At 47.2% G+C, this 43,910-nt stretch carries 23 protein-coding genes, 2 tRNA genes and 1 pseudogene; 13 read left to right on the forward strand and 13 right to left on the reverse strand.

What is annotated here, in order from left to right:
* Positions 1–20 precede the first annotated feature (20 nt).
* The 3 genes from WBA89_RS23870 to WBA89_RS23880 all read left to right on the forward strand — a co-directional run bounded on the left by WBA89_RS23870 (position 21) and on the right by WBA89_RS23880 (position 1,892).
* Positions 21–1,214: a pentapeptide repeat-containing protein gene (locus WBA89_RS23870; RefSeq protein WP_424409950.1), complete on the forward strand. Its 1,194-nt coding sequence runs from the start codon at positions 21–23 to the stop codon at positions 1,212–1,214.
* 205 nt (positions 1,215–1,419) lie between these two features.
* Complete coding sequence (locus WBA89_RS23875) at positions 1,420–1,623, forward strand: hypothetical protein (RefSeq protein WP_194012618.1); 204 nt, start codon at positions 1,420–1,422, stop codon at positions 1,621–1,623.
* Complete coding sequence (locus tag WBA89_RS23880) at positions 1,620–1,892, forward strand: type II toxin-antitoxin system RelE family toxin (RefSeq protein ID WP_424409936.1); 273 nt, start codon at positions 1,620–1,622, stop codon at positions 1,890–1,892. Before WBA89_RS23875 ends, WBA89_RS23880 begins: the two co-directional genes overlap by 4 nt.
* Positions 1,893–2,136: 244 nt before the next feature.
* On the opposite strand, the gene dpdE (WBA89_RS23885) is transcribed toward WBA89_RS23880, so the two are convergent.
* The 5 genes from dpdE (WBA89_RS23885) to WBA89_RS23905 all read right to left on the reverse strand — a co-directional run bounded on the left by dpdE (WBA89_RS23885) (position 2,137) and on the right by WBA89_RS23905 (position 9,898).
* Positions 2,137–5,472, reverse strand: a complete 3,336-nt coding sequence (dpdE, locus tag WBA89_RS23885; protein ID WP_424409937.1) for a protein DpdE — start codon at positions 5,470–5,472, stop codon at positions 2,137–2,139.
* 243 nt (positions 5,473–5,715) lie between these two features.
* Positions 5,716–6,393, reverse strand: a complete 678-nt coding sequence (locus WBA89_RS23890) for a glutathione S-transferase (RefSeq protein ID WP_424409939.1) — start codon at positions 6,391–6,393, stop codon at positions 5,716–5,718.
* 236 nt (positions 6,394–6,629) lie between these two features.
* Positions 6,630–7,577 carry a rhodanese-related sulfurtransferase gene (locus WBA89_RS23895; RefSeq protein ID WP_424409940.1) on the reverse strand — a complete coding sequence of 316 codons (948 nt, stop codon included), beginning with the start codon at positions 7,575–7,577 and terminating at the stop codon, positions 6,630–6,632.
* Positions 7,578–7,631: 54 nt separating this feature from the next.
* Positions 7,632–7,703 (reverse strand) — tRNA-Gly (locus tag WBA89_RS23900).
* A 410-nt stretch (positions 7,704–8,113) separates the two neighbouring features.
* Positions 8,114–9,898: a calcium-binding protein gene (locus tag WBA89_RS23905; protein ID WP_424409942.1), complete on the reverse strand. Its 1,785-nt coding sequence runs from the start codon at positions 9,896–9,898 to the stop codon at positions 8,114–8,116.
* Between the two features lie 1,161 nt (positions 9,899–11,059).
* Here WBA89_RS23905 and WBA89_RS23910 point away from each other — a divergent pair.
* The gene (locus WBA89_RS23910; RefSeq protein ID WP_424409943.1) at positions 11,060–14,809 is read left to right on the forward strand and encodes a chemotaxis protein CheB; all 3,750 of its coding nucleotides are present in this window, start codon (positions 11,060–11,062) and stop codon (positions 14,807–14,809) included.
* Between the two features lie 796 nt (positions 14,810–15,605).
* Here the strand turns inward: WBA89_RS23910 and WBA89_RS23915 are convergent.
* Complete coding sequence (locus tag WBA89_RS23915; RefSeq protein ID WP_424409944.1) at positions 15,606–17,375, reverse strand: efflux RND transporter periplasmic adaptor subunit; 1,770 nt, start codon at positions 17,373–17,375, stop codon at positions 15,606–15,608.
* 486 nt (positions 17,376–17,861) lie between these two features.
* Between WBA89_RS23915 and WBA89_RS23920 the strand changes: the two genes are divergently transcribed.
* From WBA89_RS23920 to WBA89_RS23930, 3 genes are all read left to right on the forward strand, one after another.
* On the forward strand, positions 17,862–18,995 hold the full coding sequence (locus WBA89_RS23920; RefSeq protein ID WP_424409945.1) for an AI-2E family transporter: 1,134 nt from the start codon (positions 17,862–17,864) through the stop codon (positions 18,993–18,995).
* Positions 18,996–19,333: 338 nt separating this feature from the next.
* Complete coding sequence (locus tag WBA89_RS23925; protein WP_424409947.1) at positions 19,334–20,401, forward strand: ABC transporter permease; 1,068 nt, start codon at positions 19,334–19,336, stop codon at positions 20,399–20,401.
* Positions 20,402–21,032: 631 nt separating this feature from the next.
* Positions 21,033–22,016, forward strand: a complete 984-nt coding sequence (locus WBA89_RS23930; RefSeq protein ID WP_424409948.1) for an IS110 family transposase — start codon at positions 21,033–21,035, stop codon at positions 22,014–22,016.
* Positions 22,017–22,059: 43 nt separating this feature from the next.
* Here the strand turns inward: WBA89_RS23930 and WBA89_RS23935 are convergent.
* From WBA89_RS23935 to WBA89_RS23945, 3 genes and pseudogenes are all read right to left on the reverse strand, one after another.
* Positions 22,060–22,878, reverse strand: a pseudogene (locus WBA89_RS23935) (IS110 family transposase); the annotation flags it as partial.
* 631 nt (positions 22,879–23,509) lie between these two features.
* Positions 23,510–24,577 carry an ABC transporter permease gene (locus tag WBA89_RS23940; RefSeq protein WP_424409947.1) on the reverse strand — a complete coding sequence of 356 codons (1,068 nt, stop codon included), beginning with the start codon at positions 24,575–24,577 and terminating at the stop codon, positions 23,510–23,512.
* A 338-nt stretch (positions 24,578–24,915) separates the two neighbouring features.
* Positions 24,916–26,049, reverse strand: coding sequence for an AI-2E family transporter (locus WBA89_RS23945; RefSeq protein ID WP_424409945.1), 1,134 nt, complete (start codon positions 26,047–26,049; stop codon positions 24,916–24,918).
* 486 nt (positions 26,050–26,535) lie between these two features.
* Here WBA89_RS23945 and WBA89_RS23950 point away from each other — a divergent pair, with 486 nt between their 5' ends.
* Positions 26,536–28,305 carry an efflux RND transporter periplasmic adaptor subunit gene (locus WBA89_RS23950; protein WP_424409944.1) on the forward strand — a complete coding sequence of 590 codons (1,770 nt, stop codon included), beginning with the start codon at positions 26,536–26,538 and terminating at the stop codon, positions 28,303–28,305.
* A 796-nt stretch (positions 28,306–29,101) separates the two neighbouring features.
* Here the strand turns inward: WBA89_RS23950 and WBA89_RS23955 are convergent.
* Positions 29,102–32,851 carry a chemotaxis protein CheB gene (locus tag WBA89_RS23955; protein WP_424409943.1) on the reverse strand — a complete coding sequence of 1,250 codons (3,750 nt, stop codon included), beginning with the start codon at positions 32,849–32,851 and terminating at the stop codon, positions 29,102–29,104.
* Positions 32,852–34,012: 1,161 nt separating this feature from the next.
* Between WBA89_RS23955 and WBA89_RS23960 the strand changes: the two genes are divergently transcribed.
* The 5 genes from WBA89_RS23960 to dpdE (WBA89_RS23980) all read left to right on the forward strand — a co-directional run bounded on the left by WBA89_RS23960 (position 34,013) and on the right by dpdE (WBA89_RS23980) (position 41,774).
* Positions 34,013–35,797, forward strand: coding sequence for a calcium-binding protein (locus tag WBA89_RS23960; RefSeq protein WP_424409942.1), 1,785 nt, complete (start codon positions 34,013–34,015; stop codon positions 35,795–35,797).
* 410 nt (positions 35,798–36,207) lie between these two features.
* A tRNA-Gly gene (locus WBA89_RS23965) sits at positions 36,208–36,279 on the forward strand.
* 54 nt (positions 36,280–36,333) lie between these two features.
* Positions 36,334–37,281, forward strand: coding sequence for a rhodanese-related sulfurtransferase (locus tag WBA89_RS23970; protein ID WP_424409940.1), 948 nt, complete (start codon positions 36,334–36,336; stop codon positions 37,279–37,281).
* A gap of 236 nt (positions 37,282–37,517) precedes the next feature.
* Positions 37,518–38,195, forward strand: coding sequence for a glutathione S-transferase (locus tag WBA89_RS23975; protein ID WP_424409939.1), 678 nt, complete (start codon positions 37,518–37,520; stop codon positions 38,193–38,195).
* Positions 38,196–38,438: 243 nt separating this feature from the next.
* Positions 38,439–41,774, forward strand: a complete 3,336-nt coding sequence (dpdE, locus tag WBA89_RS23980; RefSeq protein ID WP_424409937.1) for a protein DpdE — start codon at positions 38,439–38,441, stop codon at positions 41,772–41,774.
* Between the two features lie 244 nt (positions 41,775–42,018).
* Here dpdE (WBA89_RS23980) and WBA89_RS23985 read toward each other — a convergent pair whose 3' ends face one another.
* The 3 genes from WBA89_RS23985 to WBA89_RS23995 all read right to left on the reverse strand — a co-directional run bounded on the left by WBA89_RS23985 (position 42,019) and on the right by WBA89_RS23995 (position 43,890).
* On the reverse strand, positions 42,019–42,291 hold the full coding sequence (locus WBA89_RS23985) for a type II toxin-antitoxin system RelE family toxin (RefSeq protein ID WP_424409936.1): 273 nt from the start codon (positions 42,289–42,291) through the stop codon (positions 42,019–42,021).
* Positions 42,288–42,491 carry a hypothetical protein gene (locus WBA89_RS23990; protein WP_194012618.1) on the reverse strand — a complete coding sequence of 68 codons (204 nt, stop codon included), beginning with the start codon at positions 42,489–42,491 and terminating at the stop codon, positions 42,288–42,290. The genes WBA89_RS23985 and WBA89_RS23990 overlap by 4 nt, the downstream gene beginning before the upstream one ends.
* Before the next feature lie 205 nt (positions 42,492–42,696).
* Positions 42,697–43,890, reverse strand: a complete 1,194-nt coding sequence (locus WBA89_RS23995; protein ID WP_424409950.1) for a pentapeptide repeat-containing protein — start codon at positions 43,888–43,890, stop codon at positions 42,697–42,699.
* Between the last annotated feature and the right edge of the window lie 20 nt (positions 43,891–43,910).

Here is a 43,910-nt window from a genome sequence, read left to right on the forward strand (position 1 = left end):
GAGCCAGCACTTCTCCCGATATGCGATCGCTAGAGTCTCACAACAAATACCCCGATTGCTTGTGGATGCAATTAGAAGCAATTCCAGTGCTGTCGGTTGGAACCGAAACCCAGCAGCTCGACATTCATTTGAGCCTGAATTTTAACGAGCATTGGGAACCCATACTCGGCGGTAGGGTCAAATTTGGCTTGCAAGGCGGGACGCTCAAGCTCAATCTGGAAAACTGCGAAATTCCCGTAGCATCACGTCAGTTAGTCGGTGATTTCAAGCTGTCGCCAATTCAAAGCAGCACACAAGTTTTATTTACAGAAAATCCTGCGGTAGTTCTAGAAAGTGAAACGGCAGAAAAAGCCAAAGAAAATCATGGCACTTTGTGTCACGTTTCCACCATAGGCGACGATACAACGCCTGCGTGGATTTTCACATTGGAGCGCGCTGATTCTGTATTAAAAGGTTTGCTAAAAAGTGTTAGAATAGCTGAATTAACAGCCAAACCATTGCGGATTGCAGCGACTTTTGAAGTTGCCAAAGAAGATATTTATATCACAGATGCTGAGGGTTTGTGGCTGCATGATATTACGCCAAATCAACATTCGGTTTTAGAAAGAATCTTGACTGTATATTTGCAAGCAAATAAACTCCAACCTGCTCTCAGTTGGGCGCTGTTGTCCTACAATTTGCCTGCGGTGGAACAGCCAGAGGAGGAAATTGTCCCGGAAGCTCAAGCTAAATTGCAACAAATGGTCGATCGCATTATCTCTGCTGAAACCGACAACTTTACAGAGTTGGCAAAAATCGCCAATCTCAATCCAGCACGAGATTTCGCGGGCGCTAACTTGCGCGGAACTACTTTGAATGCAGTTGATTTTAGCAGTGCAAAGCTCCAGGGAGCAAACTTCCGAGGTGCAAACCTCAGCGATGCCGATTTCAGCGACGCCAACCTGCAAAATGCCAAATTCGGCGGTGCAGATTTGAGCGGCGCTTTCTTAGGAAATGCCGATTTGAGCCGCGCCGATTTGTACCGCGCCAGTCTGGCTTTAGCAAACCTCAGCGGTGCCGATTTGAGCCGCGCCAATTTGCTCGAAGTGAACTTAACAAATACTAATTTCAGCGGTACGAATGTCGAGTCAGCAAGGTTTGGGAATAACTCTGGACTTGCGGAGGATGTGAAGTTGAATTTACAGCAGGGGGGAGCGATTTTTGAGGATGTTTAGTTCCTAAGTGCGACAACCCTTTCATCCATCCGCATCCCTCGTGGCACGGGCATTTCGCCTGTGCGATGGCTTCAAAAAAATCCCGTGAAGCGTAGCTATCCCGTAGGGAATCGACCATCATCAAACCTTGTAAAAAAAAATCCCAGTTAAAATAGAACCATCATTTCCTATCAACTCATCTCCACATAAAAGTATATAAAAGTATATGAAGATAGAAGATTATCCACTTGCCCAAAAATTGATATTAGATGCCGAAGGCAACATTAGTCAAGTCATTCTAGATTATACCGACTATAAGTATTTATTAGAAGCTATCGAAGATAGAGGACTTCTGTTAGCTATGCGCGAAGTAAAAAATGAAAAGCCGTTAAATTTAGGGCAAGCACTTGCAGAACTGGAAACAGAATGAAAGTCGAATATCTGCCCAGTTTTTTGAAGGATTTAAAAACTCTTAAAAGTACGCCTGCTTTTGTGCAAATCAAGGAGTTTGCTTTTGCGGAAATTCCCAATGTTAATGATTTACAGACAATAGTTAACTTAAAAAAATTGAAAGGCGATGATAATGCGTATCGGTTTCGGGTTGGCGACTATCGAATAGGTTTTTATTTTGATGGCGAAACAGTTACTTTTGCAAGAGTTCTTCACCGGAAAGATATTTATCGCTACTTTCCACCCTAAAGCTGTTTTTAAGAAACAATTTGATTAAATAAAGAGCGATCGCCCTTTCATCCATATCCGTCCATCCTAGCACGGGTATCTTGCCCGTGCTTCCGGATCGGGTCAAAAAGAGCGAAGGAGGCAGAGCCTCCGGATCGGCATTACCAGGCAGAGCCTGGTAACGAGAAAAAGAGCGAAGGAGGCAGAGCCTCCGGATCTGCATTACCAGGCAGAGCCTGGTAACGAGAAACTCCACCCAAACCAGCTATCCTTCTTCCTTCTCCTTAACAGGAGCGCGCCCAGAAATCACAATAAATCCCACCGACTCAAGAGTCATCTGGGGGCGGCGAATTCCCGCTAAAACCGCTTCACTCAACGCACTTTCGGTACTGATTTCATCACCCAAAACCGATTCTAAAAGTTGTTCGGATTTAGAAAGTCGATTCAATCGCAATTGCAATTGATTCACCCGGTTTTTGAGTTGGATTGCAGCACTGACAGCAGAATTATTGCACATTTCCACAAAAGCCTCGCGCCCTCGCAGCAATTCCTCAGATACCACCCGGCTCTTTTGACAAAAATCATCCCATTCCAACGGATCGACAAAACTGTCAATCAGCGAAGTACGATTTTTAGACAAATTATAATCCCGATTCGGGCCGCCTTTGCCTTTATAACCCCGCTGCAAAATCTGCAGAACTTCCGCATCTTCCACCAGAGACATCTGCTCGCCGCGAGCATCTACAAACACAGTTTCAAAAGTTGGGATAAACAGAGCATCAGCGCGCCGCTGCAAAGCTTTCAAGTTGTAATTGTCGATGCTTTGTGCTTGCAAAACTAGAGCCGCAGGTTCCACATCAGTCTGGATAGAATAATTAAATTGGAAGCCGAACCACTCCATCCCTTCCGCAGCATCCCAACTTTGATCGTGCCGCCACATCGCAAAAGCTTGACCCCGATCGTCCCAGCGAATGTAAGAGCCAAGTGCATCGATCAATCCCTCTCCAATGCGGTAAAGAACGACATCGGTATTTTGATGAGCAATGCGGCGATTGTAACTACCGTACTGCTGACAATAAGGAATTAATCGAGTTCTCAAATCGTTTGAAGGAATCAAGGTTTTTTGAGTGGGTTGATAGCGGATTAACCCCGATACTGTCGGATGTTCGATTTGTTTGAAGTGGAGAGCTTGACAAAGCCAACCTTCCGTCGCCCGCTGCATTTCTTTATGGCGGTCGTCGCAGTTTTCGAGGGATTCAAAATACTGAGATGCGCTGTCTTCTAGAGTGTCAATTTCATCTAGAACGTACTGTTCGTCGATTTTTGTTTTCTCTTGGGCGATTTGATTTTTGATTGATTCAATTTCGCTTGACAAGCCCTTTGCTCCCTCAGCAAACAACTTTGCTTCAAGTTCTAGCTGTTTTTGTTCGGCATAAAACTGAAGGCTGGCGATCGATTTGTTGAAGATATCGAAGCCGTCTTTTAAGACTTGAAACCAAGCTTCGTGGGGACTTTCTGGCAGATCCGGGCCCGCAAACAAACAAAATTGTACTCCCATTTTGCTGCCAATGCGATCGACTCTGCCGAGTCTTTGTTCTAGCTGGTTGGGAAACCACGGTAAATCGAAGTGAATTAACCAATCTGCTATTTGTAGGTTTACCCCTGTTTCTGCCGATCGATCGCACACTAAGATAAAACAATGCGGCTCAGTCTTAAATCGATGCAGACTAGCCTCAACATCATCCGCAGACTTGCCGGTGTCGTGGCTGGCGATCGCCTTTTTACCAAATATTTTAGCTAAGTTTTCCGCAATCTCTTGACAACTTGCCGTAAAACTGGTAAAGATTACAATCTTCGGGAAACGTTCGCCCGGAATCGGCCGTTTAATTTGCTGTTGAATTCTCGATAGCAAATCGCGAGAATTGCTGTGATACTCGCGCGGAACCTTCAAAGCAACTGCCAAAAATCGCAAAATAGCAATTCGCAACAACGAGAGTCTGTCGAGTCCTTCCTGGGGCTTTTGCAGGCTGTTGAGCAAGGTTTCCAGCATTTCCTTTTCTTCGGGAAACAGCGCTGTTTTGGTCAAAATTGCGGTGTCGCTTTGTCCGAATTCGCGATCGAGTTCAGGAGTCGATTTTTTCTGCAAGCGAGCTTTGACAACCCGTTCCAAAACATTCAACCAAGTACCGGAAGCGCGGAAAAACAGCAGAAAAATTCTCTGATATTCGCTGGATTTGGGAGCAGCAGCGCGCCATTTATCGAATACGCTTTGAATTTCCGACCACTGTTCGTCATTGAGATCGTACTCGGTTTTGGGGACACAATCGCGATCGAAAATCACATCTTCCACTGCATCCCGGCGGTTGCGGAGAATGCGGCGGTGGAGGCGGTAGGTATTGCTAACGTGAGTGCGAATAGTTTGGACAAGGCGAGATTGTTCGGCGGTTTCTGCGGTTTTCAAACAAGTTTCTAACTCGTCGATCAATCCGAGCAAATAATCATCTTTCGCAAACAGAGTGCGGAGTTGAGCGATTTTTGTTTGCAAAACTGCCGGCTTTGCTGTTTCTCGGAAATCTAGCAAGGCGCGGCCGATTTCCTGACGGTTCTGCACTCTTTCTTTGAAATTTTCGAGGTCATCTAGACGGTAAGTAGTCGGGTCTAGCAAGTGCAGCATCGTGAGATAATCTTGCTCGTGACCGATAACTGGCGTTGCAGATAATAACAATAAGTTATGGCTTTTTTGAGCTAGTTGCTGGCATAGTTCAAAGGATTGTTGCTGATTGCGATCGCCCGAATTAGCCATTGCGGCCAGTTCCTGGGCTTCATCCACAATCAAAAAATCCAGGTTGGCGTTGCGGCTAATTTGATTGATTTCGCTAATAGCAACAAGCTGCACTCGGTCAGCAAAATGAGACAAATAGAATTTATTTTCTAACTCTTGTCGCCACTGTTCGAGCAAATATTTGGGAACGAGCACTACAGCGCGTCCGTTGGGATCGTCGAGTAGGAATTGGCGGAGAATTGTCCCGGCTTCTACGGTTTTCCCCAGTCCTGTTTCGTCTGCTAACAAATAGCGCGCGATCGGGTCTTCTAGGACGCGCCGGACGACTTCAACTTGGTGCGGGTAGAGCTCTATGTTAGCAGAAATTAATCCGGTCATGCCACGGCTGACGGCGCGCTGTTCGATCGCAGATTGCACAAATGCCAATCGCCGATCGTGAAAATACGGTGTTTCTTGGCCTTTGACTGCTAAAATATCGATCGGATCGGCGATCGGGATATTGCAGCGGACGTAAAGTTCGGTTTCGACAGCTTGCAAACTTTGGCTGTCGGGGAGGTCAATTTCGTATTCTAATTTATCTTCATCCCAGTCATAAATTCGCCCGATTATCCACCTTTCCTGAGTGTTACTCCAGAGGTAGCAGCGGGTTTGTCGCTGAAGTCTAGCTTCTTGTAGCAAACCCAACGCTATAGTTTTGCGAAAGCGGTTTTTTACTGAGCAAAAATATTCAATTACGGCATCGGTAGACGATACCTCGACAACTTTTCCGATTCCCAAATCGTTTTTGGGCGATCGAACTAACGAACCAACCTCAATCATAATTTCAGCCTGACAATACTCACTAGAATACACTAACGCTTGATACCAATTTCATAAAGTAGCACTAGATCTTACCCCCCCAACCCCCCCTTAGTAAGGGGGGGCTTCGGACTTCATCTATAGCATATATTTAGAAAAATGGTATGAGCGACCAAAATAACATTAGTTCAGGTTCGCAGTCAGGACTTTAGTCCTCTGTTGGATGCGGAGTGAAGTCCTGACTACAAACCGGTTGATAGGTAATTACGATCGCCCAAAAACAACGCCTGCATTGCCAGATTCCCATTTTGGGTATTTGTGCATAATACTAGCGTAGATTTCCGAGTCTGTAAACCCTGTTAACCAAGCTTGTAGCTGATACCAAGGCTGTTGGTTGAACCAATTTTTATCGGTATGAGCGAATTGACGGACAAAAGGTGCGATCGCGCGATCGGCCAATGCTACATTATTACCATACAAATATTTAGTCCCGTTTAACTTTGCATTGAGTTTTTCCAGATATACAGCAGCTTCATCTCGATGTACTCTAGCCTCAACACCAGCATAACGTTCCGGGTATTTATAACGGTCGAGATGATATTTAAAGCCACTATCAAATTCAGCAATTAGTCCTAGCATTTCTGCAACAGTACCTTGTTCTGGAATCAACCATTTTTCAGGATCGTGTTGTTCTAATGCCCACAACATGATATCAATACTTTCATCCAGTACCCGCCCGTCAACATCAATCAATATCGGTACAGTACCCTTGGGCGATACATCTAACATTTCTTGTGGCTTGTCTCGCAAAACAACTTCCCGCAACTCGCACACCCGATTGCTAACCATCAGCGCCAAGCGCGCGCGCATAGCATAGGGACAGCGGCGAAAAGAATACAAAATTGGATAGGTTGTTGACATATAGGATGAGTCATTAGTCATTAGTCAGTTGTCATTAGGAAGGCTTTAGAGTCAGAAACCGGGTTTCTTTCTAAATTTCACGTCACCCAACCAGAGTTTTCAGAGAAACCCGGTTTCTTGAGCTTAGTGCTAATACTATGAAGTAAGTCATTGCCAAAAAAACATAGTATATGGTAGGGGCGGGTTTAGCTAATAATCTATGATACCAACCAGTTTATAAAGGCAAAACCCGCCCTCTTTCTCCCCCATCTAATGTCTTAATCTATCCCATTATCAACTTTTTCCTTCAGATCATAGCGCGCGCCGATATGTGTTTGATTGCGGCGTTTAGCAAGCTCAATCTGACGCTGCCGCTCCGATAAGCCTTGTTTTTTGGTTTCAGTTTTCGAGTCATGACAATGAGGACAACTTACACCAACTACAAATAATTCAGAAGCTTTATCTTCCTGACTAATCGGGTGACGACAACCGCGACAAAGTTCGTAGTTACCAGGCTTTAATTCATGAACAACAGAAACCCGTTCATCAAAGACAAAACATTCACCTTCCCAACGACTTTCTGCTGCGGGCACCGTTTCCAAATATTTTAAAATTCCGCCTTCGAGGTGATAGACTTCTTCAAAACCTTGAGAGCGCAAAAAAGCCGTAGATTTTTCGCAGCGAATACCGCCAGTGCAAAACATTGCTACCTTGGGTTTTTCGCGCAAAGCAGCTTCTTTGAGCGCCCATTCTGGCAAGTCGGAAAAGCTTTTTGTTTTGGGATTAATAGCGCCTGCAAAAGTACCCATAGATACCTCGAAGTCGTTGCGTACATCAACTACCACCACATCAGGATCGTCAAGTAGCTGATTCCACTCATCGGGTTTGACATATTTGCCAGCCATGAGAGATGGATTAATATCAGGTATTCCCATCGTGACGATTTCGCGTTTTAAGCGGATTTTTAGGCGGTAAAACGGTGCTTTTTCGGAAAAAGATTCTTTGTGAACCAAATCAGCAAAACGCGCGTCACGGCGCAAGAATGCGAGGACTGCGTGGACGCCTTCTGACGAACCGGCGATCGTCCCGTTGATGCCTTCTGCAGCCAACAAGATAGTGCCTTTGACGTTGTGGTTGTTGCAACAATCGAGTAGCGGTGCTTTGAGGTCGGCAAAATCCGATAGTTCAACGAACTTATATAATGCAGCGGTTAAGAATTTAGCCATAAATTGAATCGATCGCACTAATTAATTTTCATAGTTATATGAAAATTCAGTTAAAGCGGGCGGTGGGGCTCGAACCCACGACGTCCAGCATGGGAAGCTGACATTCTACCACTGAATTACGCCCGCGCTTAGTCTATTGTACCTGCTTTTACTTTTGAGTTATTGCGGTCAAAAATGACTAGAGAAACATTATACAACTATTTTGCGATTCTGAGTCAACTATTTTGAGAATTAAGTTTCGGTGCCCGATCGCCCCTCCAAACAAAAAAAGTCCTGCACCAAGGGCAGGACTGAATCTAATACCAAATTCATAAAATAGCGCTACATATCTACCCCCCCAACCCCCCCTTATAAAGGGGGGGAGTAAAACTTTCGGTAGTAGCATAACTTTATGAAATTGGTATAATACCAAATCCGGGTTGGGGATAGATCCCCTTGATGAACCAGTCGGCGCAGGCCGACTTTGTTTGTGTAAACCTGGTTTCAACCGCCGGGGCCATTGGACAATCGATCGCCCGACCGATCGCCCTCAACCGTTAAACAAAGCGCAAAGAACTGCTGTCAAGGCCAAAACCAGAAACAGGTTGGACGATCGCGATCAACTCGTCATCCGCCCCAGTCTTCTTGAAAATAGCAGCACCCTCGGGCAATCCAGCCGGAGAAGCGCCGATCCTGTAGGTGCTCGGAGCGCCTTGAAGTTGGATGATATCGTTACTGGGGTTGTAGCCGACAATCAAAGCGTAGTCGCCAGCGCCAGTGCTGCTATCGATGCCGTCGCTGTAGTAGAACTCTGTGGCATTTCCCAGCAAGAAAGTATCGCTACCATCTGCACCAATCAGCGTATCAACTTCGCCGCGTCCGGGATTAGCACCGGTATAGTCAACACCAACCAAGATGTCGTTACCTTTTGTGCTGTAGAGGAAATCGTTGCCGCTACCGCCAAACAAGACATCATTATTTTCACCGCCGTACAGAGTATCGCTACCCTCGCCGCCGAGTAAAGTGTTGTTGCCGAGTTCGCCGCCGAGGACATCGTTACCAGCGCCGCCAAATATCAAATCGTCAGCTTTGCCGCCCAATGCGGTATCTGCACCGTCGCCGCCGACAAGGGTGTCGTTGCCGAGGTTGCCAAACAAGAGGTCGTTGCCGACATCGCCGAATAAGCCGTCATCGCCTTTGCCGCCAAATACGATGTCGTCGCCGCCATTGCCTCCCACGGTGTCATTTCCAGCGTTGCCATACAAGATATTGTTGGCTTCGCTGCCACCGATCGCGTCGTTGCCACTGGTGCCCAAAACCTGTGGCAATTCGCTTGGTGCGGGCCTGTTGGTGAATGTGGGTGCGATCGGCTGTGCGATCGACAGTGCTGCTGCGGGCGTGAAAGGTGGAGGTGTTGGTGTTGGTGTGCCCGGTGTGGGTGTGGGTGTGCCCGGTGTTGGTGTGGCTGCCGGTGTTGGTCTTATAGGAATAGGAATAGGCGTTGTCGCTGGTGTGGGCGTTGTCGCTGGTGTGGGCGTTGTCGCTGGAGTTGGCGTCGTCGCTGGTGTGGGCGTCGTCGCTGGTGTGGGCGTCGTCGCGGTCTCCGGTAAATTAGCGGCCAGGATATCGGCACCCGATAAATTACCCACAGTTTCAATGAACCCAGCACCTTGGACAGTCGGGGATGCACCGAAAAAGTCTAAAATCACAACGTCATCGGTAGCCCTGATGATGCCGTCTTGATTGATGTCGATGGCTAAACTCGTGCCTTGGCGGCTCAATCCCAGAGTACCTGATGACAGCGACAGCGACAGCGCAGTGCTGGTACTGATCTGGTTGTCAAAATTCACAAAGTCTAAGCGATTGATGCCGCCAGTATCCTGAATTTGAAGTTGACTCTGGCCGTTATCCCGCAGCAAATAGCGATCGTTACCTGCACCGCCTCGCAGCACACTCCCAAATCCAGCACTGAGCGTATCATCCCCCGCACCGCCTTCTAAGATGCTATTACCACCACTGAGAAAGTCATTGCCCGCACCGCCATCTAAGGTGCTAGTGCCAAAGCTGAACAGGGTGTCGTCTCCATCGCCGCCGGCCAGGCTACCCCTTGCATTCAGAAAGTCATTGCCCGCACCGCCATCGAGAGTGTTATTGCCAAAGTCGCCAAAGAGGGAGTCATTGCCCGCACCTCCACTGAGGTTGTTGTCTCCTTCACCGCCTAGCAAGGTGTCGTTGCCTTCTAAGCCAGACAAAGTGTCGTTGCCTTCTAAGCCTGTGATGTTGTCATCATCTGGGGTGCCTGTCAGGTTGTCGTTTGAGGATGTACCACTTAATACTGCCAATGTTTTTTTCCTGTTTGGGATAAACAGGTGGGGGCTAATTTTGAGATAAGCGCCACACCTTATTTATCTATCAGGACTTTTCCACAAAAATTATGCAAATTGTCCAAAAAAGTTTTTTTAGGCCAATTTTTACAACACAGGGTTAAAAATAGTGTTTGTATCTAAAAGTACACGCAGGCACATAAATTACTTAAGTAATACCAATTTAATGTGAAGTTGCACATCTTCCGATCGCCCTACAACAAATTTTGTGAATCCTGCAAAGATTGCTGTATAGCCCAATACCGTTGGGTTGAGCATGATTGTAGGTTGGGCGGAGCGAAACAGAGGGTTCGTTCCAGGGCCCAACCTACAATTAGTATGTTTGTTTTAAACATCGAACTTTATAATAAAATAGAAGTCATATTTGTGGCCGCAGTTTATGAAATTGGGATTGGGTGAGGTACACTCCCGCAATCGGTAATTAGTAATCGGTCATAAATTATAGCTACTAGCTAACCCGAACTCAAATAATCTGGCAATTACCTATTATTTGTTCCCGCTTTTTGAGCGAACCTCATGTTACTTAGAACTGACATCTCGCACCATTCTCAACAAACTCTTAAAAACCGGGTTTCCGAACTAGAGAGATAGGTTGTGATGCTAATTTTGCGGTCAAAAACCCGGTTTTTGCCACAGGTGCAAGATATCAGTTAGAACCGAAAACTTAATAACTCAAACACCTCCTACAGTTCTCTCTCCTGTAAGTTGCGAGAAAGAAGGAGGCAGAGCCTCCGGATCTGCATTACCAGGCAGAGCCTGGTAACGAGCAAATAGCAATCCTAAATCATTCATGCAGATATGTAGGGGCGGTGCCCCCGTGCCCGCCCTCCGAGAGATTGGGCAACGTAACGAGCAATACGAGCAATTGCTTAAATTATTAAATTTTCATTCCTGAGAACGGCTGCTAATAGTATGGATAGCGTTCACAAATCATTTGGGATAGCTAGAATAATTATTCTAATTTGAAATTCGATCGCTCCTACTCCCAAAGTGCGGCTCAATATATCGGCAGGTAGATGGCTGAAGCTTCATTTTATGATAAAGTGTAGTATCTTTAATAAGCATAAAAAAACTAGATTAAGAAGTGCTGCTCGAACAGCAAGATATCGGGTATAAAACATGAGTTATAAAAAAAATTCTAAGAAATCTCAACCAAAAGCTGATACCAAAGCTGAAGAAAAGCAGCAGGACGATCCAAACGAATTATTTCCAGTCGTCGGAATAGGAGCCTCGGCCGGTGGACTGGAAGCCTTTAGGCAATTACTCAGCCATTTGCCGATCGATACCGGCATGGCGTTTGTAATGATTCAGCATATGTTACCCACTCAGGAAAGCGTGTTGAGTGCGATTCTGGCCCGATCGACCCAGATGCCCGTGCATGAAGTGACAGAGGGGATGCTCCTAGCACCGAATCAGGTATACGTCATCCCCCCGAACTTCAGCATGACCGTAGCTGGAGGGATGCTGAAGCTAACGCCTCGCGGCAGAGAACGCGGGGCATTTATGTCCGTCGATATTTTTCTGTGTTCTCTGGCTGCAGAACGGGGGAACAAAGCCATCGCCGTCATTTTGTCCGGGGGCGACGGCGACGGAGCCCAAGGGTTAAAAGCGATTAAGGCCGCAGGCGGTATTACTTTTGCTCAATGTGAAGGATCGGCACAAGTCAGCAGTATGCCGAATACTGCAGTGGGCACGGGTCAGGTAGATTTTACTTTACCACCGGAAAAAATTGCCGAGAAAATAGCAGAGATCGGCCGCCATCCCTATATTGCCGATCGGACTGCGACAGAACCGACCGCCAGCGAAGATGCGACGAGCGAAACTAAAAATGCGATCGCCACCATCTACAATTTGCTGCGCGCCGCTACAGGAGTTGACTTTACTCACTACAAGCAAACCACCTTGAACCGGCGGATGCAGCGGCGGATGTTGCTGTACAAGCTGGAACGGATCGAGGATTATGCCGCATATCTCAAAAACACCCCCACAGAAGTAACGGCGCTCTACCACGATGTCTTAATTCATGTCACCAGCTTTTTTCGCGATCCCGACAGCTTTGAGGCCTTAAGCACCAAGGTTTTTCCCGAAATCGTCACAGGTAAATCCTCAAAAACACCGATCCGAATTTGGATTGCCGGCTGTTCTACGGGCGAAGAAGCTTATTCGATCGCCATTTGCTTGCTAGAGTTTTTAGCAGATCGAGCTACTAATCTGCCGATTCAGATTTATGCCACAGACATCAGCGAAAGTGCGATCGCGATCGCCCGCCGCGGCTTTTATACGCAGGCCCAAGTCGCCCATATTTCGCCCCAACGCCTGAATCGGTTCTTTGTCCGAGTCGAAGGCGGATACCAAATCGCTCAGGCGGTGCGCGAACTCTGCGTCTTTGCCAAACAAAACCTGATCGGCGATCCGCCGTTTTCCCGGATGGATTTGATCGCCTGTCGGAACGTGCTGATTTATCTCGGCCCCCCGCTGCAAAAAAAGCTGCTGCCAATTTTCCACTACGGGCTTCGGCCCGCAGGCTTCTTGCTGTTGGGCACTTCGGAAACAGTTGGTGACTTTTCCGAATTGTTTGCGCTATTCGACAAAAAAAACAAAATTTATACTAAAAAACTGCTGTCGCATTGGTTGAGCATGGATTTAACTGCTAGCAACTATCCCGCTACAGCAGTCAACCCTCCACCGCTGCTGGCGGAAAGCTTAAACGAAATCCAAATGGAAAAACAAGCCGATCGCATTGTTTTGAATCACTATGCCCCTGTCGGCGTAGTGATTAACACCGCCAGCGAGATTCTGCAATTTCGAGGACAGACAAACGCCTACCTAGAACCGGCCCCCGGTAAGGCGAGCTTTAATTTGCTGAAAATGGCAAAAGAAGGATTGCGCCTCGAACTCCGCGCTGCAATTGAACAAGCCTCGCAGCAGCAGTTGCCGGTCGCCCGCCAAGGCTTGCAAATTAGAGAAAGCGAGATCGTCCGCCTGGTCAAAATTAACGTGATTCCCTTCCCAACAGGCGCTGCTGTAAAAAACTATTTTTTAGTTTTGTTTCAAGACGAGCCGCCGATTCCTGCAATGACTGCTGCAAACGATGCTAGAGTCAACTCCGATCCTTTACAGGGTGAAAGTTTGGAGATTGCGAGGCTGCAACAAGAACTCAAAAGCACAAAAGACCACCTGCAGTCGATCGTCCAAGAACATCAAGCCGCCAACCAAGATTTGAGAGCCGCCAACGAGGAGATTTTGTCGAACAACGAAGAGTTGCAAAGTACAAACGAGGAACTCGAAACCGCAAAAGAAGAGATTCAAGCAACCAATGAAGAACTGAACACGATTAATGACGAATTGCAGCGGCGCAATCTTGAATCGAATCAGGTGAACAACGATTTACAGAATCTGCTCAGTACCATCAATATTCCGATCCTGATGCTGGGAGGCGACCTGCGAATCCGCCGGTTTACTCCCGCAATCGAAGGCATCTTCAACTTGATTTCTGCCGATGTGGGGCGCTGTTTGAGCGACATCACTCACAAGTTGATACTGCCGGATTTAGAGCCAATGATTTTAGAGGTGATCCGCACCCTCAACGTGAAAGTTCAGGAGGTTCAAGATCGAGAGAATCGCTGGTACGATCTGCATATTCGACCGTATCGGACGATCGACCACAAAATTGATGGGGCTGTGGTGATGCTGGTGGATATCAACGATCTCAAACTCAGCGCCCAGCAGTTGACGGAAGCGAAAAATTATGCCGAAACGATCGTAGAAACAGTCCGGGAACCTTTGCTAGTGCTGGATCTAAACCTGCAGGCGATCACCGCCAACCGTTCTTTCTACGAGACGTTTCAGGTGATGCCGATCCAAATTGAGCAACACTCGATCTTCGAGTTTAGTAACAAACAGTGGAATATTCCCGAGTTGCGATCGCTCCTCGAAGAAATTACGACTGGCAATCCCGAATTTCACCATTTGGAAATAGAGCAGGACTTCGAGGCGATCGGGCATAAAATAATGCGGATCAATGCCCGCAAAATGCCTCCCATCGGCGATATACAGATGATTCTGCTGGCGGTAGAGGATATCACCGAGCAAAAACAGTTGGAGGCAGAACGCAGCCTGCGGATGCAAGAACAATCGGCTCGCGCGGCTGCCGAGGAGGCCAACCGAGTCAAAGATGAGTTTTTGTCCGTCCTCTCTCACGAACTGCGAACGCCCCTGAATGCGATAATTGGCTGGGCACAGTTGCTGCAACTGAAAAAATTTGACGAAGCTAAAACCCAGGAAGCGGTAAGAACGATCGAGCGCGCCGCCAAAGCACAAAACCAGCTCATCGATGACATCTTAGACGTTTCCCGGATTAGCACCGGCCAGTATCGGCTCAGCGTTTCGGAAATGGAACTCAATCCACTGCTTGAAAATACGATCGAGGTGGTTCGTTCGGCAGCACAAGCCAAAAATATTCAAGTTGAATCCTGCCTAAGTCCTTTAAAACCAATAGTGTTGGGAGATCCGAGCCGCTTGCAGCAGGTTGTGTGGAATCTACTTTCAAACGCCATTAAATTCACCCCAGCCGGAGGCAAAATTGACATCGCATTAGACTGCATTGATGGCATGGCTCAAATCCAAATTAGCGATAATGGTCAGGGCATTGACCCTGATTTTCTCCCTTATATATTCGATCGCTTCAGTCAGGCCGACAGTAGCTACTCTCGCACAGAGGGTGGATTAGGGCTAGGACTCTCAATTGTCCGTCATTTAGTAGAACTCCACGGCGGTACCGTTAGCGGAACAAGTTCGGGTAACGGACAAGGAGCAACGTTTACCGTGAAGTTGCCACTGCGAACAGATATCCCAGAAAGTGATATCTAATCCGGGGAAGAAAACCCCCTTTATCAGAAAATTGGGTTGAAAACCCCGTCCTTTTAGGACGGCTTTAAGTTAAGATGTAGATGGTCACTGACCCGCCCGGATTTGAGATACTCCAAAATAAACAGCAAGGTTGAGAGTCCTGCCAGAGTTGCGATCAGAAATAGGGGAAGCAAGAGGGCAACGGCAAAGTCCGACCTTTGAGGCAACTGCAAGTTTTTGGGCTTGTGCGAGCAAAACGAAAAGTCGCCACAGGGCATTGGGAGACTCTAAACGGACGTGGAGCAAAGGTCAAACTACTTCGGTAGCGCATTGCAGTGAAGCGTCAAGGAATCCTCGCTCCTTTAGGACGAGGAGGTATGTCAATATCCATGAGTGCGTAAGTATATGGATGAAGTCTTAGCCCCCCCTTAACAAGGGGGGGTTGGGGGGGGTAAGATCTCAATACGGTTCACTTAACATATTTATGCCCCGGAGATCCCCCTAAATCCCCACCCCCCCCTGCCCCCCCCCAGGGGGGAAGAAGGGGGACTTTGATCCGATTCTGGTCCCACCCCCTACTCCCCTTTTTTAAGGGGGGTTAGGGGGGATCGTCTTAAGTAAACCGTATTGGGTAATATCTAGGGCTACTTTATGAAATTGGTATAAGGTGCGTCGCCGCAAACAAATACCGCCGATCGCAAATATTATCGAGACCTGCACACAGCCGCAGTCGAAATATTAGAATTGGCATCTGCGTTCATCTGCGTCTATCTGCCTTCATCTGCGGTTAAAAAAGAAGGCAAAAATCTCAAAACAACTATTTACTAACCTTAACCCGATCGCCATCCTGAAGATAACCCGCCCCAGAAACAACCACGCGATCGCCCGCTTTCAGCCCTTTTTTAATCTGAACCCGAGCAGCCGTCAAATCGCCAACCGCGCCCCCAGAAATTTCCCCAACTACCACCGGCTGAGCCTGCACCTTATCCTCGCCCACAAGTTTGTACACAATAGAACTGCCGTCAGACTGCGGTACAATAGCTTTAGCAGGAACTTTCAAAGCTTGCGCCGCCGCTGTCACAATCGAAGCGCGCAAAAACATTCCCGATCGCAAAAACTCGCTTGCCGGCAAATCAACCTTCACCGTAGCTTGCCGATTTTGCGGGTCAACTAACGGCGAAATCTCTCGCACAGTTCCTGACAACTTAATCCGCTTGTCAGAATCAGAACTAATCTGCACTGCTGTTCCCGGCTGCACTTGCGAAATCTGAGTTTCCGGCACTTTCAATTGCAGTTCCAGCTTGTTGCCGCGAATAATCGAAAATAGTTTTTGATTCCCCGAAGAAACATCACCAACTCTAGCAATTCTTTCAGCAACAATACCGCTGTCCGGCGCTCGGACTGTAGTTTGTTCGAGTTGAGTTTCCAACTGTTGGACTTGTGCGTCATTGCTGCGAACACCTGCTGCATTGTTCCCAACATTTGCTTTAGCGCTGCTGACAGTTGCCGCCGCCGTATTCACTGCAGCGCGGGCACTGCTGAGGGCCGCTTGCGACGTACTGATATTAGCTTCGGCATTAACTACTTTAGCTTTAGCCGATCGCACTTCTTCGGCCGCCTTGTTCTGTTCTTCCAAAGCTTTATTCAAATCGGCCTTAGCCTTGTTCACATCTTGAAGAGCAGTTTCTCGTTCGGTTTTGCGCTGTTCCAAATCTTGTTGGCTGATTACTCCCTGCGCCGCCAAATTGGAAAAACGCTCTACATCTCTTTGAGCTTGAGCCAATTTAGCCTCGGCCGAAGCAATTCCCGCTTTAGCTTGATTCACACCGGCTTTAGCTTGCGCGACACCAGCTTGGGCTTGGCCGACACCTGTTTTAACTTGCGCTAAGTCAGCGACAGCTTTTTCAACGCCAGCTTCAGCTTGTTCGACACCGGCTCGGGCTTCTTTTTGGGTTGACTGAGCTTGCTGCACCTGAGCTTGCGCTTGTTCTACCGTAGAATCGGCCGATTGTCTTTTAGCAACTGCGGCGGCAATTTGCGATCGCAGCACCGAATCATCCAAAACCGCCATTACCTGATTTTTTTCTACCGCATCCCCTTCCTTCACCAAAACCTGCTCGATTTGCAAACCGTTAGCTTGCGGCAATACCGGCAGCAAATCGTAGGCGGCCGCGGTACCCGTCGCTTCCAGAGTTTGAGCCAGCTCGACGGATTCCGCAGGCGCGACTGTCACAGTTTGAGCCTCCGCCTGCTGAGCCGGCCCTGGGGCTGTAACCGCCGGCCGCGCGTTCTTGAGGCCCGCACTCAAGTTTACTGCTAGCAGCGTTGCAGCTACGCCAATGCCTGCGCCGGCCAACACAGTCACCCACCTGATGCCTTTGCTGCTGCGAACTTCTGATTGTTCCCCATCCATTTCTGGATTTTCTAGGGGTATTTCTCGTTCGTCTTCCCGATCGGAAAAATGCCAGCTAGAGCCGTCTGAGACCTCACTTTCAGGCGCGCCGGCTGCTGAGTTCCTGTCGCGCCCGTTCTGTACGGGGGGAAGAGGTGGCTTTTCTTCCGCTTCTGAAAAAACTTGATTGGTCACGCTGGTTCCTCTCGCCGGTTTGAGCCTTGGGTTTTTTTATATTGTAAAGAAAGATTGCAGTTTTTATATCTAGTTGATTTTAGCGGAGGGCGGCAGCAGTTGCGCCTCCTCCTTTCGGGTGAATGTGACGGCATTTCAGGTGAAATGGCGAATCCGAGGAAAGTGCGATCGACATTTAATGCGCCCAGGGTTCCTCGTCCAGTATTGTTAGCCTGATTTGGGGCCTGCGGGCGATCGGGCTAGCCCTGTCTGTCCCACAGCAGTTTTCCCGTCACCAATACCATTTTTCTAAAGATATGCTATGGATCAAGTCTTAGCCCCCCCCCTTAATAAGGGGGGGTTGGGGGGGGTCAAATCTAGCGCTACTTTATGAAATTGGTATAACTCATCAATCCTCACAGAATTAAGCCTAATTTTGAACAAATTATTGCTAAAATCAGGCACATCGGCTAAAAAGTTGTACCAGTTTAATTGACAAAAATTACAATGAACAGTGTTTTTTCTCCCGTCCAACAGTTGCTAATTACTTGGTTGCTAGTGCTAGTAACGGGATGGTTTACCCTAACTGCTATCAGTTATGTTGGGGAACTGGTCAGCATTTTAGTAACAGCCGGACTCATTGCATTCTTATTAAATTATGCAGTCCTCAGACTGGAAGCATTTTTGCCCAGGGGAGTCGCTGCAGCACTCGTTTACTTAATTGCGGGCTTGCTAGTAGTAGTAATCGGTTTAACTATCGTGCCGCCAGTGTTCACCCAAGCGAGGCAGTTGGGGGTGAAGTTCCCAGACCTGCTGGAGTCGGCGCGGATGCAGCTAGGTGAATTTCAAGCATGGAGTGCCGATCGCAATTTACCGTTTAACGTGCAAATATTGGAGCAGCAGCTATCAGCAAAAGTACAAGAGCAAGTACAGGCGATCGCTAGCACCAGTTTAGGTTTAGTCTTAGGTACCTTTAACTGGTTTCTCGACTTAATTTTTATCGTGGTCATTTCATTTTATATGCTCCTAGACGGCAAAAGAGTCTGGGAAAGTTTGACCAGCATTTTTTCCCCAGATATTCGCTACGTGTTAACAGAAACTTTGCAGCGAAACCTCCAGCGATTTGTATCGGGACAGTTGCTGCTGGGACTGTTTATGGCAATTTTACTAACTATCGCATTTTGGTGGCTGCAAGTTCCATTCTTCCTGCTGTTTGCCGTGTTTATCGGATTAATGGAAGTAATTCCGTTTATTGGAGCAACTTTGGGCATTGGAGCGGTTACTATAATTGTAGCATTTATCGATTGGTGGCTGGCGCTGCAAGTGTTGGCAGTGGCGATCGGTCTCCAGCAAATCAAAGACAATTTAGTCGCCCCGCGAATCATGGGGAATCTCACCGGATTGAGCCCGGTAATTATTTTCACAGCTTTGCTCTTAGGAGGTAGAGTGGGAGGATTGTTAGGAGTTATCCTGGCAATTCCGATGACAGGGGTGATCAAAAGTATAGTAGAAATCTTACTCAATCCCAAATTGCCTCCGCAAACAGGCTCGTTTTTCTACAATCCTTTTAGCGGAGAAGAATTGGGTAAAATAGCCGATAATGAAACTAAAATAATCTTGGTTGCCGATGAAAAAAAATAGTTTAATGTTTGTAGCAAAGACTTCAGTCCTTGCTGCTGAGTCCAGAAAGAATAGGACTTACGCACGCGAGGCAAAAAACCCGGTTTGCTCGTTACCAGGCTCTGCCTGGTAATGCAGATAGGCGAGGCTCTGCCTCTCTTTCTCTTTCTCTTTACCTCGCTGCTTCTGAAAACATAGGATTTTGGCAGATGTTTAAGTTATAAAATCTTCGTTCCTTAATAAGGACTAAAGTCCTGACTGCAAACATTTTGAGAAGGACTAAAATCCTGACTGCGAACCTTTTGAGAAGGACTAAAGTCCTGACTGCGAACCTACTGAAAATCTCAAACCTAAAACTTATGAAATGGTGGCAAAATCTTAGAAAAAATCCTCTCGCTCGATTGGGAGCAGTGGTGCTGTTAATTTTTTATACAGTCGCATTTTTCGCCGAATTTGTCGCGCCCTACGACCCCTACGACTCTCAATTAAACGGTTCATTGCTGCCGCCGACTCAAATTTATTTAAGCAGCCGAGACGGGCGATTTATCGGGCCTCACGTTTATCCGACGACTCAGGGCCCGGTGGATGCGAATACGGGCGCTCGCGAGCTAATTGTAGACTGGCAAAAACCTTCTGCTGTCGGTTTATTCGTCAAAGGTTCTCCCTATAAGTTTTTAGGAATTTTACCTTTGGATATCCACTTATTTGGAACTACAGGAGCCGCCAAAATTAACATTTTAGGCACGGACGAACAAGCGCGCGATCAGTTCACCCGCCTAGTACACGGCAGCCGAATCAGCCTCAGCATCGGTTTAGTTGGTATAGCAATTTCTTTTCCGTTAGGATTGTTAATCGGAGGAATTTCTGGTTATTTTGGCAGTTGGATTGACAGTATTTTAATGCGATTCGCCGAAGTATTGATGACGATTCCCGGACTTTATTTATTAGTAGCCCTAGCAGCAGTCCTTCCCCCAGGCTTAACCAGCGCTCAGCGATTTATATTGATTGTGCTGATTACTTCATTTATCAGTTGGGCGAGTTTAGCGCGGGTAATTCGCGGTCAGGTACTATCAATAAAACAACGAGAATTCGTGCAGGCGGCGCGGGCTATGGGCGCGAATCCAATTTATATTATTGTCCGCCACGTTTTGCCACAAACTGCAACCTATGTCATTATTTCTGCTACTTTGGCGGTTCCCGGTTTTATTGTAGCGGAGTCGGTTTTGAGTTTAATTGGATTGGGAATTCAACAGCCCGATCCTTCTTGGGGAAATTTGCTATCTTTGTCTACTAATGCTTCAATTTTAGTGTTGCAACCTTGGTTGGTTTGGCCTCCGGCGACACTGATTATTTTGACTGTTTTGGCGTTTAATTTGTTGGGGGACGGGCTGCGGGATGCTCTCGATCCGCGCAGTATTCAAAGGTAATTGGGAATGGGGAATGGGGAATTGGTAATTCAAATATTTGTAGGGGCGGGTTTTCCGACAAGAATCGCCTCAAAACAAATAATATCAAAAACCCGCCCTCGCCCCAAGCCCTAAATATAAATAATCTCAATTCTCAAGGTTGATGTAGATTATTGGCGGTGTGGGGGCGGGTTTATTAATATTTGGGATGTGAAGGAAAGATTGTTGGTGAACCCGCCCCTTGTATCTTAAAAGAGTGAGTCAGTCGATCGCCACATCAATCAGGCGATCGTACCGACAGTCAGTCGATAGCCACATCAGTCAGTCGATCGTACCGACAAGTGGGTGATCGTACCGACAAGTGGGCGATCGTACCGACAAGTGAATCTAAAGAAACAAGGAAAGTTTCGTACATATGGTTCTGTAACAGCCGAAAGTGATCCTTAAGAACATCAGAAATCGGTGAAGTTGGCCCGCCCCTTAGACTAAACAAGTCTGTTGTGTAGATAAGCTCCCATTACTGATGACAGGCGCACCAAGCTGGACAGTATCTTAGGCTCTCGGCATTGTCGGGAAAGCCTGCATTCACTCTTGTTAGTTAATTATTGCCTGTCACGTTCTTTCATAAATCGGAGTAAATCGGGGACCAAAAATGACACCAACAGTCTTAGGCATAGACATCAGTAAAAAAGACTTTTATGTCTCATTACTGACCGAAACTCGTGCGACTAAACCCAGAAAATTTACGAACAATATTCAAGGGTTTGACAGTTTGCATAACTGGCTCAAGCAACAAAATGTAGTCGAACTCCATGCTTGCATGGAAGCTACTAGTATTTATGGCGAAGCCTTGGCAGAATTCCTTTATGGGGAGGGCTTCTGCGTGAGTATCGTCAATCCAGCCCGGATTAAAGGCTTTGCTAAAAGCGAACTTTTGAGAACTAAAACAGACTCCGTAGATGCAGCATTAATTGCCCGTTTTTGTGCGGCAATGAAACCATCATTATGGACACCTACTGCGCCCGAAGTCAAGGAATTACAAGCTCTGTTACGGCGGCTCGAATCAGTCACAGAAATGATGACTTGTGAACAAAACCGTTTGGAAACAGCTACGCCAACAGTTGCTGCCCTCACCCGGGAACATTTGGAATATCTCAAGGAGCAACAACAACTAATCAAAAAATTGATTAGTGACCATTTTGACCAACACCCACACTTAAAACAACAGCGCGAGCTGTTAACCTCAATTCCTGGCATTGGCGATTTAACAGCTTCTATATTATTAGCTGAAATTGGTGAGGTTTCTGATTACGATAATGCTCGTCAATTAGCAGCCTATGCCGGATTAACTCCGAGCGAACGCACTTCTGGGACTTCGGTTAAGGGCAAAACTCGTTTGTCTTGTACCGGAAACGTCCGACTGCGAAAGGCATTGTATATGCCAGCGGTAGTGGCAATGCGTCACAATCCTTTGTTAAAAGCGATGAGCGAACGATTATTGGGTCGTGGTAAGGTCAAAATGCAGGTGATTGGTGCGCTGATGAGGAAACTGGTGCATTTGGCTTTTGGGATTTTAAAATCCCAAAAGCCAAATGCACCAGTTTCCTCATCAGCGCACCAATCACCTGCATTTTGACCTTACCACGACCCAATAATCGTTCGCTCATCGCTTTTAACAAAGGATTGTGACGCATTGCCACTACCGCTGGCATATACAATGCCTTTCGCAGTCGGACGTTTCCGGTACAAGACAAACGAGTTTTGCCCTTAACCGAAGTCCCAGAAGTGCGTTCGCTCGGAGTTAATCCGGCATAGGCTGCTAATTGACGAGCATTATCGTAATCAGAAACCTCACCAATTTCAGCTAATAATATAGAAGCTGTTAAATCGCCAATGCCAGGAATTGAGGTTAACAGCTCGCGCTGTTGTTTTAAGTGTGGGTGTTGGTCAAAATGGTCACTAATCAATTTTTTGATTAGTTGTTGTTGCTCCTTGAGATATTCCAAATGTTCCCGGGTGAGGGCAGCAACTGTTGGCGTAGCTGTTTCCAAACGGTTTTGTTCACAAGTCATCATTTCTGTGACTGATTCGAGCCGCCGTAACAGAGCTTGTAATTCCTTGACTTCGGGCGCAGTAGGTGTCCATAATGATGGTTTCATTGCCGCACAAAAACGGGCAATTAATGCTGCATCTACGGAGTCTGTTTTAGTTCTCAAAAGTTCGCTTTTAGCAAAGCCTTTAATCCGGGCTGGATTGACGATACTCACGCAGAAGCCCTCCCCATAAAGGAATTCTGCCAAGGCTTCGCCATAAATACTAGTAGCTTCCATGCAAGCATGGAGTTCGACTACATTTTGTTGCTTGAGCCAGTTATGCAAACTGTCAAACCCTTGAATATTGTTCGTAAATTTTCTGGGTTTAGTCGCACGAGTTTCGGTCAGTAATGAGACATAAAAGTCTTTTTTACTGATGTCTATGCCTAAGACTGTTGGTGTCATTTTTGGTCCCCGATTTACTCCGATTTATGAAAGAACGTGACAGGCAATAATTAACTAACAAGAGTGAATGCAGGCTTTCCCGACAATGCCGAGAGCCTAAGATACTGTCCAGCTTGGTGCGCCTGTCATCAGTAATGGGAGCTTATCTACACAACAGACTTGTTTAGTCTAAGGGGCGGGCCAACTTCACCGATTTCTGATGTTCTTAAGGATCACTTTCGGCTGTTACAGAACCATATGTACGAAACTTTCCTTGTTTCTTTAGATTCACTTGTCGGTACGATCGCCCACTTGTCGGTACGATCACCCACTTGTCGGTACGATCGACTGACTGATGTGGCTATCGACTGACTGTCGGTACGATCGCCTGATTGATGTGGCGATCGACTGACTCACTCTTTTAAGATACAAGGGGCGGGTTCACCAACAATCTTTCCTTCACATCCCAAATATTAATAAACCCGCCCCCACACCGCCAATAATCTACATCAACCTTGAGAATTGAGATTATTTATATTTAGGGCTTGGGGCGAGGGCGGGTTTTTGATATTATTTGTTTTGAGGCGATTCTTGTCGGAAAACCCGCCCCTACAAATATTTGAATTACCAATTCCCCATTCCCCATTCCCAATTACCTTTGAATACTGCGCGGATCGAGAGCATCCCGCAGCCCGTCCCCCAACAAATTAAACGCCAAAACAGTCAAAATAATCAGTGTCGCCGGAGGCCAAACCAACCAAGGTTGCAACACTAAAATTGAAGCATTAGTAGACAAAGATAGCAAATTTCCCCAAGAAGGATCGGGCTGTTGAATTCCCAATCCAATTAAACTCAAAACCGACTCCGCTACAATAAAACCGGGAACCGCCAAAGTAGCAGAAATAATGACATAGGTTGCAGTTTGTGGCAAAACGTGGCGGACAATAATATAAATTGGATTCGCGCCCATAGCCCGCGCCGCCTGCACGAATTCTCGTTGTTTTATTGATAGTACCTGACCGCGAATTACCCGCGCTAAACTCGCCCAACTGATAAATGAAGTAATCAGCACAATCAATATAAATCGCTGAGCGCTGGTTAAGCCTGGGGGAAGGACTGCTGCTAGGGCTACTAATAAATAAAGTCCGGGAATCGTCATCAATACTTCGGCGAATCGCATTAAAATACTGTCAATCCAACTGCCAAAATAACCAGAAATTCCTCCGATTAACAATCCTAACGGAAAAGAAATTGCTATACCAACTAAACCGATGCTGAGGCTGATTCGGCTGCCGTGTACTAGGCGGGTGAACTGATCGCGCGCTTGTTCGTCCGTGCCTAAAATGTTAATTTTGGCGGCTCCTGTAGTTCCAAATAAGTGGATATCCAAAGGTAAAATTCCTAAAAACTTATAGGGAGAACCTTTGACGAATAAACCGACAGCAGAAGGTTTTTGCCAGTCTACAATTAGCTCGCGAGCGCCCGTATTCGCATCCACCGGGCCCTGAGTCGTCGGATAAACGTGAGGCCCGATAAATCGCCCGTCTCGGCTGCTTAAATAAATTTGAGTCGGCGGCAGCAATGAACCGTTTAATTGAGAGTCGTAGGGGTCGTAGGGCGCGACAAATTCGGCGAAAAATGCGACTGTATAAAAAATTAACAGCACCACTGCTCCCAATCGAGCGAGAGGATTTTTTCTAAGATTTTGCCACCATTTCATAAGTTTTAGGTTTGAGATTTTCAGTAGGTTCGCAGTCAGGACTTTAGTCCTTCTCAAAAGGTTCGCAGTCAGGATTTTAGTCCTTCTCAAAATGTTTGCAGTCAGGACTTTAGTCCTTATTAAGGAACGAAGATTTTATAACTTAAACATCTGCCAAAATCCTATGTTTTCAGAAGCAGCGAGGTAAAGAGAAAGAGAAAGAGAGGCAGAGCCTCGCCTATCTGCATTACCAGGCAGAGCCTGGTAACGAGCAAACCGGGTTTTTTGCCTCGCGTGCGTAAGTCCTATTCTTTCTGGACTCAGCAGCAAGGACTGAAGTCTTTGCTACAAACATTAAACTATTTTTTTTCATCGGCAACCAAGATTATTTTAGTTTCATTATCGGCTATTTTACCCAATTCTTCTCCGCTAAAAGGATTGTAGAAAAACGAGCCTGTTTGCGGAGGCAATTTGGGATTGAGTAAGATTTCTACTATACTTTTGATCACCCCTGTCATCGGAATTGCCAGGATAACTCCTAACAATCCTCCCACTCTACCTCCTAAGAGCAAAGCTGTGAAAATAATTACCGGGCTCAATCCGGTGAGATTCCCCATGATTCGCGGGGCGACTAAATTGTCTTTGATTTGCTGGAGACCGATCGCCACTGCCAACACTTGCAGCGCCAGCCACCAATCGATAAATGCTACAATTATAGTAACCGCTCCAATGCCCAAAGTTGCTCCAATAAACGGAATTACTTCCATTAATCCGATAAACACGGCAAACAGCAGGAAGAATGGAACTTGCAGCCACCAAAATGCGATAGTTAGTAAAATTGCCATAAACAGTCCCAGCAGCAACTGTCCCGATACAAATCGCTGGAGGTTTCGCTGCAAAGTTTCTGTTAACACGTAGCGAATATCTGGGGAAAAAATGCTGGTCAAACTTTCCCAGACTCTTTTGCCGTCTAGGAGCATATAAAATGAAATGACCACGATAAAAATTAAGTCGAGAAACCAGTTAAAGGTACCTAAGACTAAACCTAAACTGGTGCTAGCGATCGCCTGTACTTGCTCTTGTACTTTTGCTGATAGCTGCTGCTCCAATATTTGCACGTTAAACGGTAAATTGCGATCGGCACTCCATGCTTGAAATTCACCTAGCTGCATCCGCGCCGACTCCAGCAGGTCTGGGAACTTCACCCCCAACTGCCTCGCTTGGGTGAACACTGGCGGCACGATAGTTAAACCGATTACTACTACTAGCAAGCCCGCAATTAAGTAAACGAGTGCTGCAGCGACTCCCCTGGGCAAAAATGCTTCCAGTCTGAGGACTGCATAATTTAATAAGAATGCAATGAGTCCGGCTGTTACTAAAATGCTGACCAGTTCCCCAACATAACTGATAGCAGTTAGGGTAAACCATCCCGTTACTAGCACTAGCAACCAAGTAATTAGCAACTGTTGGACGGGAGAAAAAACACTGTTCATTGTAATTTTTGTCAATTAAACTGGTACAACTTTTTAGCCGATGTGCCTGATTTTAGCAATAATTTGTTCAAAATTAGGCTTAATTCTGTGAGGATTGATGAGTTATACCAATTTCATAAAGTAGCGCTAGATTTGACCCCCCCCAACCCCCCCTTATTAAGGGGGGGGGCTAAGACTTGATCCATAGCATATCTTTAGAAAAATGGTATTGGTGACGGGAAAACTGCTGTGGGACAGACAGGGCTAGCCCGATCGCCCGCAGGCCCCAAATCAGGCTAACAATACTGGACGAGGAACCCTGGGCGCATTAAATGTCGATCGCACTTTCCTCGGATTCGCCATTTCACCTGAAATGCCGTCACATTCACCCGAAAGGAGGAGGCGCAACTGCTGCCGCCCTCCGCTAAAATCAACTAGATATAAAAACTGCAATCTTTCTTTACAATATAAAAAAACCCAAGGCTCAAACCGGCGAGAGGAACCAGCGTGACCAATCAAGTTTTTTCAGAAGCGGAAGAAAAGCCACCTCTTCCCCCCGTACAGAACGGGCGCGACAGGAACTCAGCAGCCGGCGCGCCTGAAAGTGAGGTCTCAGACGGCTCTAGCTGGCATTTTTCCGATCGGGAAGACGAACGAGAAATACCCCTAGAAAATCCAGAAATGGATGGGGAACAATCAGAAGTTCGCAGCAGCAAAGGCATCAGGTGGGTGACTGTGTTGGCCGGCGCAGGCATTGGCGTAGCTGCAACGCTGCTAGCAGTAAACTTGAGTGCGGGCCTCAAGAACGCGCGGCCGGCGGTTACAGCCCCAGGGCCGGCTCAGCAGGCGGAGGCTCAAACTGTGACAGTCGCGCCTGCGGAATCCGTCGAGCTGGCTCAAACTCTGGAAGCGACGGGTACCGCGGCCGCCTACGATTTGCTGCCGGTATTGCCGCAAGCTAACGGTTTGCAAATCGAGCAGGTTTTGGTGAAGGAAGGGGATGCGGTAGAAAAAAATCAGGTAATGGCGGTTTTGGATGATTCGGTGCTGCGATCGCAAATTGCCGCCGCAGTTGCTAAAAGACAATCGGCCGATTCTACGGTAGAACAAGCGCAAGCTCAGGTGCAGCAAGCTCAGTCAACCCAAAAAGAAGCCCGAGCCGGTGTCGAACAAGCTGAAGCTGGCGTTGAAAAAGCTGTCGCTGACTTAGCGCAAGTTAAAACAGGTGTCGGCCAAGCCCAAGCTGGTGTCGCGCAAGCTAAAGCCGGTGTGAATCAAGCTAAAGCGGGAATTGCTTCGGCCGAGGCTAAATTGGCTCAAGCTCAAAGAGATGTAGAGCGTTTTTCCAATTTGGCGGCGCAGGGAGTAATCAGCCAACAAGATTTGGAACAGCGCAAAACCGAACGAGAAACTGCTCTTCAAGATGTGAACAAGGCTAAGGCCGATTTGAATAAAGCTTTGGAAGAACAGAACAAGGCGGCCGAAGAAGTGCGATCGGCTAAAGCTAAAGTAGTTAATGCCGAAGCTAATATCAGTACGTCGCAAGCGGCCCTCAGCAGTGCCCGCGCTGCAGTGAATACGGCGGCGGCAACTGTCAGCAGCGCTAAAGCAAATGTTGGGAACAATGCAGCAGGTGTTCGCAGCAATGACGCACAAGTCCAACAGTTGGAAACTCAACTCGAACAAACTACAGTCCGAGCGCCGGACAGCGGTATTGTTGCTGAAAGAATTGCTAGAGTTGGTGATGTTTCTTCGGGGAATCAAAAACTATTTTCGATTATTCGCGGCAACAAGCTGGAACTGCAATTGAAAGTGCCGGAAACTCAGATTTCGCAAGTGCAGCCGGGAACAGCAGTGCAGATTAGTTCTGATTCTGACAAGCGGATTAAGTTGTCAGGAACTGTGCGAGAGATTTCGCCGTTAGTTGACCCGCAAAATCGGCAAGCTACGGTGAAGGTTGATTTGCCGGCAAGCGAGTTTTTGCGATCGGGAATGTTTTTGCGCGCTTCGATTGTGACAGCGGCGGCGCAAGCTTTGAAAGTTCCTGCTAAAGCTATTGTACCGCAGTCTGACGGCAGTTCTATTGTGTACAAACTTGTGGGCGAGGATAAGGTGCAGGCTCAGCCGGTGGTAGTTGGGGAAATTTCTGGGGGCGCGGTTGGCGATTTGACGGCTGCTCGGGTTCAGATTAAAAAAGGGCTGAAAGCGGGCGATCGCGTGGTTGTTTCTGGGGCGGGTTATCTTCAGGATGGCGATCGGGTTAAGGTTAGTAAATAGTTGTTTTGAGATTTTTGCCTTCTTTTTTAACCGCAGATGAAGGCAGATAGACGCAGATGAACGCAGATGCCAATTCTAATATTTCGACTGCGGCTGTGTGCAGGTCTCGATAATATTTGCGATCGGCGGTATTTGTTTGCGGCGACGCACCTTATACCAATTTCATAAAGTAGCCCTAGATATTACCCAATACGGTTTACTTAAGACGATCCCCCCTAACCCCCCTTAAAAAAGGGGAGTAGGGGGTGGGACCAGAATCGGATCAAAGTCCCCCTTCTTCCCCCCTGGGGGGGGGCAGGGGGGGGTGGGGATTTAGGGGGATCTCCGGGGCATAAATATGTTAAGTGAACCGTATTGAGATCTTACCCCCCCCAACCCCCCCTTGTTAAGGGGGGGCTAAGACTTCATCCATATACTTACGCACTCATGGATATTGACATACCTCCTCGTCCTAAAGGAGCGAGGATTCCTTGACGCTTCACTGCAATGCGCTACCGAAGTAGTTTGACCTTTGCTCCACGTCCGTTTAGAGTCTCCCAATGCCCTGTGGCGACTTTTCGTTTTGCTCGCACAAGCCCAAAAACTTGCAGTTGCCTCAAAGGTCGGACTTTGCCGTTGCCCTCTTGCTTCCCCTATTTCTGATCGCAACTCTGGCAGGACTCTCAACCTTGCTGTTTATTTTGGAGTATCTCAAATCCGGGCGGGTCAGTGACCATCTACATCTTAACTTAAAGCCGTCCTAAAAGGACGGGGTTTTCAACCCAATTTTCTGATAAAGGGGGTTTTCTTCCCCGGATTAGATATCACTTTCTGGGATATCTGTTCGCAGTGGCAACTTCACGGTAAACGTTGCTCCTTGTCCGTTACCCGAACTTGTTCCGCTAACGGTACCGCCGTGGAGTTCTACTAAATGACGGACAATTGAGAGTCCTAGCCCTAATCCACCCTCTGTGCGAGAGTAGCTACTGTCGGCCTGACTGAAGCGATCGAATATATAAGGGAGAAAATCAGGGTCAATGCCCTGACCATTATCGCTAATTTGGATTTGAGCCATGCCATCAATGCAGTCTAATGCGATGTCAATTTTGCCTCCGGCTGGGGTGAATTTAATGGCGTTTGAAAGTAGATTCCACACAACCTGCTGCAAGCGGCTCGGATCTCCCAACACTATTGGTTTTAAAGGACTTAGGCAGGATTCAACTTGAATATTTTTGGCTTGTGCTGCCGAACGAACCACCTCGATCGTATTTTCAAGCAGTGGATTGAGTTCCATTTCCGAAACGCTGAGCCGATACTGGCCGGTGCTAATCCGGGAAACGTCTAAGATGTCATCGATGAGCTGGTTTTGTGCTTTGGCGGCGCGCTCGATCGTTCTTACCGCTTCCTGGGTTTTAGCTTCGTCAAATTTTTTCAGTTGCAGCAACTGTGCCCAGCCAATTATCGCATTCAGGGGCGTTCGCAGTTCGTGAGAGAGGACGGACAAAAACTCATCTTTGACTCGGTTGGCCTCCTCGGCAGCCGCGCGAGCCGATTGTTCTTGCATCCGCAGGCTGCGTTCTGCCTCCAACTGTTTTTGCTCGGTGATATCCTCTACCGCCAGCAGAATCATCTGTATATCGCCGATGGGAGGCATTTTGCGGGCATTGATCCGCATTATTTTATGCCCGATCGCCTCGAAGTCCTGCTCTATTTCCAAATGGTGAAATTCGGGATTGCCAGTCGTAATTTCTTCGAGGAGCGATCGCAACTCGGGAATATTCCACTGTTTGTTACTAAACTCGAAGATCGAGTGTTGCTCAATTTGGATCGGCATCACCTGAAACGTCTCGTAGAAAGAACGGTTGGCGGTGATCGCCTGCAGGTTTAGATCCAGCACTAGCAAAGGTTCCCGGACTGTTTCTACGATCGTTTCGGCATAATTTTTCGCTTCCGTCAACTGCTGGGCGCTGAGTTTGAGATCGTTGATATCCACCAGCATCACCACAGCCCCATCAATTTTGTGGTCGATCGTCCGATACGGTCGAATATGCAGATCGTACCAGCGATTCTCTCGATCTTGAACCTCCTGAACTTTCACGTTGAGGGTGCGGATCACCTCTAAAATCATTGGCTCTAAATCCGGCAGTATCAACTTGTGAGTGATGTCGCTCAAACAGCGCCCCACATCGGCAGAAATCAAGTTGAAGATGCCTTCGATTGCGGGAGTAAACCGGCGGATTCGCAGGTCGCCTCCCAGCATCAGGATCGGAATATTGATGGTACTGAGCAGATTCTGTAAATCGTTGTTCACCTGATTCGATTCAAGATTGCGCCGCTGCAATTCGTCATTAATCGTGTTCAGTTCTTCATTGGTTGCTTGAATCTCTTCTTTTGCGGTTTCGAGTTCCTCGTTTGTACTTTGCAACTCTTCGTTGTTCGACAAAATCTCCTCGTTGGCGGCTCTCAAATCTTGGTTGGCGGCTTGATGTTCTTGGACGATCGACTGCAGGTGGTCTTTTGTGCTTTTGAGTTCTTGTTGCAGCCTCGCAATCTCCAAACTTTCACCCTGTAAAGGATCGGAGTTGACTCTAGCATCGTTTGCAGCAGTCATTGCAGGAATCGGCGGCTCGTCTTGAAACAAAACTAAAAAATAGTTTTTTACAGCAGCGCCTGTTGGGAAGGGAATCACGTTAATTTTGACCAGGCGGACGATCTCGCTTTCTCTAATTTGCAAGCCTTGGCGGGCGACCGGCAACTGCTGCTGCGAGGCTTGTTCAATTGCAGCGCGGAGTTCGAGGCGCAATCCTTCTTTTGCCATTTTCAGCAAATTAAAGCTCGCCTTACCGGGGGCCGGTTCTAGGTAGGCGTTTGTCTGTCCTCGAAATTGCAGAATCTCGCTGGCGGTGTTAATCACTACGCCGACAGGGGCATAGTGATTCAAAACAATGCGATCGGCTTGTTTTTCCATTTGGATTTCGTTTAAGCTTTCCGCCAGCAGCGGTGGAGGGTTGACTGCTGTAGCGGGATAGTTGCTAGCAGTTAAATCCATGCTCAACCAATGCGACAGCAGTTTTTTAGTATAAATTTTGTTTTTTTTGTCGAATAGCGCAAACAATTCGGAAAAGTCACCAACTGTTTCCGAAGTGCCCAACAGCAAGAAGCCTGCGGGCCGAAGCCCGTAGTGGAAAATTGGCAGCAGCTTTTTTTGCAGCGGGGGGCCGAGATAAATCAGCACGTTCCGACAGGCGATCAAATCCATCCGGGAAAACGGCGGATCGCCGATCAGGTTTTGTTTGGCAAAGACGCAGAGTTCGCGCACCGCCTGAGCGATTTGGTATCCGCCTTCGACTCGGACAAAGAACCGATTCAGGCGTTGGGGCGAAATATGGGCGACTTGGGCCTGCGTATAAAAGCCGCGGCGGGCGATCGCGATCGCACTTTCGCTGATGTCTGTGGCATAAATCTGAATCGGCAGATTAGTAGCTCGATCTGCTAAAAACTCTAGCAAGCAAATGGCGATCGAATAAGCTTCTTCGCCCGTAGAACAGCCGGCAATCCAAATTCGGATCGGTGTTTTTGAGGATTTACCTGTGACGATTTCGGGAAAAACCTTGGTGCTTAAGGCCTCAAAGCTGTCGGGATCGCGAAAAAAGCTGGTGACATGAATTAAGACATCGTGGTAGAGCGCCGTTACTTCTGTGGGGGTGTTTTTGAGATATGCGGCATAATCCTCGATCCGTTCCAGCTTGTACAGCAACATCCGCCGCTGCATCCGCCGGTTCAAGGTGGTTTGCTTGTAGTGAGTAAAGTCAACTCCTGTAGCGGCGCGCAGCAAATTGTAGATGGTGGCGATCGCATTTTTAGTTTCGCTCGTCGCATCTTCGCTGGCGGTCGGTTCTGTCGCAGTCCGATCGGCAATATAGGGATGGCGGCCGATCTCTGCTATTTTCTCGGCAATTTTTTCCGGTGGTAAAGTAAAATCTACCTGACCCGTGCCCACTGCAGTATTCGGCATACTGCTGACTTGTGCCGATCCTTCACATTGAGCAAAAGTAATACCGCCTGCGGCCTTAATCGCTTTTAACCCTTGGGCTCCGTCGCCGTCGCCCCCGGACAAAATGACGGCGATGGCTTTGTTCCCCCGTTCTGCAGCCAGAGAACACAGAAAAATATCGACGGACATAAATGCCCCGCGTTCTCTGCCGCGAGGCGTTAGCTTCAGCATCCCTCCAGCTACGGTCATGCTGAAGTTCGGGGGGATGACGTATACCTGATTCGGTGCTAGGAGCATCCCCTCTGTCACTTCATGCACGGGCATCTGGGTCGATCGGGCCAGAATCGCACTCAACACGCTTTCCTGAGTGGGTAACATATGCTGAATCATTACAAACGCCATGCCGGTATCGATCGGCAAATGGCTGAGTAATTGCCTAAAGGCTTCCAGTCCACCGGCCGAGGCTCCTATTCCGACGACTGGAAATAATTCGTTTGGATCGTCCTGCTGCTTTTCTTCAGCTTTGGTATCAGCTTTTGGTTGAGATTTCTTAGAATTTTTTTTATAACTCATGTTTTATACCCGATATCTTGCTGTTCGAGCAGCACTTCTTAATCTAGTTTTTTTATGCTTATTAAAGATACTACACTTTATCATAAAATGAAGCTTCAGCCATCTACCTGCCGATATATTGAGCCGCACTTTGGGAGTAGGAGCGATCGAATTTCAAATTAGAATAATTATTCTAGCTATCCCAAATGATTTGTGAACGCTATCCATACTATTAGCAGCCGTTCTCAGGAATGAAAATTTAATAATTTAAGCAATTGCTCGTATTGCTCGTTACGTTGCCCAATCTCTCGGAGGGCGGGCACGGGGGCACCGCCCCTACATATCTGCATGAATGATTTAGGATTGCTATTTGCTCGTTACCAGGCTCTGCCTGGTAATGCAGATCCGGAGGCTCTGCCTCCTTCTTTCTCGCAACTTACAGGAGAGAGAACTGTAGGAGGTGTTTGAGTTATTAAGTTTTCGGTTCTAACTGATATCTTGCACCTGTGGCAAAAACCGGGTTTTTGACCGCAAAATTAGCATCACAACCTATCTCTCTAGTTCGGAAACCCGGTTTTTAAGAGTTTGTTGAGAATGGTGCGAGATGTCAGTTCTAAGTAACATGAGGTTCGCTCAAAAAGCGGGAACAAATAATAGGTAATTGCCAGATTATTTGAGTTCGGGTTAGCTAGTAGCTATAATTTATGACCGATTACTAATTACCGATTGCGGGAGTGTACCTCACCCAATCCCAATTTCATAAACTGCGGCCACAAATATGACTTCTATTTTATTATAAAGTTCGATGTTTAAAACAAACATACTAATTGTAGGTTGGGCCCTGGAACGAACCCTCTGTTTCGCTCCGCCCAACCTACAATCATGCTCAACCCAACGGTATTGGGCTATACAGCAATCTTTGCAGGATTCACAAAATTTGTTGTAGGGCGATCGGAAGATGTGCAACTTCACATTAAATTGGTATTACTTAAGTAATTTATGTGCCTGCGTGTACTTTTAGATACAAACACTATTTTTAACCCTGTGTTGTAAAAATTGGCCTAAAAAAACTTTTTTGGACAATTTGCATAATTTTTGTGGAAAAGTCCTGATAGATAAATAAGGTGTGGCGCTTATCTCAAAATTAGCCCCCACCTGTTTATCCCAAACAGGAAAAAAACATTGGCAGTATTAAGTGGTACATCCTCAAACGACAACCTGACAGGCACCCCAGATGATGACAACATCACAGGCTTAGAAGGCAACGACACTTTGTCTGGCTTAGAAGGCAACGACACCTTGCTAGGCGGTGAAGGAGACAACAACCTCAGTGGAGGTGCGGGCAATGACTCCCTCTTTGGCGACTTTGGCAATAACACTCTCGATGGCGGTGCGGGCAATGACTTTCTGAATGCAAGGGGTAGCCTGGCCGGCGGCGATGGAGACGACACCCTGTTCAGCTTTGGCACTAGCACCTTAGATGGCGGTGCGGGCAATGACTTTCTCAGTGGTGGTAATAGCATCTTAGAAGGCGGTGCGGGGGATGATACGCTCAGTGCTGGATTTGGGAGTGTGCTGCGAGGCGGTGCAGGTAACGATCGCTATTTGCTGCGGGATAACGGCCAGAGTCAACTTCAAATTCAGGATACTGGCGGCATCAATCGCTTAGACTTTGTGAATTTTGACAACCAGATCAGTACCAGCACTGCGCTGTCGCTGTCGCTGTCATCAGGTACTCTGGGATTGAGCCGCCAAGGCACGAGTTTAGCCATCGACATCAATCAAGACGGCATCATCAGGGCTACCGATGACGTTGTGATTTTAGACTTTTTCGGTGCATCCCCGACTGTCCAAGGTGCTGGGTTCATTGAAACTGTGGGTAATTTATCGGGTGCCGATATCCTGGCCGCTAATTTACCGGAGACCGCGACGACGCCCACACCAGCGACGACGCCCACACCAGCGACGACGCCAACTCCAGCGACAACGCCCACACCAGCGACAACGCCCACACCAGCGACAACGCCTATTCCTATTCCTATAAGACCAACACCGGCAGCCACACCAACACCGGGCACACCCACACCCACACCGGGCACACCAACACCAACACCTCCACCTTTCACGCCCGCAGCAGCACTGTCGATCGCACAGCCGATCGCACCCACATTCACCAACAGGCCCGCACCAAGCGAATTGCCACAGGTTTTGGGCACCAGTGGCAACGACGCGATCGGTGGCAGCGAAGCCAACAATATCTTGTATGGCAACGCTGGAAATGACACCGTGGGAGGCAATGGCGGCGACGACATCGTATTTGGCGGCAAAGGCGATGACGGCTTATTCGGCGATGTCGGCAACGACCTCTTGTTTGGCAACCTCGGCAACGACACCCTTGTCGGCGGCGACGGTGCAGATACCGCATTGGGCGGCAAAGCTGACGATTTGATATTTGGCGGCGCTGGTAACGATGTCCTCGGCGGCGAACTCGGCAACAACACTTTACTCGGCGGCGAGGGTAGCGATACTCTGTACGGCGGTGAAAATAATGATGTCTTGTTTGGCGGTAGCGGCAACGATTTCCTCTACAGCACAAAAGGTAACGACATCTTGGTTGGTGTTGACTATACCGGTGCTAATCCCGGACGCGGCGAAGTTGATACGCTGATTGGTGCAGATGGTAGCGATACTTTCTTGCTGGGAAATGCCACAGAGTTCTACTACAGCGACGGCATCGATAGCAGCACTGGCGCTGGCGACTACGCTTTGATTGTCGGCTACAACCCCAGTAACGATATCATCCAACTTCAAGGCGCTCCGAGCACCTACAGGATCGGCGCTTCTCCGGCTGGATTGCCCGAGGGTGCTGCTATTTTCAAGAAGACTGGGGCGGATGACGAGTTGATCGCGATCGTCCAACCTGTTTCTGGTTTTGGCCTTGACAGCAGTTCTTTGCGCTTTGTTTAACGGTTGAGGGCGATCGGTCGGGCGATCGATTGTCCAATGGCCCCGGCGGTTGAAACCAGGTTTACACAAACAAAGTCGGCCTGCGCCGACTGGTTCATCAAGGGGATCTATCCCCAACCCGGATTTGGTATTATACCAATTTCATAAAGTTATGCTACTACCGAAAGTTTTACTCCCCCCCTTTATAAGGGGGGGTTGGGGGGGTAGATATGTAGCGCTATTTTATGAATTTGGTATTAGATTCAGTCCTGCCCTTGGTGCAGGACTTTTTTTGTTTGGAGGGGCGATCGGGCACCGAAACTTAATTCTCAAAATAGTTGACTCAGAATCGCAAAATAGTTGTATAATGTTTCTCTAGTCATTTTTGACCGCAATAACTCAAAAGTAAAAGCAGGTACAATAGACTAAGCGCGGGCGTAATTCAGTGGTAGAATGTCAGCTTCCCATGCTGGACGTCGTGGGTTCGAGCCCCACCGCCCGCTTTAACTGAATTTTCATATAACTATGAAAATTAATTAGTGCGATCGATTCAATTTATGGCTAAATTCTTAACCGCTGCATTATATAAGTTCGTTGAACTATCGGATTTTGCCGACCTCAAAGCACCGCTACTCGATTGTTGCAACAACCACAACGTCAAAGGCACTATCTTGTTGGCTGCAGAAGGCATCAACGGGACGATCGCCGGTTCGTCAGAAGGCGTCCACGCAGTCCTCGCATTCTTGCGCCGTGACGCGCGTTTTGCTGATTTGGTTCACAAAGAATCTTTTTCCGAAAAAGCACCGTTTTACCGCCTAAAAATCCGCTTAAAACGCGAAATCGTCACGATGGGAATACCTGATATTAATCCATCTCTCATGGCTGGCAAATATGTCAAACCCGATGAGTGGAATCAGCTACTTGACGATCCTGATGTGGTGGTAGTTGATGTACGCAACGACTTCGAGGTATCTATGGGTACTTTTGCAGGCGCTATTAATCCCAAAACAAAAAGCTTTTCCGACTTGCCAGAATGGGCGCTCAAAGAAGCTGCTTTGCGCGAAAAACCCAAGGTAGCAATGTTTTGCACTGGCGGTATTCGCTGCGAAAAATCTACGGCTTTTTTGCGCTCTCAAGGTTTTGAAGAAGTCTATCACCTCGAAGGCGGAATTTTAAAATATTTGGAAACGGTGCCCGCAGCAGAAAGTCGTTGGGAAGGTGAATGTTTTGTCTTTGATGAACGGGTTTCTGTTGTTCATGAATTAAAGCCTGGTAACTACGAACTTTGTCGCGGTTGTCGTCACCCGATTAGTCAGGAAGATAAAGCTTCTGAATTATTTGTAGTTGGTGTAAGTTGTCCTCATTGTCATGACTCGAAAACTGAAACCAAAAAACAAGGCTTATCGGAGCGGCAGCGTCAGATTGAGCTTGCTAAACGCCGCAATCAAACACATATCGGCGCGCGCTATGATCTGAAGGAAAAAGTTGATAATGGGATAGATTAAGACATTAGATGGGGGAGAAAGAGGGCGGGTTTTGCCTTTATAAACTGGTTGGTATCATAGATTATTAGCTAAACCCGCCCCTACCATATACTATGTTTTTTTGGCAATGACTTACTTCATAGTATTAGCACTAAGCTCAAGAAACCGGGTTTCTCTGAAAACTCTGGTTGGGTGACGTGAAATTTAGAAAGAAACCCGGTTTCTGACTCTAAAGCCTTCCTAATGACAACTGACTAATGACTAATGACTCATCCTATATGTCAACAACCTATCCAATTTTGTATTCTTTTCGCCGCTGTCCCTATGCTATGCGCGCGCGCTTGGCGCTGATGGTTAGCAATCGGGTGTGCGAGTTGCGGGAAGTTGTTTTGCGAGACAAGCCACAAGAAATGTTAGATGTATCGCCCAAGGGTACTGTACCGATATTGATTGATGTTGACGGGCGGGTACTGGATGAAAGTATTGATATCATGTTGTGGGCATTAGAACAACACGATCCTGAAAAATGGTTGATTCCAGAACAAGGTACTGTTGCAGAAATGCTAGGACTAATTGCTGAATTTGATAGTGGCTTTAAATATCATCTCGACCGTTATAAATACCCGGAACGTTATGCTGGTGTTGAGGCTAGAGTACATCGAGATGAAGCTGCTGTATATCTGGAAAAACTCAATGCAAAGTTAAACGGGACTAAATATTTGTATGGTAATAATGTAGCATTGGCCGATCGCGCGATCGCACCTTTTGTCCGTCAATTCGCTCATACCGATAAAAATTGGTTCAACCAACAGCCTTGGTATCAGCTACAAGCTTGGTTAACAGGGTTTACAGACTCGGAAATCTACGCTAGTATTATGCACAAATACCCAAAATGGGAATCTGGCAATGCAGGCGTTGTTTTTGGGCGATCGTAATTACCTATCAACCGGTTTGTAGTCAGGACTTCACTCCGCATCCAACAGAGGACTAAAGTCCTGACTGCGAACCTGAACTAATGTTATTTTGGTCGCTCATACCATTTTTCTAAATATATGCTATAGATGAAGTCCGAAGCCCCCCCTTACTAAGGGGGGGTTGGGGGGGTAAGATCTAGTGCTACTTTATGAAATTGGTATCAAGCGTTAGTGTATTCTAGTGAGTATTGTCAGGCTGAAATTATGATTGAGGTTGGTTCGTTAGTTCGATCGCCCAAAAACGATTTGGGAATCGGAAAAGTTGTCGAGGTATCGTCTACCGATGCCGTAATTGAATATTTTTGCTCAGTAAAAAACCGCTTTCGCAAAACTATAGCGTTGGGTTTGCTACAAGAAGCTAGACTTCAGCGACAAACCCGCTGCTACCTCTGGAGTAACACTCAGGAAAGGTGGATAATCGGGCGAATTTATGACTGGGATGAAGATAAATTAGAATACGAAATTGACCTCCCCGACAGCCAAAGTTTGCAAGCTGTCGAAACCGAACTTTACGTCCGCTGCAATATCCCGATCGCCGATCCGATCGATATTTTAGCAGTCAAAGGCCAAGAAACACCGTATTTTCACGATCGGCGATTGGCATTTGTGCAATCTGCGATCGAACAGCGCGCCGTCAGCCGTGGCATGACCGGATTAATTTCTGCTAACATAGAGCTCTACCCGCACCAAGTTGAAGTCGTCCGGCGCGTCCTAGAAGACCCGATCGCGCGCTATTTGTTAGCAGACGAAACAGGACTGGGGAAAACCGTAGAAGCCGGGACAATTCTCCGCCAATTCCTACTCGACGATCCCAACGGACGCGCTGTAGTGCTCGTTCCCAAATATTTGCTCGAACAGTGGCGACAAGAGTTAGAAAATAAATTCTATTTGTCTCATTTTGCTGACCGAGTGCAGCTTGTTGCTATTAGCGAAATCAATCAAATTAGCCGCAACGCCAACCTGGATTTTTTGATTGTGGATGAAGCCCAGGAACTGGCCGCAATGGCTAATTCGGGCGATCGCAATCAGCAACAATCCTTTGAACTATGCCAGCAACTAGCTCAAAAAAGCCATAACTTATTGTTATTATCTGCAACGCCAGTTATCGGTCACGAGCAAGATTATCTCACGATGCTGCACTTGCTAGACCCGACTACTTACCGTCTAGATGACCTCGAAAATTTCAAAGAAAGAGTGCAGAACCGTCAGGAAATCGGCCGCGCCTTGCTAGATTTCCGAGAAACAGCAAAGCCGGCAGTTTTGCAAACAAAAATCGCTCAACTCCGCACTCTGTTTGCGAAAGATGATTATTTGCTCGGATTGATCGACGAGTTAGAAACTTGTTTGAAAACCGCAGAAACCGCCGAACAATCTCGCCTTGTCCAAACTATTCGCACTCACGTTAGCAATACCTACCGCCTCCACCGCCGCATTCTCCGCAACCGCCGGGATGCAGTGGAAGATGTGATTTTCGATCGCGATTGTGTCCCCAAAACCGAGTACGATCTCAATGACGAACAGTGGTCGGAAATTCAAAGCGTATTCGATAAATGGCGCGCTGCTGCTCCCAAATCCAGCGAATATCAGAGAATTTTTCTGCTGTTTTTCCGCGCTTCCGGTACTTGGTTGAATGTTTTGGAACGGGTTGTCAAAGCTCGCTTGCAGAAAAAATCGACTCCTGAACTCGATCGCGAATTCGGACAAAGCGACACCGCAATTTTGACCAAAACAGCGCTGTTTCCCGAAGAAAAGGAAATGCTGGAAACCTTGCTCAACAGCCTGCAAAAGCCCCAGGAAGGACTCGACAGACTCTCGTTGTTGCGAATTGCTATTTTGCGATTTTTGGCAGTTGCTTTGAAGGTTCCGCGCGAGTATCACAGCAATTCTCGCGATTTGCTATCGAGAATTCAACAGCAAATTAAACGGCCGATTCCGGGCGAACGTTTCCCGAAGATTGTAATCTTTACCAGTTTTACGGCAAGTTGTCAAGAGATTGCGGAAAACTTAGCTAAAATATTTGGTAAAAAGGCGATCGCCAGCCACGACACCGGCAAGTCTGCGGATGATGTTGAGGCTAGTCTGCATCGATTTAAGACTGAGCCGCATTGTTTTATCTTAGTGTGCGATCGATCGGCAGAAACAGGGGTAAACCTACAAATAGCAGATTGGTTAATTCACTTCGATTTACCGTGGTTTCCCAACCAGCTAGAACAAAGACTCGGCAGAGTCGATCGCATTGGCAGCAAAATGGGAGTACAATTTTGTTTGTTTGCGGGCCCGGATCTGCCAGAAAGTCCCCACGAAGCTTGGTTTCAAGTCTTAAAAGACGGCTTCGATATCTTCAACAAATCGATCGCCAGCCTTCAGTTTTATGCCGAACAAAAACAGCTAGAACTTGAAGCAAAGTTGTTTGCTGAGGGAGCAAAGGGCTTGTCAAGCGAAATTGAATCAATCAAAAATCAAATCGCCCAAGAGAAAACAAAAATCGACGAACAGTACGTTCTAGATGAAATTGACACTCTAGAAGACAGCGCATCTCAGTATTTTGAATCCCTCGAAAACTGCGACGACCGCCATAAAGAAATGCAGCGGGCGACGGAAGGTTGGCTTTGTCAAGCTCTCCACTTCAAACAAATCGAACATCCGACAGTATCGGGGTTAATCCGCTATCAACCCACTCAAAAAACCTTGATTCCTTCAAACGATTTGAGAACTCGATTAATTCCTTATTGTCAGCAGTACGGTAGTTACAATCGCCGCATTGCTCATCAAAATACCGATGTCGTTCTTTACCGCATTGGAGAGGGATTGATCGATGCACTTGGCTCTTACATTCGCTGGGACGATCGGGGTCAAGCTTTTGCGATGTGGCGGCACGATCAAAGTTGGGATGCTGCGGAAGGGATGGAGTGGTTCGGCTTCCAATTTAATTATTCTATCCAGACTGATGTGGAACCTGCGGCTCTAGTTTTGCAAGCACAAAGCATCGACAATTACAACTTGAAAGCTTTGCAGCGGCGCGCTGATGCTCTGTTTATCCCAACTTTTGAAACTGTGTTTGTAGATGCTCGCGGCGAGCAGATGTCTCTGGTGGAAGATGCGGAAGTTCTGCAGATTTTGCAGCGGGGTTATAAAGGCAAAGGCGGCCCGAATCGGGATTATAATTTGTCTAAAAATCGTACTTCGCTGATTGACAGTTTTGTCGATCCGTTGGAATGGGATGATTTTTGTCAAAAGAGCCGGGTGGTATCTGAGGAATTGCTGCGAGGGCGCGAGGCTTTTGTGGAAATGTGCAATAATTCTGCTGTCAGTGCTGCAATCCAACTCAAAAACCGGGTGAATCAATTGCAATTGCGATTGAATCGACTTTCTAAATCCGAACAACTTTTAGAATCGGTTTTGGGTGATGAAATCAGTACCGAAAGTGCGTTGAGTGAAGCGGTTTTAGCGGGAATTCGCCGCCCCCAGATGACTCTTGAGTCGGTGGGATTTATTGTGATTTCTGGGCGCGCTCCTGTTAAGGAGAAGGAAGAAGGATAGCTGGTTTGGGTGGAGTTTCTCGTTACCAGGCTCTGCCTGGTAATGCAGATCCGGAGGCTCTGCCTCCTTCGCTCTTTTTCTCGTTACCAGGCTCTGCCTGGTAATGCCGATCCGGAGGCTCTGCCTCCTTCGCTCTTTTTGACCCGATCCGGAAGCACGGGCAAGATACCCGTGCTAGGATGGACGGATATGGATGAAAGGGCGATCGCTCTTTATTTAATCAAATTGTTTCTTAAAAACAGCTTTAGGGTGGAAAGTAGCGATAAATATCTTTCCGGTGAAGAACTCTTGCAAAAGTAACTGTTTCGCCATCAAAATAAAAACCTATTCGATAGTCGCCAACCCGAAACCGATACGCATTATCATCGCCTTTCAATTTTTTTAAGTTAACTATTGTCTGTAAATCATTAACATTGGGAATTTCCGCAAAAGCAAACTCCTTGATTTGCACAAAAGCAGGCGTACTTTTAAGAGTTTTTAAATCCTTCAAAAAACTGGGCAGATATTCGACTTTCATTCTGTTTCCAGTTCTGCAAGTGCTTGCCCTAAATTTAACGGCTTTTCATTTTTTACTTCGCGCATAGCTAACAGAAGTCCTCTATCTTCGATAGCTTCTAATAAATACTTATAGTCGGTATAATCTAGAATGACTTGACTAATGTTGCCTTCGGCATCTAATATCAATTTTTGGGCAAGTGGATAATCTTCTATCTTCATATACTTTTATATACTTTTATGTGGAGATGAGTTGATAGGAAATGATGGTTCTATTTTAACTGGGATTTTTTTTTACAAGGTTTGATGATGGTCGATTCCCTACGGGATAGCTACGCTTCACGGGATTTTTTTGAAGCCATCGCACAGGCGAAATGCCCGTGCCACGAGGGATGCGGATGGATGAAAGGGTTGTCGCACTTAGGAACTAAACATCCTCAAAAATCGCTCCCCCCTGCTGTAAATTCAACTTCACATCCTCCGCAAGTCCAGAGTTATTCCCAAACCTTGCTGACTCGACATTCGTACCGCTGAAATTAGTATTTGTTAAGTTCACTTCGAGCAAATTGGCGCGGCTCAAATCGGCACCGCTGAGGTTTGCTAAAGCCAGACTGGCGCGGTACAAATCGGCGCGGCTCAAATCGGCATTTCCTAAGAAAGCGCCGCTCAAATCTGCACCGCCGAATTTGGCATTTTGCAGGTTGGCGTCGCTGAAATCGGCATCGCTGAGGTTTGCACCTCGGAAGTTTGCTCCCTGGAGCTTTGCACTGCTAAAATCAACTGCATTCAAAGTAGTTCCGCGCAAGTTAGCGCCCGCGAAATCTCGTGCTGGATTGAGATTGGCGATTTTTGCCAACTCTGTAAAGTTGTCGGTTTCAGCAGAGATAATGCGATCGACCATTTGTTGCAATTTAGCTTGAGCTTCCGGGACAATTTCCTCCTCTGGCTGTTCCACCGCAGGCAAATTGTAGGACAACAGCGCCCAACTGAGAGCAGGTTGGAGTTTATTTGCTTGCAAATATACAGTCAAGATTCTTTCTAAAACCGAATGTTGATTTGGCGTAATATCATGCAGCCACAAACCCTCAGCATCTGTGATATAAATATCTTCTTTGGCAACTTCAAAAGTCGCTGCAATCCGCAATGGTTTGGCTGTTAATTCAGCTATTCTAACACTTTTTAGCAAACCTTTTAATACAGAATCAGCGCGCTCCAATGTGAAAATCCACGCAGGCGTTGTATCGTCGCCTATGGTGGAAACGTGACACAAAGTGCCATGATTTTCTTTGGCTTTTTCTGCCGTTTCACTTTCTAGAACTACCGCAGGATTTTCTGTAAATAAAACTTGTGTGCTGCTTTGAATTGGCGACAGCTTGAAATCACCGACTAACTGACGTGATGCTACGGGAATTTCGCAGTTTTCCAGATTGAGCTTGAGCGTCCCGCCTTGCAAGCCAAATTTGACCCTACCGCCGAGTATGGGTTCCCAATGCTCGTTAAAATTCAGGCTCAAATGAATGTCGAGCTGCTGGGTTTCGGTTCCAACCGACAGCACTGGAATTGCTTCTAATTGCATCCACAAGCAATCGGGGTATTTGTTGTGAGACTCTAGCGATCGCATATCGGGAGAAGTGCTGGCTC

Source organism: Microcoleus sp. (genome assembly GCF_049646505.1).
GTDB lineage: Bacteria > Cyanobacteriota > Cyanobacteriia > Cyanobacteriales > Microcoleaceae > Microcoleus.

Excerpts from the sequence above, each read along its gene's own strand:
- WBA89_RS23995 (WP_424409950.1), bottom strand. The coding sequence starts at position 43,890 with ATGCGATCGCTAGAGTCTCACAACAAATACCCCGATTGCTTGTGGATG.
- WBA89_RS23990 (WP_194012618.1), bottom strand. The coding sequence starts at position 42,491 with ATGAAGATAGAAGATTATCCACTTGCCCAAAAATTGATATTAGATGCC.
- WBA89_RS23870 (WP_424409950.1), top strand. The coding sequence starts at position 21 with ATGCGATCGCTAGAGTCTCACAACAAATACCCCGATTGCTTGTGGATG.
- WBA89_RS23875 (WP_194012618.1), top strand. The coding sequence starts at position 1,420 with ATGAAGATAGAAGATTATCCACTTGCCCAAAAATTGATATTAGATGCC.
- WBA89_RS23890 (WP_424409939.1), bottom strand. The coding sequence starts at position 6,393 with ATGACTAATGACTCATCCTATATGTCAACAACCTATCCAATTTTGTAT.
- WBA89_RS23975 (WP_424409939.1), top strand. The coding sequence starts at position 37,518 with ATGACTAATGACTCATCCTATATGTCAACAACCTATCCAATTTTGTAT.
- WBA89_RS23970 (WP_424409940.1), top strand. The coding sequence starts at position 36,334 with ATGGCTAAATTCTTAACCGCTGCATTATATAAGTTCGTTGAACTATCG.
- WBA89_RS23880 (WP_424409936.1), top strand. The coding sequence starts at position 1,620 with ATGAAAGTCGAATATCTGCCCAGTTTTTTGAAGGATTTAAAAACTCTT.
- WBA89_RS23945 (WP_424409945.1), bottom strand. The coding sequence starts at position 26,049 with ATGAACAGTGTTTTTTCTCCCGTCCAACAGTTGCTAATTACTTGGTTG.
- dpdE (WP_424409937.1), bottom strand. The coding sequence starts at position 5,472 with ATGATTGAGGTTGGTTCGTTAGTTCGATCGCCCAAAAACGATTTGGGA.
- WBA89_RS23895 (WP_424409940.1), bottom strand. The coding sequence starts at position 7,577 with ATGGCTAAATTCTTAACCGCTGCATTATATAAGTTCGTTGAACTATCG.
- WBA89_RS23925 (WP_424409947.1), top strand. The coding sequence starts at position 19,334 with ATGAAATGGTGGCAAAATCTTAGAAAAAATCCTCTCGCTCGATTGGGA.
- WBA89_RS23920 (WP_424409945.1), top strand. The coding sequence starts at position 17,862 with ATGAACAGTGTTTTTTCTCCCGTCCAACAGTTGCTAATTACTTGGTTG.
- WBA89_RS23985 (WP_424409936.1), bottom strand. The coding sequence starts at position 42,291 with ATGAAAGTCGAATATCTGCCCAGTTTTTTGAAGGATTTAAAAACTCTT.
- WBA89_RS23940 (WP_424409947.1), bottom strand. The coding sequence starts at position 24,577 with ATGAAATGGTGGCAAAATCTTAGAAAAAATCCTCTCGCTCGATTGGGA.
- WBA89_RS23955 (WP_424409943.1), bottom strand. The coding sequence starts at position 32,851 with ATGAGTTATAAAAAAAATTCTAAGAAATCTCAACCAAAAGCTGATACC.
- WBA89_RS23930 (WP_424409948.1), top strand. The coding sequence starts at position 21,033 with ATGACACCAACAGTCTTAGGCATAGACATCAGTAAAAAAGACTTTTAT.
- dpdE (WP_424409937.1), top strand. The coding sequence starts at position 38,439 with ATGATTGAGGTTGGTTCGTTAGTTCGATCGCCCAAAAACGATTTGGGA.
- WBA89_RS23910 (WP_424409943.1), top strand. The coding sequence starts at position 11,060 with ATGAGTTATAAAAAAAATTCTAAGAAATCTCAACCAAAAGCTGATACC.